The following is a 48730-nucleotide window of genomic DNA, read 5'->3' as shown; positions in this document are numbered from 1 at the left end:
CTCAACGTCACCTGCTCGATATCCCTGATCTCGCCCTACATCACCTACCGGAAATATACAGACCAACTGGTCTCATCCAAGTTTGGCAGGTAGGGTAGAACTGGTCACCCGGGACTGCGCCTGGATTCTTTCCGGTGTTGTAGAACGCGACGTTGCGGAAGGTGGCGGAGGTCGAGGAGTTAAGGTTCTTGTAGAACGCCATCTTGCCTCGGCCGAACCCGATGAAGATCCAGAACACTCCCAGCGTCGCTGAGTTCTGCAGCAGTGTTCGCACCGCCGCTTTATCGTCGGGCTCGTCTCCCACTTGGACGATGACCAACGCAGGATCAGCTGCCCCCGACTCCTGGTAGTGGTTGACCACGCAGCGCATCGCTTCGTCGACTTGCGACCAGCCCCAGTCGACCTGGGTGTGCAATTGCCCGATCCTGCCCCGGTAGTTTCCCAGACTGAGGTCCTCGACGAACGGTTCGTGCCGACCCGAGAACACCACAGGGACGGTGCCGTCGTCATCGAGGTTCGCCGCCAAAGCCAGAATTCGCTCAGCAAACGCTTGAACGGTGAACGACTCGTACAGTTCTCGCATGTCGTAGCTGTGGTCGAGAACCAAATACACCGCAGCGCGTCGGCTACCCATTCCGGCATCCGCCAGTGCCCGGTTCGCTTCGGTCGCTACCGGCAGCAACGCGGGCGCGATGTCGGTGACCTTCGCGAGCTCGGTGGGTGTCGGCGAACCCGATGGCTTGCTCGAACCGACCTGGGCGGGTGTCTCGTCGGTGTCGACATCGACTCCATAATCAGTGGCCAAGCCACCCAGACCGGAGGCGTAGCCCTGGCCCACTGCCCGCACCTTCCAGGCATCGTTGCGGCGGTAGGCCTCGGCGATGACGACGACAGTCTCCCCATTGGTGAAGTCCGGTGCGGTGTATTCGACCGTCGGTCCAGGGTTTTGGGTGACGACCAGCCGTGGGGCGCGACTGAAGACCGCACCCGGACTCAATGGATCGATGCTTGCGACAACCACCACGGTGGCAACGTCACGAGGAACACGCGTGAAGTCGACTTTCACTGTCGTGCCGGCCACTTCGACACCGTGGCGTGTCGGGTTGTTGTAGAAGACGAGGTCACTGTCGTCGCGCACCTTCCCACCGGGACCGAGTAGCAGCGCCGAAACATCGATAGGCGTCTGATCCAATGTGAGGCAGAAGGACACATGCCCTCCGTGGAGGGCAATATTCTCGCCCTTACGCAACGCGGTGCTCGACATTCGTTTCCTCGACTGACGTGGGTGGGACTCGACTCTATCCGGGAGCTACACCGCAGCAGGCGATTTCGGCACCAGACCATCTCACCCTTCCTGCCGTAAGCGGAGTTCCTACCCTGGAGGCAGATCTCCATGGAGCAGGAGGCCACCCTCCGACCTCGACCGCAGACGAAATCACGGCAACTTGTCATGGTCTCCGCGGGGAGCCAGCGCCGATAGCTGAGCGCCTCGACCGACTCAGTTGAAAGAGCTCCCGGTACTCGACTGCAATCCGGAGGCCGATAGGCCGCGCGGGTCGACCCGCGACCATTCATGCGGTATCGCAGTGATGCCAACCCTGGATCGCTGCTGGATATTGAGGATCCCACAGCGTTCGATGCGCCCGCCGTCGCTGGCGCCGATCTGGCCCGGCTGGGTCCTCGCGACGAGATCGAGCATTTTCGGCACGTGTGTACCGAGCCGAGTTCGCCCACGCGGGTGACGCTCTCGGCATGCGAGCGCTCGGTCGGTCGCTGCTGGTCTAGATCATCTGCCAACCTTCCAGGACAAAGTCCGGCGGCGGTGTCGCCGCACAACTGAACATGTCGGCTAGGTGGACACACTTGCGGCTCCGGATCGGCGCTCACTGCCGCGAAGGTCGTGACTCCCGGCATGTACGCGGCATGCAGGCCCAGTAGGCGAGCCAGCAGCCACGTATTGGCTCCATGTAGAAGTTCACCGGTCAGTGGGGTGAGGGCCGGAGTAGGGTTTGCGGATTGCAGTGATGAGCAGGATGTTCTGGGATTGGGTTACGTCGGCGATGCTGAGACGGTAGGAGGCCAGCTCGTGGGTCACGGGGTCGCGCCCGTGTATCAGGTCGTTGGTGTCTCGGCCGTAGGCGACATCGATCCCGCGGGGCCACAGGCGTTGGAAATCCTTGTTGCGGCGCAGGTGGCGTATGAGGTCATGTGCTTGCTGGCTGCCGCGGTAGCGCCCGAGGACTGCTTTGATGGTGGCGACGGAGTGCGCGGCTTCGCGGTGCCATTCGACTAGGACTGTTTGTGCGATCGGGTTGAAAAGCCATCGTGGGATGGAGTCGGTTTCGTCGAGGCCGGGTAGTGCTGATCGGAACGATTCGTTGCAGGCCAACACATTCCACATTGGATCCACAGCGGCCGCGAGCACCCCCCGTTCCTCGAGGTCTTGGATGTGGTTGATGAGTCCGACGTTGCTGCTCACATACTGGCGAAGCTTGTCGACGGGGGCGAGAACTTCGGCAGGTAAGCGTAGTTCTCGCAGGTGACGCGCTTGCATCGGGTTCAGCCTGTATCCGGCGATGATCGTTTCGAGTACTTCGATGGAGGGTATGCGCTCGCCGCGTTCGAGTTGGCTGAGGTATGAGGCGCTTATTCCGTGCCGCTCGTACGCGGTGATTCGAGTGAGCTCGAGGTGATCGCGGATCATCCGTAGAGTCGTCGGTAAGGTCGGGATATGTTGTTGCGGAGAGTATTTGGGCCTATCTCGTGCGCGGTGTAGTGGGCTTCGGTTCACGGGCAGCTCCTCTGGCGTTTGTTGTCTTCCGTGGTGAGGCGGGCTGAGATACGCTGAGCGGTTCGTTTCGGGGTCCATGGACCGAGTCTTGAGAACCGGTCCGCTAGCGTCAAGATCACTTCGGGGACAACGTGTCCGGGAGTGGCACCATACGGGGGAGATGAACTTGGAAGAGGTCACCAAGGCGGTCGGGCACTGGTTGCGAGCGCGCCGCATGCAGATCGGTTTGGATCGACCCGAAGATCTCGGGAGCCTGGTCGGGCTGAGTGCGGATCAGATCAAGAAGGTCGAGAACGGTACGCGCTCGTTGAGTATCGAGTCTTTCGAAGCCATCATCGGGGCGTTGGCTCTTCCGGTGTGGTGGGGGCGGACGATCCTGGCCTTGACCCGAACCAACCTCATTCCCGCACACCTTGGTGCAGGTGCTTCGTTGCTGCCGCGCGATCTGCGGATTCTGGAAGCCTATCCGGGGCCGGCCTGCCTTTACGAGGTGCCGCTGTTCAAGGTGAGGGCGGCGAATAGTAAGTACCTCAAGGCATTTCCTGGCTTGGTGCCAGGGCGCAACATCATCGAGTGGATGGTGAACGAGCCGGTCGCTCGCCGGGTCTTGGCGAATTGGCGGTTCGAGACGCACTTGATGACACAGGGATTCAAGCTGATGTCACCGGGGATCGCGGCACAGCGTGAAGTCGACGCCGTTGTCGAGGCTTGCCGGGATGCACCCGAGTGGGAGGATTTCTGGAATTCCGAACTGCCGAAAAGTCTAGCGACGCCGGAGAGATCTCTCGAACACTCCGTGATCAGGGATGCCGATACCGGTGACGAGTACCGGATGTGGGTGTCCATCGACGTAAGCGAACTGCCATTCAGGCCTTGGTGGGTCTACCACCTCACCCCGGTCGACGGTCCGCTCGCTGTGGCGCCGTAGCTGCGCCAGGCCCCACACACCTCTGTTCGTGGAACCCTAACCGGACCTCCGGAACGGCTCCGGCGATCTGGTTGCCAGGAGTGCATCCGCGAAGAGTTCGCCGGTTCAGGGTGAGCCGAGCCAGTGGTTGGGATGGAGCGTTGTTGGTCGGCGGCGACGATGCTGGTCAGCTCGTGGGTTCGTCTGTAACCGACCTGCGTGTCAACGGTCATCGGGAACGCCGGGCGGGTGGACCTGAGGGGTCCGGCTGGGCGGACAGCAGATCTGGCTCTGGTGCAAATTTGATGATCGGTGCGTGTCGATCGTGCTGTCGTGCAAGGTAATCGGCTATAGACGCGATTCGTGGTGTTGGATGATGTCGCGAGAAGTGTTGTGAGCCTGTTGTTTCCGCATCTAGCGGGAGTTCGTCTTGATGGTGTCTCGGCAACGGGTGAGAGGATCTACTTCGACGCGTCGACGTGTGTACCGTCGGCCGAGTGCTCGTTGTGTGGATGCAGGTCGACCGCGGTGCACAGCCGCTACCAGCGGACGATCGCGGACCTGGCCATCGCTGGTCGCGAGGTGGTCATCCGGTTGGTGGTGCGCCGGTTCCGGTGTCCGGACCCGCGATGCGAACGCAGGATCTTCTCGGAGCGGGTCACCGGCGTGGTCGATCGGTACCAGCGATGCAGTCCGCTACTTGCCGAGCTGCTCACCCGAATCGGCCTGGCCCTCGGCGGCCGGCCGGGCGCAAGACTGACTCAACAACTGGCGGTGCAAGTTTCGCGGTCGACATTGTTGCGGCGCGTCCGCGCGATCCCGCTACCGACCGTCGGCCCGCTGGTGGAGATCGGTGTCGACGATTTCGCGTTCCGCCGCGGAAGGACTTACCGAACCGTGGTGATCGATATGCTCACCCACCACCCGGTCGATCTGCTGCCCGACCGCACTGCCGACACTCTCGCAGTCTGGCTGGCCGACCACCCAGGTATCCGCCTCGTATGCCGTGATCGCAGCGGCCCCTACGCTGAGGGAATCCGCCGGGGCGCACCCAAGGCCATCCAGGTTGCAGACCGGTGGCATCTGCTCCGGAATCTGACCGACGCAGCCGACAAAGTCGTTCGGGCGCACCGCAAATGCCTGCGCGAGCACGACGAACATACCGCCGTCGCTCAACCGACGCCACCAATTCCAGCGAAACGGCAAGCCTCCGGCCGGAGAGCTGAGGTGACCCACCAGCGGCACGCCCAGATCCACGCGCTGCTCGCCAAGGGCGTCGGCCCGACCGCGATCAGCAAAGCACTCAACCTGGACGGCAAGACCATTCGCCGCTACACACTCGCAGCCACCCCCGACCAGATGCTCACCCCGATCGGCCATCGCGCCAGCGGACTCGACCAGCATCTCACCTACCTCGCACAACGGTGGAAACAAGGATGCGGCAACGCCGAACTACTGTTCCAGGAGATCCGCGACCGCGGCTACCGCGGCACATCGCGCACCGTCCGACGGCTCATCCATACCTGGCGCGCCGCAGTCGGTCCCACGTCCGTGCTGGCCGGCGAGCCGATCACACCCCGGCAGCTCACCGGATGGCTGATGCGGCCCCGCCACAAACTCACCCCGGACGAACACGCCGATCTACAACACATTCTCGACCGATGCCAGACCCTGAACGAGCTGAACCGGCACGTAACCGATTTCGCCGACATGCTCCGAAACCGCCGCGGCCACCTGCTCGACACATGGATTGATCAGGCCAAGACCAGCAGCATCCCGCAACTGCGGAGCTTCGCCGACGGGCTGGTCAGAGACTACGACGCGGTCCGCAACGGGCTGACTCTGCCGCAGAACTCCGGAGCGGTCGAAGGCACCGTGACCAAAATTAAGCAGCGCAAAAGGGCCGCATACGGTCGAGCTAATTTCGACACGCTCCGCCAGCTCGTACTCGCACGATGAACCGATCATCAAATTTGCACCAGAGCCATTATCCGGCGTCCGCTGGCACTGCGCTCCGGGGGTTTCAGGGCCGTGCGGCATGCAATTGCTCGAACTCGGTTGCGCAGTGTGATGAGAATACTGTCACCGTGCTTCGGTGATCGCGAAGGAGATCCCGCAGCCGTCGCTGGTTGTCGATCCGTCGCTGCCGCTGAGTATCGACACTCCACTGGAATACGCGGGCCCCCAAGGGCATCGATGGCTTGTCTGCCAGCTGTCCGTGATAGGAGTAGGCGTCTCCGGCGTGCAATAACCAACCGTCGCCGGTGTCGAGTGCAACTCCGACGTGTCCGGGCGTATGTCCCGCTAGCGGGATCATAAGTATCTCCGGTGGCAGACCATGCAACTGGCGCACGGCCTGGAAACCGAACCACTGGTCGTCGATGCTGTCAGACTCGTCGTAGGTGCTCCACTTGGGCCCGTGCCCGAATTGTGCTGGCCGGTAACGCATCCGCTGGCGACGGTCGTACGGCTGCCGCGCCACAGCATCGAGCTCAGCCTGATGCACATGGACGGTCGCCTCCGGGAAGTCCGCGAGTCCTCCCGCATGGTCCAAGTCCAAATGCGTCACGATGATGTCGCGAACATCCGTGCGTGAGAAGCCCAGTGCCTCTACCTGTTTAGCAATCGGGTGGTCGAGAACTGGATTGGTGCGACGCAGCAGGTCCTGGCCCACCCAATCGTCCGGCCGAACGGTGGCCTGCTCCCCATAGCCGGTGTCCACCAGGATCAATTCTGCAGCATGCTCGATCAACAAGCAGTGGCACGCTCCCACTGCCCGACGCAGAACGCCCGGTCGACCGTCGATCAAGCGGCCCCCGTAAGGTCTGGCACCGCCAGCGTCCAGGTGATGGACACGCATACCTCATGCTCCAATCCATGTTGCCAACCAACCGGCCACCGTACACGGCGCCAATGGCCCCCTGGCCACATTTGGAAGTCACCCAAACCTACACCAAAATGCAAGTGCTGAAACGCAATTCACTTTGACACCCCGCGTCGTGTGCGCTGTGTGGCTTACTGCATGAGCTGCAGCTCAGCGGAGGGTCGGCTTCCGTCGCGAACTCGACCGGTGCCGTCTCCGTGGTTGCCGCATAAGCGCTGATCCCTGATCCACGTCCGACCAGCTCCGCCGCCTGTGTCGTGTGCCACATCGTCGGTAGTCGGCAAGGCACCCAACGCACCTGCCCGTCAATGTGATCGGCGCAGCACGCGCATGAACGTCGCGCCGCTAGCGCGTGCCGAGCTCTCGCGCGTTGCTGGTTCCGGAAAGTGGTCACGCTCGCTGCGTCAAACATAGGGCAAACACCCTGCAAGGCAGCAAGATTGCTAATGCACGCTACGTGCGTTAACGCAATCTAGGCGCATTCAAACCCTGGCTTTTCCTGTTGTTCAAGGCTTTTGATGGATACGCAACTCCGCACTGCTAGAAAGGAAGATGATGGATCCTTATGTGATTCTGGGATGGGTGAATTCAGGTCTGTCCCTGCTGTCGAACGGGTTGTCCGTGGCGGCCCAGGCGCTGGCACTCATCCTGCCATTCATCTGATGTGAAGCCGCCTCCCAGAGGCTGATTCGCGTCTGGGAGGCGCACCCCAGCACATCCTTTGGAGACGTTAGAACCGCGGCCGCATCGAAATTCCACGATCGACGGCGATTAACGCCGGTGCCCGAAGCTGGGGCTGCGCAATTTGGCGAAATCTCGATCAAGCAATTGTGCTGGACCGCAACGCGTTAAGCGTGCGTGCCGCGCGTTGCATCAGTAACCAACTCTGCACCGATAAAATGAAGGTTTATCTCGCATGCTCAAATCCAAGAAATACGGCATCGCGCACCCATCTGCCCGCCAGTGCGGCGATCGTGGTGCAAAGCAAGGGCTGAACGCGCCCATTTTTCATGGCAGCCGCGCTGTTCTTACGGGCGTAATACCCATCGTGATGGTGCTTGCAGTTGCCGGTAGAGCGAGCGCGGTCGACACTCCCACAGCCATCACCGACCAACCCGGTGTCACCAGCCCCGCCCAACCCGGCACTGTCACCCCGCCACCGCCACCACCGCCCGAACCTGAACCCGCTCCGACGCAGCCACCGCCGCCGGTGTATTACTCCCAGTCGCCGGAGATCCGTAACGAGGCGACGTCGCGTCCGGTTCCACCGCCGGAAGAGCCGGTGGAACCGATCAGGATCGAGGAGCTTCATCTGCCTGAGCCTGTTGCTCCGGTGGCACCGATCGAGCCGCCGGAGAACACGATCCGTATCGGGCAGTGGCAGACCCCGCGTCCGGACTGGCTGCCGGCGGAATGTGCGGATGCCATCAACGACGCCGCAGCGGGTGCTGAAGCTCAGGTCGCGACCGCTTTGGATTCGATCGGGATCCCCGCCGGACGTTCGGACCGGGTCAGTGGTGCCACCCTGGCTGGTGCCGGAATCGGTGGTGGCGCGGGTGCCGTGGTCGCTGGAGTGCCGGTAGCTGCTGCGGGAGCAGTGGTCGGTGGCCTGGTCGGAGGCACCATCGGCGGTATTGCCGGGGCTGCGCTCGGCACGGTTGTGCCGGTGGCGATTATCGGCACGGTGACTTCCGGCGTGGCAGGGACCGCGCTCGGTGCCGCCGCGGGTGCGGTCGCGGGTGCCGTCGTTGTCGGCGTCCCCGCAGCCGTTGTCGGTGCTGTCGCCGCGGGCACGGTTGGTGCCGGGTTCGGTGCTGGAGTCGGGGTCGGGCAGCCATGAACCCAGACGCGAACAACCGCGCACGTGTCGTCGCTGCAGCGGTAGCTACCGCTACCGTGCTGGGCTTGCTCGGGGCGACCACCACTGCCGCTGGGTCGGCTAGGGCAGTGCCGCTGGCAGGGTGCCCGGCGCTTTATGTGCTCGGTGTGCAAGGCACCGGGCAGTCCTCACCGACCGCGGATCCGCTCGCGGATACAGGAGTGGTTGGCGCGCTGATTGCGCCGGTCCTGTCGGCCGCGCCGGGTCTGGTGCAGCGCAGCTACATTCCTTACGGCGCTGGGTTCGGTGGCGTGGTTCCCGGTGGCGGGCCGGACCCGTATGTGGTGTCGGTGACCGACGCCCGCAACCAGCTCGATGCCGCTGCCACGCAGATCGCGGACACGTGCCCCGGCACGATGATCGCCGGGATCGGCTATTCCCAAGGTGCGCAGGCGATGTCATCGTTCGCCCGGGACATCGGCGCGGGCGCTGGACCGGTCGCGCCCGATCGCGTCGCCGGGATCGCGCTGTATGCCCATCCCGACCGCGCTCCGGACGCGCCGATCTTCCCCGGCCGCCCGGGGCAGACTGTGCCCGATCCTGCACCCGGCACCAGCGGGGCCGCGGTGTCGGCGGTGCAGATCTCCAACCCGCTCGCCGGTGGCGGCGGCATTGCTGACGGAGCGACCAGCTACGGCGCACTGACCGGCCGTGTCGCCGATATCTGCACCGACGGTGACCTGGCTTGCTCGGCACCGGACCGGGCCGCTTTGTTGCGCGTCGGTGCCGAGATCGCTGCTCAAGCCGACCTGCACGACCCGGTCGCCGCTATCGGATCACTGAACGCGTTGTTCACCGATGCTATGGGCGATGCCTGGACGACCGTGGTGCTCAACGATTTCCAGGTCGGTGCAGGCAACGTCGACTACGCCCCGCAGCTGGGTTTGGCTGGCCGTTTGGTCGAGGCCGCCGACCCCCGTACCCCGGGGCCGAGCCTGGAGGAGGTCCGTGCGGCGGGCGCGCGGTGGAACGAAATCACCGCGACGGTAGCGGCGAACCCGATCGGGTTGCTGCCCAAGCTCGCCGGCCAACTCGGCTCGGCGTGGGCTGGGCTCGTCGCCGACAACGCCGATCTGCTCAATCCTGCGATCTGGGTGCGCTACGCCGACACCGTCGCCCGACACAACAACTACGCCATCAACGGCCAACTCAATTCGGGCATCGCCTGGATGGTCGCCCTCGCCCACGATATCGCCGGGAGCCGATAATGACCGAACCCACCACCGCCGATGACTTCTACAGCCGCCCCGAAATCGACTTCACCCCGCACCCAGGGGAGGTCCTCCGGCGCCGCCGTGTAGCCACCCCGGCGCTGCCCGGCGCGAAACGGGCATGGCAGATCGTCTACGCCACTCGCACCGCATCCAACGGCCCCATCCCGGCATCGGGAATCGTGATCACACCGGAGCGACCGCACACGGCAGGCCCGAGTCCCATCCTGGTGTACTGCACGGCCTTTCACGGTCTTGGTGGGCGCTGCGCACCATCGCAGCTACTGGCGGGAGAGGGAACAGAACCGGAAACCTGGTTCATCGCCAGCGCGCTCGCGCGCGGCTGGACGGTAGCTGTGCCCGACGGGCAAGGCTTGGGCATCACCGGGTTGGGACCGCATATGTTCCTAGCCGGTCGCGCTGCCGCGCACACTGTGCTCGACCTCGCCCGCGCGGTGGGCACACTGCCGGAACTGGACTTGGCGAGCGCACCGTGCGTGGCGTGGGGGTACGCCGATGGTGGGCGCGCGGCGATTTCGGCCGCCGAGCAGCATCCCCGATATGCGCCGGAGCTGGATCTTCGTGGGGTCGCTGCCGGAGCTGTTGTGACCGATCCCGGTGCGCTGATCACTGAGATCGATGGCGGGCCGTGGGCGGGGCTGGCATTGGCGGGACTGATCGGGCTTGCGCGTGCATACACCCATCTGCCGGTGGGGCACCTGCTCACAGATGAGGGGCACCGCATCGTCGAGCAGGCTCGAGAACTCGACGCGGCGACGCTGCTGGTCACCTATCGCAACCGGCCGTTGGGGCATTGGTGCGAGCGAGTCGATCCCTGGAATGACCCCATCTGGCAGTACGTGCTGGCCAACGAGGTCAACGGCTACGCGGCCCCGGAGGTGCCGGTTCATCTGTATCACGGCACCGAGGACGCCCTGGTGCCGGTGGCGATGGGACGCAATCTTTTCGCCGAATATCGCTCTCTCGGAGTCGATTTGAGCTGGCGGGAATACACGAACAGCCACAGCGGCGCCGCCACCGACGGTGCCGCCGAAGCCACCGCCCGGCTGGCCAACTTTCTGGCCCGCCGACCCGACCACAGCCCACGCCCAGCACCACCGAGCCCGCAGACCACCTGAATCGCCTGCTCGCACCACGACCCCTCGCCGGGGTGCGGGCAGGCCCTAGCCCACCCCAGATCGAGGTGAAAACCGATGCATCCCTGCACTATCAAGATCCCGACGTTGCGAAGGGGCGCCGCGACACTACTCGCGCTGATCACCGTGTCGGTCGCCAGTGTCAGCGCGGTGCGCGCCGATGATGGTGTCCCTCTCAGTGCGAAGTGCCCAAGCCTGTATGCGCTGGGGGTGCAGGGCCCTGAGGAAGCATCCTCAGACGCCGGACTCGTCAGCGACTCCGGGGCGTTGGGCCAGGTCTTCGGTCCGCTGACCGCTGCCGCAGGGGATCTCGTGCAGCGCGCCTACGTCCCCTACGGCCAAGCGGCCGGAGGGACGGCCCTGCCCTACGACGCCGCGATCACCGCCGCTGCCCAGCGCCTGGAACAGATGGCCGCCGAGGTCGTGGCGCGCTGTCCCAACACCAAGATCGCCGCAGCCGGCTACGCCCAGGGCGCAGCCGCGGTCTCGACCTTCGCCCAACGAGTCGGAACCGGCAGCGCCCAGATCGCTGCGGACCGAATCGCCGGAATTGCGTTGCTCGCCAACCCGGCTCGCATGGCCAATACCTCGGTATTGCCCGGCCTGTCCCAGGCGATCACACCCACGGCGGCGCCCGGTACGACGGGGGCGAAGGTCGCCTCGATCACGCTGAGCAATCCAGCGTTGACCGGTACCGGGATCGCCGCCTCGGCGGGGTCGAACGGGTATGGAGCGTTGGTCGGGCGAGTGGCGGATCTGTGTGTCGCAGGCGACGCTACCTGCGACGCACCAGCTGGGGGCCCGCTGGTCACTACGGTGGCCAATATCGCCGCACGGTCGGATCTGCGGGATCCGATCACCGCGATTTCCACTGTCGCGCAGGCATTGTCGGCGACGGTCTATACGACAGCAGTGAATGTGGTCAACGAGGACCTGAGCGGCACGAGCCTGGATCAGCTGTCCTACGACCCCAGCAAATCTCTCGGTCAACGCTTGGCCGAAGCGTCCAGTCCGACCGCCACACCACCAGCACCTGCCGACGCCCTCTCAGCACTGATGAAGCTCGGCACGATCGGGCTCGGTGCCGTGGTATCGGTGGCGCAGAAGGTGTTCACACCAGCGACGGTTGCCGAGCTCGCGACTGTCGGTATGACCAATCCGTGGGCGGCGATCGCTACATTGGGCACCAAGCTCGCAGCCGCGGTCGTGGAGTTGATACCGCCGCAGACAGCGAGCCGCTGGATCAATCAAGCCTTCGACGCGATCACCAGCACCATCACCGACCACAGCGAGCTCTACACCCTGGCCAGCTCCGCCAAATACAGCGATACCACCGGCCGCCACGACTCCTACCAAACCGTGCCCGCCACACAGACCGGGCACTCAATGCTGCGCGTCACCGCCGACTGGTTCACCGCGCTGGCCCGTGACATCGCTGCCACTGGAATCGCTTCAGCCCCACCGCGATCCGTCATCCGCTCGACGACCACGACATCGCGCCCCAGCGGCCCGGCTGTGACACCGACGGCCCCGACGTCGAGTGCTGGCCCCTAGACCCCTTCGGGCGGAGCCCGAATTCGCCGACGTACCCAAACCTTGTCGGCTGATTCTCCCCTGGCCCCCGCCCGAAGGGCCCGCTAACCACACCGAGGAGGTGAGAACCGAGATGCTCAACACCCGAACCGATATCGACACCGATCATGGCGGTGGCTGGCTTCATCCCGCCGAACCTGTTGTCCTGCAACCAGTCCCGCTCTCCAGCGGCGACGTAAACCCTGAGTGCGGCACCGAATGGCAGTGGATCCGTCAGCAACCCCCGCAGCCCGCCGGAACTCGCGCGGGCATACCGCGGCGGGTATGGATCGGGCTTACCAGCGCACTCGGCGTGGCCGCCGCGTTGATCGCTGTGGGAATCAGCTCGATCAACCATCCGGACACGGCCGCGGTGATCCCGACGACGACCGCGAGCCCTCCACCAACGACCTCATCAACCGGTGGGGCATGCACCGGGCTGTCGGGGCAGACCGTCACCGGCACCGCTGGCGACACCCACAGCCTGACAGGAGTGATCGTGGCTTTCGAGCATGCCTACTACCGACAGCACAGCGCCGAAGCCGCCTTGCGGCTGGTCGCCCCCGAGGCTGGCCTCACCCTCGAGGGGCTGGCAGCAGGCATCGCCTCCATACCGATCGGCACCACCCATTGTGTCGCGATCACCCCGATCGCCGAGGGCGCCGCGGAAGTACATCTGGTCGAGCAGCATCCCGACGGGCAGCGGATCGACTACCTGCAGTTGATCAACGTCGGCCACGCACCGGACGGCATCGTCATCACCAACATTCAGAAGCGAGGCTGAGCGATGGCCGCTCCGCTGCATCTGCACCGAGACGACCACGACCTGGGGCAGCGTCTCGACCCGGGCACCATCACCGCGCCAGAACAATTGGCACCGGCGCGGGAGACACCGCTGCCGACCACAGGTGCGCATCCACCGCTATTCGCTGTGCTCGGCGCACATGGCGGTGCCGGAACCTCGACCCTGGCGCGATGGTGGGCACCGGCTGCCGACACCGGTCTGGCCTGGCCGGCGTCACTGCGAACCACCCAACACGTCATTATCGCCGCCCGACTGTGCATGCCTGGACTCACCGCAGCCGCTGGACGGCTCCGCGAATGGCATGCCGGACTGACACCCGAGGGTGTGCAGGTGATCGGGCTGGTACTCACGGCGGCTCGCCCGGGAAAGGTCCCCGCAGTGGTGCGCCGGTATCGCGCTGTGGTCGCCGAACTGGTCGCCCACATCTACGAGATCGGCTGGCACGACGAACTCGTCGTCTGTGAACTCGCCGAACTCGCCCAATACGTGCCATACGACCCACCGCCACCACGCCGATCAGGGCTGCGCGATGCGGTCCCCACCGACGTGCACCGCGCCGGAACCCAAATCATCACCCACCTCGCAGACGCCCGCAGTAAGGCTGCTGCACAACAGGATTCGGAGAAAACGCCATGACCACCGCCTACGCGGTCGGCGAGGCGATCACCGTGCTCGCCCAAGAAATCAAACCAACCCCTGTAGCGCCGCCGGGCGCGGACAAGCTGATCAACCTCGTCAACTATCTGTCCTGGATCGTCATGCTCGCCGGGATCGCCGCCTTGATCTACGCAGGTGGGAAGTTCGGGTGGGAGAGATTCCACGGCGGCGCGGTCGAATCCCCCAAGATCATCCTGGGCGCTCTGGTCGGCGGCATCATCGCCACCAGCGCCGGAACCATCATGAACGCCGTCGTCAACGGAGGCGCATAACCCATGCGCCACTTTCCGATTCATCCCCAACCCTCCGCGATCATGCCCGGTAGCTGCAGAGCCGACACCCGGTTCCCGCCCGCGGCGCACACCACACGCGAAAACAACACCGTCCATGATCGCGACGCGAAACCGTTCACCATCGCAGCCGCTGACGGGCTGCGGCTGTCGGCCGCACGCCTCGGCCCGGCCTGTCCTGCGGCGAGCGTGGTCTACGTCCACGGCCTGCTCACCGACTCCACCTACTGGACGCCGCTGACCGAGTGCCTGCACCAACGCCTTGATGGCGGTATCGCCCAGATCGTCTACGACCAGCGCGCACACGGCACATCCGAGCACCCAGACCCCGCGGCCCGAACCATATTGCCGACGCTGGTAGATGACCTCGACACAGTCCTCGCCCACGCTCACGGAGCGGTCGTGCTGGTCGCGCACTCGGTGGCATCGCTGCTGGTGCAGGCATGGGCCGAGCAGTACCCACACCGTGCCCGCGCCTTGGCGGGCATCGTGCTGTTCAACGGCTGCCCCGAATTCCCCTGGCGCCCAACCCCTGACGTCCGCAGCCAGGGAAGACGGTCCCGACGCGCAGCGCGTCAACTGCTTGAGGAACTGACCACCTACCTGTTCGAGCCGCCCGTCCGCTATCGGGCGCCGCGCCGCAGCCCGTTCGACGCCACCGGCGGCGCAACGCGCCTCGAGAACCTCGACGTGATGCTCGCCGACCTCGCCGTTTACGGCGGCGCGACTCTGACGGCTGAGGCCGCCAGCGTTTTACGGGCCGTCCCGTCCTGGGTAGTGGCCGGGCAACTCGACCCTGTCGTGGCACCGGCCAGATCCCAGCACCTGGCCGAACGAATCTGGGGCGACTACGACAGTGTCCCCTACGCCGGACACTGCCTGCCCTACATCGAGCCCGCCAAAGCCTGCGAGCCGATCCTGGCCGCACTCGAGGTCGCCTACCGCACCCACCAACAGCACGGTGGCCCGCTGTGACCGCCAAACCACTTCCCGCGCAGGTGCTTTCGCCGCTGACTCAATTGCTGGGCTACCTGATGTGGTTCGTGCTGCTGCTGTGCATCGCCCGCGCGGTGTGGGTCGGCGGGCTACTGGCGATCCGCATGTACCGCGAAGAAAGCATCGAAGGACTGCTCGGCGCCCTGCTGGGCGCGGCCCTGCTCGGTTCGGCCAGCTCCATCGCCATCGCCGTCCTGCCCACCTGAACGATTGAAGGAGACCGACCCGTGAACCCCTTACGTGCACACCGGATCGGCATAGTGGCACTGCTCGTATTCGCCGGAGCGCTCGCCGTAGCGAGCCTGCGCGCCTGCGCTGGCCAGGACACCAGCGGATCCGCACAGCCGAGCGCCACCGTAACCGTCACCGCGCCAACCGGATTGCGCTGGCAGAGCTTCCAAGGCATGGACCTACCCGTCGCTGACCAAGGCCCCGAGCACATCGAAGGACCAGTAGCCAGCGGATTCGACCGCTCACCCGCAGGTGCCGCGCTGGCCGCGATCCACTCGACGGTGCGGATGTCGATCGCCACCGACAGCCAATGGCCCACGGTCGGCCAGCGCATGCTCGCCGAAGGACCCGGCCGCGACAGCTGGGCCACCGCCCGCGCCCAGACATCGATCACCGTACCAATCATCAGCGGCGCACCGAAAGTCCTGGGCTACGTAATAGCCCAGTACACCCTCGACGACACCGACGTCGACATCTACACCATCCACCCCGACAACTCCATCACCCGCAACAACGCCCGCGTCCTGTGGCAAGGCGGGGACTGGCGGCTGCACCTATCCGAGGACGCGACCTCACCCCCGGTCACCACCGTTGCGGTGCTCCCCGCCGAGCTCGTCGTGTTCACCCCGCGCTGAGGAGCCCAATTCATGAGATCCCCTCGCCAGCTGATCATCCTGCTCACCGGTATCACCGCCGTGGTGATCGCTGTGTTCGTACTGACCATCACCAACAACAGCCCGCGCGACATCCCTGCCGACCCCGGCAACAATCCCGCACCGACCGAGCGAACGTTCCCCGACCTGCCGCCGACCACAATTCCCCTGCCGCCGACCACAGACCTGTTCGGCAACCGCCTCGAAGTGCCCAACGACGAATCCGGGGTTGCGCTTGCCCAAGATCCGAGCACCCGCACCGACCCCGCCAGTCCGGACTACCTGACCACCCCGCCCAACCGGATGCAGTGGCAGCGCGGCTGGGGTGGGGCGGCACTCCCGGCATCGGGCAGTGACGGACCCGCCCGGATTCACGACGGCATCGCAACAGGATTCGCCCACACCCCGCAAGGCGCGGCCCTGGCCGCCGCTGACGCACTCGCCCGCGCCCTAGCCGCACCAGACCGGGTCTGGCAGCAGGTAGTGCGCGAACGCTACTACGGCGGAGTCCAAGCGCTACTCGACCGGTTCGCCCGCTCCCGCGAACGCACCCGCGACGTTGCCCGCTACGTCGTGGTGCCCGACGGCGTCCGGATCCAGCCCGGCTACCGCGAAGACCTCGCCCTGGTGCAGTTCGCCACTCACAACGACATCGGCTACACGATCTCGACCTGGCCGATGGCCTGGATCGACGGCGACTGGCACGTACGAGTCCCAGACGATATCGAAACACTCTGGGGCCCAGGCACTTCCGCCGCATCTCTGACCGGATTCGGAAACTGGAAGGGCCTGTCGTGACCGATATTGCCCTCGCCGGTACTCCGGTCACCACGATCACGACATGGCGAACCCAGATGCCCACTCTCGATGTCTGCGACCTGCCGCTGGGGCCGAAACAGGCATGCGAACAACTCGGCCACGCCGCCTCCGAAGCGGCCGACTCGGTCCTCGACGACATAGTCGCGCAATTCGCGGAGAGCTTCAGCAGCATCCTGCGATTCGTCATGACCTGGTGGACAGCGCTGCCCTCGCCGCAACTGACAGACAACCAGGGAGGACTCGGACCGACATTGTCGGGCATCCGGGAATACACCAGCGGCCTACAGGTGCTGCTGCTCACCTGCGGAATCATGTTCGCTGCGGCACGGCTTGCACTGGCCAAGCGCGGTGGGGTCGCCGGTGAGGCACAAGAAAGCCTGCTGATGTTGGGCCGGGCGGTGTTCGCCTCAATGGCCTTCGCTGCGGTCATCACCGCAGGAACCCATGCCGGTGACGCCTTCGCCGAGTGGGTGATCTTCGACTCATCCCGAGGCGACGCCCACAACATCGTCGCTGAGCTGACCCAGTTCGATCTCAGGACGAACAACTCCGGATTGGGAACTGGTGTCCTATTCGTGCTGTTCCTCCTCGGGATCATCAGCATGCTCATACAGCTGGTGATGCTGGTGCTGCGGCAAGCCTTGCTGATCCTGGTCGTCGCCGTGATCCCGATCGCGGCGGCTGCTTCTGGGACCGGCCCAGGTTCTCAGGCATACAAGCGTCTGTTGAGTTGGTCGCTGGCGTTCGTGTTGTGGAAGCCGGTCGGGGCGCTGATCTATGCGATGGCGTTCACCGTGGCCGGGCGTGATCAGAAGGATCCACAGCTGGTGCTCCTAGGGCTGATCTTGCTGGTCATGACGGTGATTGTTTTGCCCGCGCTGATCCGGCTGGTCGCACCCGCGGTGGCTACCCTCGGCGGCGGTGGCGGCGCGGCAGCCGTGCTCGCAGGCGGCGGCGCAGGAGTCGCGATGGCATCGCTGGGCGACCGTTCGGGTGGCCGCAAGGTCAGCGAAGGCGAGAACGACCCTGGCGGCGCATCACCACCCAAGGACCCCTCTCCAGGAGGCGGTGGTGTCGGAGGGGGCCGCCCGATGCCCGACGGCAGCGGTGGTACTGGCGGTAACGGTTCCTCCGCCTCGGGGGCGGGCAGCTCAGGGGGCGGCCACGGTCGCTCGGGCGGCGGGTCGAACGGTGGTGGTGCGCCGCCACCAGAAGCCGCAGCAGCGAAGTCGTCGAACGCGGCCGGTGCGGGCAGCGGCGGGGAGGCGGCCGGTGCTGCTGGCGGCGTAGCCGGCGCGGTCGCCTTGGGTGCGCAACTGGGGCAGCAAGGGGCTTCGGCCCTCGAGAGCCAGACCCGAGACGCTACCGAGGGCGGTCTGGATCCGGATACGTTGGGGCCGGGGGAGGTTCGGCGATGACCACGCGCATGTACGGACGCTGGGAACGCCCTCGCTCGGCCGGGTTCTTCGGCTTGACCTGGGGTGTGTCCATGCTCGGGTTGGCCTTGATCATCACCGTGATGGTCGGGTTCATGCTCACTCGGTCACTGTCGGTGGCCGCGAGCTTGGTCGCCGCCGCAGCGCTGGTGTTCACGCCACTGGCGATCACCCGCAACGGCCGCACCGGCTGGGAGATCGCCTTGCTGCGCATCCAGTTCGCCGCCGCCGCAGCTCGCGGTGAGCACGTCTACCAGGCCGGCCGGTTCTCCAAGATCCCCGGCATCGCGAAACTTCCTGGGCTGCTGGCAGATTCGCGGCTCTCGGAGTACGAGACGGCGGGCGGGAAACGCTTCGCCATGATCCACATCCGCCGCAGCGACCACTACACGGTGGTGCTACGTGTGATCCCACGCGGCAAAGAACTCGTCGACCAAGCCCAGATCGACGCCTGGGTCGAAGGATTCGGCCAGTTCCTGGCGACTCAGAGTCGCGGTGGGGAAGTCGTCGCGGTGACCGCGGTGTTGGACAACGTCGTCGAAACCCGCCTCAAGCAAGCCCGGGAGGTCGCCCGGTTGGTGCGCCCGGATGCCCCGGCGTATGCGAAGGCGGTGATGCGGGAAGCCGCCGCTGATATCGGTGGGGTCGGGGTGCGGATCGAGGCGCGCATCGCGATCACCTACCGCGCGATCGGCAAGGGCCGCATCCGCCGTGATGAGGCCGAGCAGGCCCGCGAGATCGGGCAACGCCTGCAAGGGGTCTTGTCTCAGCTGGCCCGCGCGGGGCTCCCGGCGACACCGCTGCAGGTGTGGGAGGTCCTGGGATTGGTGCGCACCCGCTACGACCTCGCCTCCCAACGCGATGTCGAAGCCGCCGGTGCCGAGATCCTGCGTACACAGTCATGGGACTCGGTCGGCCCACTGGCGCACAGGGACCGCTGGGATCACTACCTGCATGACGGTGCTCGCTCGATCACCTGGGAAATGGACGCCGCCCCACGCGGGGCGGTCATGGAAACCGTGCTCGAGGAGCTACTGCGCCCGCGCGCCGACGTGCCACGCAAGCGGGTGGCGATCGTCTACCGGCTGCATTCGGCCGCTGAGGCAACCACGTTGGTGGACTCCGATTTTCGTGACGCGGTCGCGGCGGAGCAGACCGAACGCGGGATCGCGAGCGCGTCGGCGCGGATCCGGGTCGGCAATACTCAAGCCGCCCGAGAGGAGCAGGCGCGTGGGGCGGGCTTGACCCGGTTCGGGGCGCTGGTGACGGTCACCGATCACCTCGACGGGGACCTGCCCGGCATCGAAGCGTCGGTGAAAGCGATGGCCGCTGCCTCCCGCTTGGCGGTGCGCCGCTGCTACGGCAGCCAGGCCGCCGCGTTCGCCGCGTCGCTGGGGATCGGGTTGATCCTGCCCGAGCACACTTCCATTTCCAAGGGCGTGTCAAATTGAACGCCCACCGCCCCAAGGGATCTCGCGCAGCCCGCACCGAAACGATCGCCGGTGTCCGGGTTCTCACACCGGCGGCGCGCGCCACGACAGAGGCCCATGCCACCAAGGCTGGGCCGCGGGGTTGGCGGGCACGGCTGGCGATATCCAGCGATGATCATCGCCGGGCCACCGCTGCGCGCCGCGCAGCCGACGCCGGCCGCGAGGGCTTCGACCGATCGCTGCTGTCGCTGACCGATCGCGGGTATCGCGGGCTCGGCGGTGGCCGCGCCGCGGTGGTGCCCGGCATGCGGGAGTGGCGTGCGACAACCGTGCAAGTGGGCGGGCTGTGGCCCTTCACTGTTGGTGCCAGCGCTCCCACCGTCGGCACGCCGGTCGGCGCGCACTACATCACCGGCGCCCCGGTGCATTTCGACCCGATGAGCTGGTTCCTGCGGGGCTTTATCACCGCCCCGATCGCATTCGTTCTGGCGCTCAATGGTTTCGGTAAATCCAGCCTGATCCGGCGCATGGTCACCGGCGCGGTCGCGGCCGGGGAAACCGTGCTGTGCATGGGCGACACCAAACCCGACTACCGCGACCTCGTCGTGAAACTCGGCGGGCAGGTCGTCGACGTCGGCTACGGGCACGGCACCATCAACCCCCTCGATGTCGGCGCGCTCGGCGCTGTGGTGGCGCGGCTCACCGACCCGGACCAGCGCCGCCAGGTCAGTGCGCGGGTCGAAGCCGGGCAGGTCAACATCGTCGCCGGGCTCATCGAACTCGTCCGCGGATCCCGCGTCGCCGACTACGAAGAAGTCCTGCTCGCCGCCGGGCTGCGCGAACTCTACAGCCCAACAGGTGGTTTCAGCTACGAACACCCACCGCTGCTGTCGAACCTGCTAGAAGTCATCTCCGGCGGTGGGGAACAACTGCGCCAGTTCGCGGAGGAAGACGACGAACCCGCCTACCGCGCCAGCACCAAAACCCTGCGCCGGTCCCTGCGCGCGCTGGTCGAAGGACCGTTCGGCGCGATCTTCAACGGGCCGACCACCACCGGCCTGGACTTGGCCAGCCCCGCAGTGTGTGTGGATGTCTCCCGCATCCCCGAAGGCGACACCAAACTCTTGGCGGCGGTGCTCATGGTCTGCTGGAGCGAGGGCTTCGGCGCAGTGGCCGCCGCGCACGCACTCGCTGACGCCGGTCTCGCCCCGCCGCGCACGTTCGAAGTCGTCATGGATGAGATCTGGCGGGTGCTGGGCGTGGGCGATTTCATGGTCGACCGCGTCGATGCCCTGACCCGATTGAATCGCGCGCTGGGGACCGGGCTGATCATGTGCAGCCACACCATCAAAGACCTCGCCGCCTTCGACTCCGTCGGCGTACAAGCCAAAGCCCTCGGGTTCTTCGAGCGAGCTCGCGCGAAATTGATCGGACCGGTGGGGCCGGAGGAGATCAACCGCATCCGCAACGCGGTCGGCATCACCGACACCGAGAAACGTCTGGTCACTTCATGGGCGGCGCCGCGCCCACCCTCGGATGACGACTTGGACCCCTCACGTCGCGAAACCCCACCGGGCACAGGCTGTTTCCTTCTCAAGACCGGCGAAGCCGACGAACCCGGTATCCCGTTCCGGCTGGTGTTCACCCCCACCGAGCGTGCTGCGGATATCCATAACACCAACCGCCGCTTCGACAACCTGCCCGCGGCAGGGGAAGCGAGCAGGTGATGAATCCCTCGAAAACCGTCATCGCGACAGCGATCTCGCTACCGATTGCGCTGATCCTACTGCTGCTGATGGTGGTCGGCGTCGATTCGGCTCGTTCGTGCGCTGCTCCACTGGCCAACAGTGCCGCCGCAATCAGTGGTGCCACAGGAAAATCAGTGGTGGGGCTGTCGGAGCACCAGTTACAGCTAGCCCGCAACGGTGTCGCGATCGGCAAACAACGCGGCATGTCACAGAACATGATCATCGCCGAATTGGCCGCCGCCGCCACCGAATCCACCTTCCGCAACCTCGCCAACCCCGCAGTGCCGCAATCGCTCAACTACAGCAACGACGGCCTGGGCTACGACCACGACTCACTCGGCCCGCACCAGATGCGTGCCAGCGTCTGGGGATCAGTCGGTATCGCCACCCTGATGAACCCGATCTACCAAATCAACTGGTTCTACGACCACGCCGCGCAACTCGGGACCGCCGCCGCACACATGTCACCGGCCGATCTGGCACAGGCGATCGAACAATCCGCGCCCAATGCCTATGGGGCACAACTGGATTTGGCGCAACGGCTCTATGCGATGTTCGCCGACATCGATACCGCCTCGATGCCCTCCAACCAAGACGGGCCTCCCGCCGGGTGCGGGCCCAACGGATCCGGGACACCACTACCCACACACGCCAGCGAGTTCGGTCGCGCGGTCATCGAGGCGGCGACGAAATGGATCGGCACACCGTACGTGTGGGGCGGCGGCGACAGCACCGGCCCGACCGGCGGCGGGTTCGACTGCTCCGGCCTGACTCTCTACGCGATCTACCAAGCCTCCGGTGGCCGGATCCGCCTGCCGCACTACACCCAAGCCCAACAAGACCACCCCAGTGCGCGCCCGGTGCCGTACGCGGATCGGGCACCGGGGGACCTGATTTTCTTCACCACCCCGGGCGGGACGGATTCCCATCACGTCGGCATCTACTACGGCCGGGTCTACTCCGGCCCCGACGACAACACCGACACCGAGATGCTGCTGCACGCGCCGCAGACAGGGCAAACCGTCACTCTGACCCCGCTCAGTGCCTGGGACGAACACACCGACGTGCGCCGCTACGAAGTTCCCACCACCACTTCACCCCTCGACACCATCCCAGGAGGACGAGCATGAAAACCACACCCGCAGTGGCGTCTCCGTACTCTGACGTCACGCCGGAGATGGTTGTGCGCGTGCGCGCGGCCGAGCTGCACGGGTTCATCAGCACCGGCCAATTCGATCGAGTCGCGATCGAACACGGGTTCACCGACACTGGAACCTTCGAGCGATACCTGACCGCACTGCTGGTCGAAGCCGGGATCGACTACGAAGGATTGCGTCAGACCGAAGCCAGCCGTCGCACGCTCGATCAGAGGTTGATCGCTATGGCGGCGCGCGGGCCGCGCCTGACGCTGTGGTCGGCTGCCACGCTGGACACCTTTACCGTCTGCCGTTCCGACGGACAGGTCATCTGGCATGACCGGTTTCCGATCGGCACCGTCATCAAAACCAGGGCCGAAGCGGCAGAAGGCTCAGCACGACAAGCGATCTGGCTAGCCGGATGGGCACGCACCCAATGGGGCGCCGACGCGGCCACCCTGCACCTGATCTTGGCCCGTGGCCAGGGCATCGACGTCGAGAACCTGCACCGTGCCGCCGTCACCGCCGCGCTGGTACTCGACGTGGTGACCAACCCCGTGCACATCCCGGCCGCCGAACAATGCAGCCGCCGCGACGCCATCGACTGGTACACCAGCGACCTCGGCGCCCTCCTACACCCACACCGGGAGCCGGCATGACCGCAGCAACCGTCCTGACCGCCGCTATCGCCGTCGCCGCAATGACCACCGCCTGCGCCGCGAACACACCTCAACCTGCGGCCAATGATGAGCGGGATTGCACGGCAGTGCGTTTCGCGCCGCCGTTCGCCATGGTAGACCCGTGTTCGGCTGACGCCGTGCTGACCGCGGTGGTGCGCGCCGTGTTCAGCTATCGGCCGAGCGAGCACGCCGATCAGCGGGTGGCATTTCGGGCCGCGCGGGCGTTGATGGATCCCGGATTCGCCAGCCGCGCAGAGGCCGCGGCCGTGGTGTGGGCGCCAGTGAGCACCACCCAATGGCAGCAGTGGCGCACCGCCGCTACCACGATCACCGCATCCGTTCACGTGAGCAGCGACGACCATCTCACCGATACCGCGACCACGGCGAGCCGTGTGCTCGGAGTGGACCTGCAACCGGGTGACCAACCCCCGATCAGATGGGCGGTGTACGCCCGCGCTACCCGTACCGCTGCGGGGGCGGCGTGGGGGTTGTCGGGGATGGAGGTGCTCTCGTGAGTGGCGATCCGGTCGAAGAGAGCAGCCAGGCGATGCGCGGCGGTTTCGTTCAGGCGCTGCAAACCGCGCACACCACCGCCGCGCTGATGCGCGGCCGCGGTGGGGAAGCACGGTCGAAGGCCGAGTCCGAGCAACGGATCCGTCACGCAAACTCCAAGGAGCAGCGTTCCTTCATCGAACACCGTCTCCGGGTGATCGACGCAGTGGAAGAAGCGGGCCACAAGCGCGAACTCAACTCCGCCAGAGTCGATGAGGTGCGTGCCCGCATCGAGCGCGGCGGTGGAGCGCATGAGATGGAGCAGTGGCATAAGTGGCGACAAATCCAACGCGCCGATGCCGACCTGGACCGGCGAAACAAGGCAGGAAAGCTCGAACGCGAACACCAGACCAACCGGGAGACCCGCGCGGTCGAACTGCACGCGCTCGACGTCGAATTCAAGAAGTTGCTGATCGAGACCCGGCGCCGTGCAGCGGGTTTCAGCGACACTTTGACCGCCCAGGGTGAATCCGGCGAAGCGAAGGCTTCGGCAGCGGCGTTCGCAGCCGCCAAGGGCGCGGAGGGGTTGTCCGAGCAACACCAACGCGACGCCGACGCCTTCGACGAGCGTTTCGTAGAAGACACCGGCACCGACTACACCGACGTCATCGACGCCACCGTCATCGAAAGCTTCGATGACCTCGACGCGAGGGCGGGGGAGCATGCCGGGTCGTCGGTGGCGATGGAGGACATCGTCGGTCTCACCGAGGAGCTCAGTTTTGCCACCCACCTGGCTCACGAGTTCGCTGATCTGTCCGGCGACATCGAGCCCGAAGAGGGAGCGGTGATCGGCGACGCGATCGATGCCACCGGCACCACGGGCGACGGCCTCACCGAATTGGATTTCGATCTGGATGCCGAACCGCCCGCACCTTCCCACACGCTGGCACCGGATCCGGGAATCGAACCATGACCAGCGAACCCAGAACTGCGGCGGTTCGACTACCTGGCGGCGGGAGTCGGTGAGATGGACACACCGACCACACTGCAGGCGCATCTGCTCAAAGCCGTGCAGAACCTGGCCTACGACAACCGCCAGCGCCTCGAACGCACCCGTATCGCCGGAAACCGCAGTCCATCGCCAGAGGTATTGCAGCACTTGCGTATCGGCGAGCGGTCGCGCGAACAGATCGAGGGTGTGGCGTTGGCGGTCGGTGTGCCGAAGGCATGGATCGACTACGCCCGCGCCGCGGGCGAGCGTGGCGGCCAGTGGCAGCCGGGTCAGGTGCTGCTCGGGTCCGGACATGTCGAGCGACGCGCACTGACAGAGGCATTGGGCAGGGACGTACGCGGCTTGCAGGATATGGCCGGTGTCGCCGCCGCCCACACCCGCCGCAGTGAGCTGAATGGTGCCGCGGTAGCGCAGTTTCGACGAGTCATGGGCATGACCTGGCAGCGCCTCGGCGCGGTCTCCCACGCACTGTCATTGAGCGAGGAAGAACGCCACCAGGTGTGGCAGCGCGGCGACCAGCACTGGTCGACCGCAGTCGCCGAGCAGTTCGCCGCATCCAGCGACCGGCAGGTGGCGGCGCAATGGAACCAGGTGGCGGGCACGGATTTCACCGCGATCACGATGCCGGTGATCGTGTTGCAATCCGCCGGGATCACCCACGACGACATCGCCGCCCATATGCCGATCTCCCCGGACCGCATGGTCGAACTCGCCGCCACCGCCCTCATCACCCTCGACCGACGTCCCACACCACTGACGGTCACCGAGCCCGACCGCGGACTCGAGGCCGCCGGAATCAACGCCGCGATCGAGGCCACCCGCGTGACCGACGACTCGCCACTGTCGCTTGCGCCCTCCGACACTGTCGACTCCGCGACCACCTCGGCCCCGACCGAGGTCAACCACGGGCACGAGCCATGACCCGACAAACCTGTCGTCATTCAGCAACTTGAAAACAACTGGAAACCAATCTCTTTCAGGAAGAGGCACCGAGCCATGAGTGAACCGATACCCGGGATCGAGGGACTGCCCAGCTGGAAGCTGCGGCTGCTCGAACGCATCCAGAACGCCTCCGCCGACCATGTGCGGGTCCTGCTACAGGGCCACCCCACCTACGAGGCCCACTACGGCAGCGGCGAAGTCCCGATGCAGACCTGGCGCACCCACCTCCGCGCCCTCGCCGCCGATCGCCACGAGATCGAGATCCACGCCAGCGCCATCGGCGTCCCGGACGCGGCGATCGCGCAAGCACGCGAGATGGGAACGCGGGGACTGAGATGGGGCGACAGCGTGCATTCCCCACCCACCACGCGCCACGGTGAGGACCCCGTGCGCGCACACATGATCGAAGGCATCGCAGCCGATGTGTGGCAGCTCGAGCACATGGCCGCGATCAGCGTCGCCCACCGCCTGCGCAGCCTCGACGGACGCTTCCCGCCCGCCCCGGCCGCGCAAGCTCAGTTCGACCGGAACATGGTGGCACTGTGGACCCGCGCGAACGACACCGGCTACGTCATCGGCCTGACCGGCGACGAACGCGCCGAGATATGGGATCGCGACGACGCCGGGTGGACACACCTGGCGGCAGCGACAGTGCACCGCTATAGCGACGCCGCTCTACACGAACGATGGCGCGCTTACACCTGGCGCGGCATCGAACACGAAGCGCGCCGCAGCATCGACAACCTCGCCGCCGGCAGGACACAGGAGCCGGGAATGGCGTTACCTCCGGCCCCCCACCAGCTCGTCGAACGCGCCACCCAAGCGCTCACCGGTACCACCACACCGGGCGAGGTGAGCGCCGAGGCGCGCATCGACAAAGCTGTCGACGCCGCGTTGGCGGTTGATCGGGCGGTGGGCTGGGACAGCGAACCGGTCTCGGAACCCGAGACCCGCCCACCCGAACCTGGCGCGTCGGTCGGGTTCGAGCGGTAAGGCGAGCACAGCGATGACAACTCCCGAACCCGAGTCCTCGCCGCCGCAGTCGGTGGTCCAATGGCAGGCGCAACTGCTGCTGCGGATCCGGCTGCTGGCAGCCGAACACACCCGCATCCTGGATGCCGGGTGGGAAAACTTCGAAACCGTAACCGCCGAGGACGATCCACGTACGGTGTGGCAAACCCACCTGGACGGGCTCGAAGCTCAGCGAGAACAGGCCGAACAAACAGCGCTCACCGCGGGGATCGAACCGGCCTGGATCGAGGACGCGCGTGAACTCGGCACCCGAAGTTCGCGCCCGCGCGTCGATGCCGGGGTCCGGCAGAACCCGGCACGCGACAACGCCGCTCAGGACTTCTACGTCGACATGCTCGCACTGGACCTGTGGCATCTGGAACGGATGGCCGGCCTGTCCGCCGCCCGGGCGGACCGCATCGAAACCGGACGGTGGAGCTTCGGCACCAATCCGATTGCCGCAGCCCAATTCAGCCAGAATATGCAGCTGTACCACCAGCGGGTCACCGCGCTGGCCCACGCCGCACAGATCACCGCGACCGAAGCTGACCTGCTCTGGGGTCCCGGTGCCGACGGTGACCGGCGACACCATGCGGTCCAACTCGAAACCTACGACGAACTGACCCTGGTCAACGAATGGAACTCCTACGCGAGCCCCCGCGACGACCTCGCGATCCCGCCCTACATTCCTACCGACCCCGATACCGGCATCCCCGTCGCTGGCGCCGAGGCAACTCCGCCGACCCCGCAGCAGATGATCGCCAGCGCTGCCACGTCGCTGCGCGCGGAATTCGTCGACGCGGCCATCAGCGGCGCCGTCAGCGAATTCGAGCGCACCGCCGATTCCACCGCCATATCCGAGGCCATCGACGCCGCTATGCCCGAGGGCGCCGAGGACTGGGACATCGCGCACGACTACGCCACCGACGCCAACCACCCGAACCAGCCGATCGAGCTGGACACCGACCCGTACTAGCCCAACATCACGCAACACCTGAGCGACTACTGATCCACCAGATCCACTCGTAGCACACGCTTCTCGTCGACGGACCGGTCACGGGTACTGACCGAGACGCCGAAACCGCACTGCCAGGGGACATTCGAACACCGCGGCACCGCCGATGACGGTTCGCGGCAACGCCTTCCTTATTGGAGGTCGACGATGTCCACCACATCCGAGTCCGTTTCCCCGCACCTTCCACAGGTGTGTACGGGCAGCGATCGCTGGGCGCAGCGATGAGCTGGCCCGAACCGAGGCACGCAGCCACCGATCCGGCCTATTACCACGACGCCGCCGATCCCACCGAGGCCCAGATCCGGGCGGATTTCACGCACTACTACAACCTGCGGCTGTTCACACCGTTCGCCGAAACACCGGAGCAGGAGCAGGAATTCACCATCCAAGCCGATGCGTTGGCCGCTCGGTGGGGGCGCCACGAATCCATCGAGCACCGCAGACTGTGGGAACAACTACAAGCCGCCGTCTCCGGGTGGGAACTGCGCCCGGAAACCACCCGCGCCGCCTACAGCAGCATCGCCCAAGCCAAAGCCGCAGGAGACATCGGTCTCGACGCGATGACGTGGCGCAACCTGCGCCAAGCCGCCGAAATCACCGGCCACATCGAAACCATCGTCACCGGCTCGGAGCAAGACGGCACCCGCTGGCGCCCACCGCAGCCCTCGGCAGGACAAGATCGCGCGGCAGGACAAGACGCCGAGCGCACCAGCCTGCTGGACCGAGCTCTCGGAGGCCGCGGCCCCGAACTGACCGATCTGGCCGAGATCGACGCGATCATCGCCGAAACCGATCACCTGCTTGCGGCCGAAGAAGAACTCGGCGACCTCGACACCGGCGCTGACGAACGCACCGCCCGCCAGCGCGCCGCCTTGCGCCAACTGCAGGATCTCACCGCCGAACACACCTGGCTGTCCGAGCATTGGGATGGCTCACCAGAGCAGGACAAAGCCCACATCGCGCGCCTGGAATCCCTGCTCACTGCAGCGCGCACCGCCCGGGTCGAGGCCGCCGACGCCGGTGTGCCGTCAGTCGATATCAAGGCCGCCTACCTGGCCGGACGCGATGGCACCTACCAGCACCAACAAACCAGCGACCCAGGCATCGGCCACTACGCGCAGCCCGATCGCGATCTCACCGCCTCCGAGACCGTCGCCGAGGGGATCGAGGACTACCTCGGCGACGGGCTCCCGCGCGCAGATCGAGGTGGCGGCGCGGCCATCGACGACGCCACTGCCGCGGCCCGGCCCGGCGCGGAGTTCGCGGAGTGGAGCAGCGCTGACGGCGTCGAGGACAACTCCGCGATCACACACCACACCCGCAGCCTTGATGCCGACGTTGCGCTGTGAAACCAGTTGCACCCCAACTCTTTACACCTATCCGTCTGGAGGTCTTGATCATGATCTCGACACGAGAGACCCGTCGCCGCACCAAACGCGGCCTGGGTGAGGAAACTACGCTGCTGCTCGTCTTTCTGGCGTTGGTGGCCTTCGCCTTGGCGTTGTGGGCAGCGTTGAGCCTGGGAAGCTGGTGGGCCGGACTGCCGGTTACCGGTCATCCGGTGACCGCGTTGCTCGAAGTCGTCGCCGGCCAGCACCGCTGGCCATGGCAGGCCAGCGTGCTGGCCGTCGCATTCACCGCCGGCGGAGCCGCGCTGGTCGTCGCCGGTTGGCGGGCGCTGTCGGCGGGCAGTGAGATCGACGCGGCCGCGCGCACGATGCAGCGCCCCGCCGCGATTCGGTTGGCCCGTGCCCGCGATAACGCGGTCGCCAACCAGCGACTGTTGCGCGATGCGGGCACTGAGATTCAGGCCAGCAAGGGCCCACCACTTGGGAAAACGGTGATCGGTGGTGTGGAGTTGTTCGTGCCCGCCGAGCTCGGGGTGACGATCGCGGCGGGCACTCGCACCGGCAAGACGATGGCTTGGGCGATTCCGGCGGTGATGGCGGCGTGGGGGCCGTGCCTAGCGACCTCGAACAAGCCGGACTTGTACCGGCACACCGTCTACGGGCGCGAACAGCGCGGCCGGATCTGGTTGTGCGATCTGCAAGGGGTTACCGGCACGATCGAGTGCGGGTTCTGGGTCAATCTGCTCACCCAGGTCACGAGCCTGCCCGCAGCCCGAAAGCTGGCCGGGTTCTTCGTTTCCGCAGCCTCCGGGTCGGTGTCGCAGGCAGCCAACGCCAAGGTCGACTCCTATTTCGACGGAGGCGCTCAAGAGTTACTGAGTTTGTATGCGTATGCGGCGGCGTGCGTCGGCGGGGATTTGCTGCACGTGGCCGAATGGCTTGGCAGAGACCAGGATCAGACCCCGGCGTTGATCCTGCGGCACTACGGCCACCATCGACCCGCCGAGCGAATCGTCGAATCCCAAGCCCTCTACGCCCGCCAGCGAGATGGGTTATTCGACATGGCGCGTCGGTATCTCAACGTGCTCTCCGATGAGGGTTATGCCCGCGTGGTCACCCCACCGCGACGCCACCTGCTGGCGGTACAGGAGGAAGCCGACAAGAAGAGCAACAAGACCCGTGTCGTGGTCGATAAGACCGAACAAGACCCGACGCATAGTCTGCCGGAGTTCAAACCCGCCGAGTACGTCAATTCGACCGACACGTTGTATGCGCTGTCGATGGCCGGTCCTGACGGAGCCACACCGCTGACATCGGCGTTGGTCGGTCAGATACTCGAGGCTGGGCTCGAGGTAGCGCGGGCCCGCCCGGACGGGCGCCTGGCAGTGCCGCTGTTAGGGGTGCTCGATGAAGCAGCCAATTGCGCCCGCATCTCGGAGTTGCCTTCCTATTACACCTATGCCGGTGGCTGCGGGATCATCCTGATGACGATCCTGCAGGTCCTCGAACAAGGTGAAGACCTGTGGGGCGCAAACGGTCTCAAGACGATGCGCGCGCAATCCATCGAGGTGTACGGCGGCGGGATCGCCGCGGTTGACTACCTCGAGCACTGGTCGGCGATGACCGGCCCTCACGATGTAGCCGATCGTTCGCGCAGCCACGGTGCCGGGGGAGTCAACCGCACCCTGACTTGGCGCCCCGAACCCATCCTCGACGTCGCCCTGTTGGCCGCGCTGCCCAAAGACCGTGCGCTGGTTCGACTCCCGAACCACGGACCAGTGGTTGTGCGCAAGATCTGGTGGTCCGACACCGAATACGCCCCCTTGATCCAGAAATCGTTGGAGCGTTTCGAGACGGTCGCCCACTTGAACACCGTGCCTGCCGAGGCTGTCGATGAGGGAACAGCGAACGGGGGTGAGCGGTCATGAACGCGCCCACTGCGGCGGCGGGCAAGAAGCCGCCGATGTACCAGCATTTCAGCGAGTTCACCGAAAAGTGGCTGCTGCCCACGATCAATATCCGGTTGTCCGAAGCGTCTCGAGAGAACACTTACACCTGGTGTTGCAAGTGGTGGGCACACCGCGGCGTCGCCGTGCGAATCGCCCACCTGCACGCGGCATTCGAGGCCCAACGTCGTGCACGGACCGGCAACAGCCTGAGCACGTTCCTGCTCTTACACCTCGACGCCCACTTCAAGGTCATCCTCGACGCGGCCAACGGGCCCCTGCACCGGTGCACGCGCACCACACACCTCGCCACGCCGTCCCTGCCGTTCGACCCCGTCCCAGCGGGATGGTTCACCTCCGCGAACCGCCCGCCCAATACCGCGCCCGAGAACCAGAAGCAGGAGACGACCAAGCCGTCGCCACGGTTCGCCCACTACAGCCAGTTCGTGCAGAAATGGCTGCTGCCGGTCACCGCCGTGCGCATCACGGGCTCCAGCCGGGAAGGCCAGTACAGCTGGTGCCGACAGTGGTGGCGCCACCAAGCCGTCGTGGTCCGATTCGCCGGGATACACGCGGTCTTCGAAGCAGCGCGCCTCGCTGAGGACAAGTCCGCGATGAGCGGGCTGTTCGTACGCCACATCGACCCCCACATGCGCTACATCCTCGACGCCGCCAACGGCCCTCTACACCGCTGCACCCCCGACCAGCACCTCGACATCCCCGGATTGCCAGCCGAACCGATCCCCACCGCGTGGTTCGGCGCTATCGGTGCGAAGACCGCGATCGAGCACCTCGGTTTCGGGCCTGACTTCCGAGCCTTCGTACCAAATGGTGCGACAGGAGGGCTTGGATCATGATCACGCCGACGCGCGCGCAGGTGCAGGTGCTGAAGTCCCTGCAGAACCAGTCGGTGACTCTCGCCAGCATGCTCGCCGAGGCAACACTTCACCAGCAGCACAGTGGACAACGCCCGCCGCCGTCCTGGTACGAGGTCTTCCACCATCGCGCGATCCGGCGTGAAGCATTGACCAATGCCGCACTCGCCGGTGGGGTGCCGCGGGCGTGGATCGATCACGTCCGCGAGCGGGGCGACCGAACAGTGCCCTGGAACCCCGACCTGTACCTACGCACGCCCGAACCGTTGAAATGGGACGAGATCCTGGGCGGCCTCGATACGCACGTGCAGCGCCTGTGCGAATGGACCGCCCTGGCCGCGGCCTGCGGACCGATCGCAGCAAGAGCCGAGGACGTATCGACCACCGCTGGGTTCAATCACAATCTACAAACATTACGCGCCAGAACCACGGGCGTGGCGAACCTGCTCGGGGTCAATGCTGAACAGGCCCAGCAGTTGTGGGGCGCCGAATTGGATTGGGTGACCACCGGGGTGGCGATGCTCGACGGCATTCCGGTCGAGGGTCTCGCGCAACGCTGGCGAGACGCCGCACACACCGACGCCAGTGCCTTGAATCTGCAGGCTCGCGTGCTGTCCGCCGCTGGGATCGCGATAGACAAAGCAGTAGCACTGCCGTCCCACGAAGCGCTGAAGCCTGCGATCGGTGCCGCACTAACACCGCCGACACCGCTGTTCCTGTCGGCGGCCGCACCTGGCGCAGACGTCGAGGCCGCGATCGGTGCCGCGAACCTCACCTACGGCGGTGATGCCGAAACAAGCATGGACGCACCGACATTCAGTGACCCAGCGGGCATCGAAGCCTGGTGCGGCGACCCCACACCGAATGACGTACCTGCCGCGGCACCGGTATGGCGGGAGGCCGGACTGTGACGGGCCCGAACTCGCCGCTGCGGGTCCGCGATATCCCACCCGAACAGGCCGCGCTCCTAGGCCACATCCACCAGCTGGCCGCGCTCGGTGCGCGGCTGCATCAGGCCGTACCCGAGACCACGCCGGGCTCGGTGCGGGTCACCCAGTTGTTCGAACACATCATTCAGGTCGACCGCGAGCGCGAGCTGACCGAGATCCATGCCCGCGCAGACGGAATGCCCGCGAGCTGGGTCGACCAAGCTCGGGCCGTCGGGCGATCGGGCCGTCCCTGGACCGAAGAACTACTGCTGCCCCCAACGCTCCCGCCGATCCGGCGCCGAAACACCACACGGGTTGTCCAGGACACCCGACAGCTCGCCGATATGGCCGCTATCACTGTCGTTCGTGAGCTTCGACTCGCGGCCAATGGCAACACCGCCGAACCGGAACCTGCTGCCGCCGAACAGCTTCGACGCAACATGGCGGCCCTGTGGACACGTGCCGCCGCGACCGCCACCTCGATCGGCATGAGCCGCAATGTGCGCGGTCGCGTATTCAACGCGGCCGCCAGTGACGTTGATCGACGCGTCGAGACCTACCAGCACTACAGCCTCGACGACCTGCATGCTCTCTGGCGCACTTACACCACCCCCACCATCGCCGCCGATGCGCGGCGCTCACTGAAGAGTCTGCGCAGCGCAGATCGCGGCACCAACACCGCGGCAGCCGACGCAGAGCAACCCCCGACGCCCCAGGCGATGATCGAACGCGCTCGCCGCAGCCTCAACGTGGCAGCCATCAACGACTCCGACTCCGACACCGGAACCGATATCGAGACAGCAATCACGGTCGCGCTACCCAGCACCGCGCACGAGTGGGGCACCTCAGCTGACCTCCACGGCGGTGATTCCGCCGCCGTCGACGTATACCGGGACGCCGGACCCGACCCATAGCCGTCGATAGCCCTTGCCACCAACAACTTTCAGTCCGAGGCGACATGTATCCATCGAACATCGGCACCGCCGCTGTCGTGGCGGCCGAGCGCTCAGCGGCGATGACAATCGCCCCGCTCACGCCATGACACGGCCACCGGGCCGTCGCGACCAACGCCGTCCCAAACCTCGCGTTCTCCGTGGCGCCGCGCATCAACTCCCGCGCCCGTTCCACACCCATAAGACAGGAGCACCCACCATGACAGTAAGCCTGGACAACTTCACCCGCGCCGCGACAATCCATCGCCGACAGCTCGGCGATCACCGCATCACCTATCTACCCGACGGGGTAGCGCTGCTCGACCCCCGCGCGTGGCTGCCGGGATCCGACGACAGGCTCCTGGCCGAGCACGCCCATCTGATCAACCCCGACGGATTCCTGGTCGCCAGCATCGGCGCGCTGCTAATCGAACACGGAAGCCGGGCCATGCTCATCGACGCCGGCTTTGGACCCCTGGCGATACCAACTCCGTTCGGGCGGATGCGTGGCGGGCAACTGCTCGACAGCCTCGTGGCCGCAGGCAAGACGCTGGCCGATGTCGAGTTGATCGGGATCACCCACCTGCACCTGGATCACATCGGCTGGCTGTGGCAGAACATGTCCGCAACGACCGTCAGCCCGTTCGCCGACATTCCTGTCCTGATCGGGGACACCGAATGGGATCGGCGCGACCTGGCCAGTGCCGACGGCATCAGTCCGGAGATGCTCGACGTATTCGCGGCCCAAGTGCATACCATCGCTGATTCTGAGGAGATCTTCCCGGGCGTGCACGCCCTCGCTACGCCCGGACACAGCCTCGGCCACCTCGCCTACGACATCACCTCACCCGGTCACCGGCTGATCGTGTTCGGCGACGCCATGCAAACCCCACTTCAGATCAGCCATCCCGAGCTGGTCGCTGCCGTCGATGACGACCCCACTGAATCAGTGGCGACCAGCCGTCGCTTGCTCGATGCGCTCAGCGCCCCCGACACCCTCGGTTTCGGATTGCACTTCGCCGACGTCCAACTCGGACGCGTTGCCGCCAACCTCGGCCGGCGGATGTGGTGTCCCGAATAGCCACGCACCCAACGCAATTCGACGATATAGCGCCATATCACGACGCGGTTCGCCAAACATATGGTGTCGGTACGGGGTTGCCCTGCCCAGGAGCAGGCGACGCCAGGTTCGCTGTTGCGTGCTCGTAGATTTTCTGCCAGTGCGTACCTGAGCGCTGTGCCAGCGCGAATGCCACCTGGTAGTTGAGGTCGATGACCTGTTGATTGTATTCGAAGACCAGCTGGGGAGTCACGCGGTAGGTGCCGATCGCCCAGTGATCGCGCTTCGGTGGTGTTCTATTGGTCCAGCGAACGGGGAAGTTCCGCTCGAGGACTGTCCCGAGATAGATTCCGGCGCGGTCGATGACCCAATCGCCAAGCGGAATGCTGTCGATGGTGGGCAGCCGTCTGAGCAGGAGTTGTTCTGCTCGCCGAAGGCCGTCGAGGCTGTATATGTGCGGTGGCATCTCGGGGACGTCCTGGGAGAAGAAGGTTTCGAGATGCCACTGGCGTGTTCGGAGCCAACGCTCCCAGGGGTCGGAGTGCAGCTCAGCGTGGGTCAGATGGATCGAGAGGGGTTCGGTTGTCATTGTGGCGCACCGATTTTCGTGTCGAATATAGTGTGTGCGCACTGTTTTGGTATCACGTCGCTGGTCGAGTCGTGGTGCATCGGGCTACCGCCACGGCCAGCTCAGGCCGCTGTGATAACGAATGGTTCTTTTTCCCGCCTCGTCGACGGCGACGTGGACGGTGACCGGGCGGCGCGCGATCGCGAGCATGGTGTAGGCGGCGAGCGAGCCGAGGATCAGGACCGTGACCGCGGCGCGCGGAACGGTGTTGGGTCGGCCGGGGATGGTGTGGGTGGCGCTGGCATTGGTGGCGTCCACCAATGTCCATCCCAGATCCGCGGCCTTGTCGAGGTATTCGTGCAACGAGTTATGTTGGTGCTCAGTCGAGTTCGATGCTCTTTCCATCATTGATTTCCTTGGAAGTCGGGATATCAGTAGCGGATCGTGTCGTGCCGAGCCATCTCCCGTATGGATACGGGTGCTCATCGCGGCTGTGAAGGTTGTCGAATCACGGCGGGTCCTGGATTATGTTGACCCGTCGCAGAAAGAGCCTGTGCTCCAATGGATTTCGAATCGACTTCGGTTGCGTCATCTGCGGCACCGTCTCCGGCCGCTATCAAGGGCGCGTTTATGTTGGTCGATCTTGATGTTGGCCGCGATCTGCGTCGCGCAGGTCATTGCCGGGCAATCCCGGTGCAGGGCGCGGGCGATTACAGCGGCGTCGTAGCTTTGCATCGGCCAGTGTGGGTTGTCGTGGTCGGTCCACGGCAAGGTCCGTGCGAGAACGTTGGTGTCGTAGATTGGCCGACTCGCGGATTGGATTGCTTGGCGTGAAGTGTTGGGCAACTGAATGATTGATTCGTTGTGAGCACGCTGTTGCCAGACAGCAGGCATCGCGGACATGCCGATCTCACCCGTTCGTATCGGTCGGGAGGTTCGCGGTGTTGAGCAGCGCGGGCCACAGCTCCTCCCGGATCGCGTTCCACAGGTCCTCGTGCTTGGGGAACCAGTCTCGGACTTCGACCAAGTCGGGTGGTTGAGTGTCATCGAAGTAGACCGTGCCCGGCTGCGCCGAGGGCATCGGCTGGTCGGGGTACCGGTAGGCGGGGAAGGCTTTATCCCTGATCTGGAAGTTCCGAATCCGCACCGACCCCTTTGCCAGTTGCCACTGGGCGGCCTTCTTTCCATCGCGGGTTTCAGTGCTACGCAACTCGTCTCGGTGCATGTCATCCCTTGGTGGGTGGGTTCCCCGGCGTCGGAGGACTCGACACCCCGACGCCGGGAAGATCGGTGGCGGCATTCATGTGTTGCAGGCCGGTGACGATGCGCTGGTACAGCTCGACCGATGGCAATTCCCATGGATCGAGGCCCAGATCGCACGGAATACGTTGTGGCAGTGGATCATCGATACTGAAGCTCGTTTGGCTGTTCGGGTCAGTCATTGGACAACACCCGCACAGGCTGTCGCTGTTGCCCGTTCGCCCAGGCCGGAATCACCTCGACAAACCCGAGTCCGGTCGGCCGGAACATGGGCGGGCTTTCGATCACGCGGCGAAGGATCGAGCAGCGATCGTCCGCTGGTGGCAGTGCGATGATTCCTCGGTTTCGCAACACCGATACCTCGACCCGGTCGAGTTGCGCGAACATGGCTTTGTCGCCCGGCAGGTCAGCGTGCACGAGGTACGGCCATCGGTTGTATGGCGCTTGCGTGTTTCGCAATGGATTACCTCCCCTGTCTCCTCAAGGCACCCGACCGCGACGCGTCTACTGCTCTTGTCGCTGGTCTCGTGGTTGTGACACTTCGGGTCGAGACTGTGTGATTCTTGTGGTCGCGCCTATGGCGTTCCAACCGCGTCTTTCGGTGCTGAGTTCAGCCTGGCCTGCGGAAATGTCGCATGGAAGGGATTGGCTGTGGACAAAGAATTCTGTCTACAGGGCGTGCTTGTTCGGTATGGGATGCTGGTTATGACGGAGAGGGGCCATGGATACCGACTTCCAGACCGAACTGGCTATCCGCGTCGAGCACGCGCAGAGCGCGGCTCGGGTACCGAGTTTGACCGTCGCGGTCGGAGTCGGCGGGATGCCCTTCGCGGTCGCGTCCACCGGTTATGCCGACGTGGAGCACGACATACCAGCGACTGGCGAGTGCAGTTATCGGATCGGATCGGTCACCAAGACATTCACCGCGGCGGTCACGTTGCTGCTGGCGTATCGCGGCCAGCTGGACCTTGATGCCACGGTCTCGCGTTACCTACCAACCTCACCGTTCGGGCGTGTCTCGCTACGGATGCTGTTGTCTCACAGCAGCGGCCTGCAGCGCGAAGCTCCACTGGACATGTGGGAGACCATGAAAGGCCCGTCGGCGGCTGAACTGCGCGAGTCCTTCGATCGCGTCGAAATGGTCGCCGAACCGGGGCAGAGATGGCACTACTCCAATCTGGGCTACGCCATCCTCGGTCAGATCGTCGAACAGGTCACTGGTCAATCGTGCGAATCACTAATCGAGCAGACCCTGCTCGTACCGCTCGATCTCGCTCACACGAGCTGGACACCACCATCGAACGCGGCGATCGGGTATCGGCTCGACCCGTACATCGATACCGTGCACCGTGAACCGCTGATGGACCAGGCCGCGATCGGCGTCGGCGGCCAGATGTGGTCCACCCCAAGCGATCTTCTTCGCTGGGCACACGTTTTAGGCGGAGGCGAACCCGAAATCGTTCCTCTCGAGATCGTCGACAATATGCATACCTTGCAGGTCATGGTCGACACTGCGGCATGGACGCGTGGCTGGGGTCTCGGCCTGATTCTGGAGCGCAGAGGCGAGCGCATTCTGGCTGGGCATACGGGTGCGATGCCGGGCTTCCAATCAGCGTTGTTTGTGCATCGCCCGACGGGGGTTGCCGTGACCGCGTTGACGAACGCGACGAGGGGAATCAAACTCGTTGATCTGGCCGCCGAGATCGTTGAGGCCGCGATCGCCGTCCAGCCCCCTGAGCCGGCTCAGGAATGGCGGCCAGCGCCTGCCTGTCCTGAAGTCGTTCTCCCGATTCTCGGCAGCTGGTGGTCCGAGGCTGATGAAACCGTATTCCGATGGCAACATGACGGCCTGCACGCGAGTCTGGCGACCGACCCGACCTCCAGCGACACCCTCTTCGTGGAGGAAGGGCCTGGACGGTTTCGAGCCATCCAGGGGCGATTGGAAGGCGAACTTCTGGTTGTTAGCGAGAGGGCGGATGGGATCGAGATGCGTTGGGCGACTTACCCGCTCACACGCACGCCTCGATGAACGTCGCCAGCCGATCCGTTGTCGCAGCAACTGTGTGATCCGTGTGGGCACACAGTTTCAGATTGATTGAGCGAAACATTCGGACCACCCGTGGTGTGATCGACTTCGGGGTCACGCAGTCCAATGCCTGGTGCACAAGGGCCGCCGCCTGCTCGTGCTCGCCCATTCTCAGCTGCGCCTCGGCCTGCTCGAGCTGCCAAATCGTGCGGTTGCGCACGAAGACAGCAGGACTCGACGAGTCCTGCTCCCGCAGTGACTCGACGGCTTGACGTGGCTGTCCAAGATCAAGCAGGCATGAACCACGATGGCCGGCCAGCGCCGCCTCGTCGAAGACTTCGAGCCATGCAGGGTCAGCTTCGTCGGGACGATGGCGAGACAACTCGGTTTCGGCCTCGGTGAGCATCCGTGCGCACAAGTCAGCCTCACCCATGCGCGCATGCGCCCGCGCGGCCATCGTGGTCACGAATGCCGCCAACCGCCGATTCCCGCTCCTGCGTGCCCACGACAAGGCCCCGTAGGCTTGCTCGGCGCCCCGCTCGGGGTCGCCGCACCAAGTGCTCATGAAGCTCAGGTTCGGACCGCCGATGAATGCGACAAGGTCAAAAGCACCCACTCGTTCTGCTGATCGGCGTGCGCTTGAGAACGACCGTTTCGCAAGCGTCACGTTGCCTTGATCGAAGAGCATCCAGCCCGCGAGTTGCCGAGCTTCCGCGACTGCGCGCAACATCGGTGTGTGCTCGCGGCCCGTCACCTGACGGACGATGCCTTCAGCAGCATCGGCGTAGGCGATGACGTCGTCGACCTGTTTCGCTGCCATCGTGTGGTCGGCGGCACGAACGTCGACTATCAGGTCCTGTAACGACGCTTTGGCGTTCTCCGGCTCGAGCAATAAGCCTGGGGGGCGATGATGGGCTATCTTAAGGAACGGCTCAGCGAGTCGCCGGAGTTCGCCTCCCGCACCGAGGACCTGATCGAGACGGTCAACAAGGTCAGGCTGCGCACGGCGGTGGGCGTTCTCGATCTTTGCCAGCAGATCGTGACTGGCCAATACCAGCGGGGCCAGCTGCCGCAACGACAAATTGGCGGCGACCCGACGGATCCGTAACTCGGCACCAAACAACGCCTCCGCTGTCGCCCGCGGATCGAATTGACGAGGGGGGACTCCCACCCACGTGATTATTGCCTGGTCGGCCCCCTCGCACCAGCGATCAGAACGCGCACTCAGCGCAGAGCCATGTGAGGATGCCCTTTTCGCGAGCTGGGCCCGTATACGGAGTGCCCGCGCTACGCTTCGGACCGTGAGCCATCGAAGTCGACTGTGCCACATCGTCATCGACGTGCTGGATCTAGATCGAGCGTTGTTGTTCTGGGGCCGCGCCCTCGACGCGACCGAGGAGACCGTCAACCCCAGCAGCCGCGGCGTATACCGGCGTCTGCGTCTGCCCGATTCCGAAATTCGGATCTTGCTGCAAGCGACCGCCGACGAGAAGGTGTCGAAAGAACGGGTGCACATCGACATTGAGACCGACGATGTGGAAGCCGAGGTGCGTCGCCTCGAGGCGCTCGGTGCAGCCAGGTGGGATCACCAACAGGAGCGTGGTTATGATTTCTGGGTTCTGCGAGATCCCTCGGGCAACGAGTTCTGCGTGCTGCAAACCGAGTTTCCTGACCTGCTGACACAGCGCCCGTCCTGGGATTGACGCCGCGCCCGCATCGGGGCAGCTCTGTAGGCGCGTACGGGACATTGACAGTGCCATTCGGCCTGACTGGTGGACTGGCTAGGGGGTGTCGGTGCGGTGCTCGAGGGCGGTTGTTATGAGGTTGCGTGCGGCTCGCCCGGTTACTGATTGTTGGGCGAGGATGTCGAATGCCCGTGCGTAGGTGGCGATCTCGCGTGGTTGGGTGATGGTCAGTTCTGCGGTGAGGTTTTCGACCATCACCATTCGGTCGTCGAAGATGATGAAGTTCGATATGGGTGCCTGGTAGCGGGTTTCGGCTGGCACGATGCCGAACAGGACGCGGGGCATGTTCTGGATAGCGAGTAGCCGGTCCATTTGGCCTGCCATGATTCGGTCGTCTCCGACCGTCGTCCGCAGTGCTTGCTCACCGATGACGAAGTGGAAGCGATGTTTTCGCTGGTACAGGATCTGTTGCCGTTGCATACGCGTCGCGACACCCTGCTCCACGTCGTTGGGTATTCCCTGGAATTCGATGACGCTGCGGAGGATCTCGTGCGCGTAGTCGGCGGTCTGCAACAGCCCGGGAATCAGCACGGGTTCGTACCAGCGCATGAGTGCGGTGTCGGATTCGAACTTGATCTGGGCTTGTTGGCGTCGTTTCGTGCCGGTGCCGAGGACTCGGCGCCATTCCAGGTAGGACGCTTCGATGTTGCGGACTGTGGCGATGAGATCGGCGAGTTGGTCGGTGTAGCCGGTGTGTTCGCACCATGCGCGTATGTCGGCTTCGGTGGGTTTGGTTTTGCCGTATTCGATTTTTGACACCTTCGTTTGGTGCCAGCCGGCTAAATGTGCGAGTTCGGTGCCGGTGAGCCCGGAATTGAGGCGAAGCTCCCGGAGGCGGCCTCCGAGAGCTTCGCGCATGTGATGAAGCGGGTTACTCACTGGTTGGAGTACTCCGCGAGCGGTGTAGCTGATGCCCAGACGCATTGTTTTACCCTGCGGCAGTAGCTGACCAGTCGTGGGTCGGTAGTAACGGCGGCGCCGACCCAGCGGCCCGAGGGTTCGAATACCGTGTAGGCCAACACCGTGTCATCGAATAGCCACCAGTCGTCGCTAGTCAGCTCTTCGGTGTCGATTTGGTGGCGGGGCAGATAGCGGACGTCTTCACCAGCCTCGGTGTTGAAGCGCGCGACCGCTTTGGCGAATCGGGTGTAGTCGGTGTGAGGTTCGGTTACCACGCGTGCCCGGTTGATGGCCACGCCACGGCTGCTCACCTCTCGTACATGGGTGAGCCAGGGCTGAAACCAGCCGTAGTCGTCGAACTCTCCTGCCAGGAACCTCCGAAACGGCTCGGACTCTTCGGGCGTCTCGTAGGTGTCCTGGACTTCGAGATGGAACGCCTCACGCCGGCAGGTACGGAATAGGTCCTCGAATTCCTTACCCGCTACGAGCTGCACCGTAGAACAGCCTTTCTCTCTGCGGCACTTCGATGCAGGTTTCGTCGTCGTAGATGTCGAGTCCGGCAAGTACTTCCGGGTCGGTGACCGGGGTGCCGTCGAGGACGAAGGTGCCTCGGCCGGTATCGGTCATCACTGCCCCGACGAAGGTGTCGGGAAGGGCGAACCCGAGCAGTAGGTGTGGAATCTCGACGGTTCCCTCCGAGTCGGTCTTCCATCCCTGCAGCACGTAGCTGCTGCGATCGGTGGCGTAGAGGGACGGGCATCCGCCGCCTGTGGTGCCACCTTTGCCGAGGAACTGTAATCGCATGTATTGATCTCCCCTCAAATATGCGCTCTTATGCTCGAACACCTTCGATCATCGCCGATGAATGCTCAAATCGCGTAACAATTCTCGAATTCGAGCATGTTGGAGCATGAGTGTAGACGATCGTGCCCGACGGTTCTTAGCGTCGAAAGCCCTAAAGACACACCGACATTGAGGGGGAGCACGTGATGCCGCCAGAAGTTTGCGCGACCACTCGAAGGCCGTTGCCCATCCTGACCCCAACCCAGCAGGCCGCCCTCGATCCGGGATTGCAACAGGTGATCGACTACCGCAAGAGCGGGCTCTCGGCGAACTGGATCATCGGTTGCCCACTGGATTGCACCTACTGCGTACGCCACACCTTCGCGAACTTCGAAATGAAGGCGCCCCGACGGCTGATGGACGAGCAGAGCGCGGCGCGGATGCTGTTGCGGAACAAGCACTTCCGGCCCCACATGACCCCGATCCAGCTGCTGAACAGGGCCACCGACCCGATGCTGCCGGCGGTGAAGCCGCACACCCTCGAGATGTTGCGGCTGCTCGACGAGCAGGGCATCACCAATCACGTCTTGGTGATCACGCGGTGGCGCATCGCGGCCGAGGACTGCGCTATCCTCAACAGCTTCCACAACATTCGCCTGACCATCCTGGTCACCCACAGCGGAATCGATGACGAGCGCATCGAACCGGTCGACTCCACCATCGCGGCGACCTCGCTTCAGACCGCATTCGACCACGCCGAACGCTATCGGGTGATCCTGTACTGGCGCCCGATCGTGCCCGGTCTCAACGACTCCGACGCCCACCTCGATCGGGCGCGTGAACTCAGCCATTTCGCCCACGCCACCGTGTTCACGGGCCTGTTCTTCAAAGACCAGATCCGCGACTACTACCGCGACAACGGTCTTCCCGAGCTGTACGAGGATGGCCCGTCGCGCAAGATTTTCCCAGAGCGGCTGGAGCAGCGGATCCTGGCCGACCGCGGCGGGTTCGGCTCGCCGTTATTCCGCAAGACCAGTTGCGCGGTGACCTTCTCCCACGGCGTCGCCGATTACAACGGGCACTACGGCGTACGAGAGTTGTGCGACATCTGCCCAGTCGCGCAGATCAAACGCTGTACTGAGGATTGGCGTCGCCCAAGCGAGGCGTCGACCGCTGCCTGGGTTCAGCGCCTCGGCGGCGAAATGGTCGAGATCACCAACCGGGCCGTGATCGTGGACGGTTTACCCGAAGGGCGGCGCAACTTTCTCCAGCACAATCTCCGGTATCAGGTCAACGACATCAACCGCCCGCACCATATCGGTCGCCACGGTCGCGCGGACATCGGATGGACTCATCCCCAGGAGACGACACGATGATGGTTCCACATGCACTGCGCGGCAAAGACTTCGTCGTTGTCGACGTTGAAGGAAACGGGCAAACACCACCGGAGATCATCGAGATCGCCGTCCTGCCGGTCTCGGGGGAGACAGTGGTCGTTGAGGAAATGCGGTCGTGGCTGATCCGGCCTACCCGCCCGATCACCCCCATCGTGACCCGCAAGGTCCACGGCATCACCAACGCTGAGGTCGCCGAGTGCCCGAGTTGGTCGGAGGTGGCCGAAAAGATCGAGGCGTCCCTGACCGATCGGATCCTGGTCGCGCACAACGCCAATCTGGAACGCCGCGTCATCGCCGAACACCTGCCGGGCTGGACGCCACCGATGGTGCTCGACACCCTGAAGCTCGCCAAAACCGTATGGCCCGGCATTGGCGGCTACTCGTTGGACAAACTGGTCACCCACGCCGAACTCGACACCACCGCAGTCGGCGACCAAGGCCATCACCGCGCCGGGTGGGACACCTGGGCAGCCTGGCAGCTACTGGTTCGGCTGGTCGACGACAGCGGATTCAGCTGGACCGAACTCGTAAAAGCCGCAGCGCCAGCCGAATTCATTCCGCCCAGAGAACCAGAAGCGCGACTGTGGTGAACACCGAATTCGTGCGCCCAGTGACGATCGCGGTCACCGGGACCCACTCGACCGGCAAAACCACCTTCCTCCAGCAGATCACCGAAGCACTGCATCGCGATCATATCGAGGTGGCCGTCGTCGCCGACCTCGGCGCCCACGCCGCGCAGCATGGGTTGCCGATCCTGCACGAACACACCTGGGCATCCACACTATGGATCATCACCCGCGGAATGTCGCTGGAAGCCCACGCCTGGACCCAGGCCGAGGTGGTCCTGGTCGACCGGCCGGTGCCGGATGCACTCGGATACTACGAAGCCGCATTGGAATACCGCGGCGCTCAACCACACCCAGACAACATCGACCAACTCGAGCAGTTGGTCACCCGCCACGTCCACCACTACGACCTGGTGCTGCGCACCGTACTCAACCCGACGATCCCGCTGGAAATGAGCAAACCCCGGGGCACCGATCTAGAGTTCCGTGCCCTCGCTGACCGCCACGTCGCGAAAGTTCTCGAACGACTCGGCATCGAACATGACCTACTGCCCTCCGATGGACACGACCGCGCCCTGGTCGAAGTGATGACGTTCATCAAAGGCCACCTAAACGGCGTCGCTGAGAACGACGAGCACCAACGCGTGCGCGGCCCAGTAATCGCATAACCCAACGGTCTCCACACCACCGACCCTGGAAGAGCAGCGATGTCCATCAACACAGCGTCCGCGGCAGCCCGCGGCACGTTCTCGATTGGCGGCGACCTGCCAGTCAACCGAATCGGCTACGGCACAATGCAACTCACCGGCCCCGGTCACTGGGGCAGTCCGACCGACGCCAACAAAGCCAGACAACTGCTGCGCCACGCCCTAGACCTCGGCTGCAACCACATCGACACCGCCGACGCCTACGGCCCGACCACCGCCGAACACCTGATCCGCACGGCGCTGCACCCATACCCAGACGAGCTGGTCATCGCCACCAAAGGCGGCATGACCAGGCAAGGACCGAACCAATGGGCGCCGGTCGGGCGTCCCGAATACCTGCGCCAGTGCGTCGAGATGAGCCTGCGACGCCTCCAACTCGACCGGATCGACCTCTACTACCTACACCGCATCGACCCCCAAATCCCGCTCGAAGACCAGGTCGGTGCCCTCCACGACCTGCGCAACCAAGGCAAGATCCGCCATATCGGCCTGTCCAAGGTCACCGTCTCCCAAATCCGAGCAGCATGCAAGATCACCCCGATCACCGCTGTACAGAACCGGTTCAACCTCCTCGACGAAGGCGACGACGCCGTCCTGGACTACTGCACCCAGACTCGGACGGCGTTCGTTGCCTACGCACCACTCGCCGCCGGGGTGCTGGTGAACAACTCGGGCAATCCCGACGCCGCGATCCACTCGCTCCAGTGGCTGCTGAACAAATCGCCTGTCGCACTGCCGATCCCCGGCAGCACCTCACTCGCACACCTGACCCAGAACGCCGCCGCGGCCCACCGGTAAATGCTAATAAGGCTGGCGGCCGCTGGGTGCCTATGGCAGAGGGGGATTCCGAAATCGACCGGGAGTACAAGTGACCATGCTCGTTGTTTTCATCCGTGAGAGGTGAAGTGGATGCCCAGCGGGCTTGATACCTTCCTCATCGTCGCCGCCGTCGTAACTGCGACCTGGGACCACTCTTCGGAGTCATACCCAAACTCTGCCCGGCCAGTGCGACCGATAATGCGGTCAGCCATCACAGGACCGATTCCGTGAGGTCACCAGGGCCGAGCCCGCGGGAGATGTAGCTGATGACGCATCCGAGCGCGATGTGGTGTTCTGTGCGGGAGATAGCCTGCATCACAAGCTATCTCACCACCACGACATATCGGACGCACCCGATCCCCATTCATGGAGGCTCCCGCCAGCTGCCGGGTTTTGGCCCGGACCGCAGTTGCTTTCGACTATCAGCAGACGAAACGGCTATAGCGCAAACAAGCTCGGAAGCAATCGGCACGACGGCTTCGAATTCGCGCATCTTGTCGGCGCGTACCGTTGTGGCCCAGGGGATTTGTCTGTCACCTCTGGTGAGTTCCGACCATCGGCGGCATTGGCCGCCTAGGCGTTGGCCGCGTTGAAGGCGTCGTGGGTATTCATGGATCCATCCCGACTGATGCTGCAATCGTGGCGGGCCGCGGCTGTTGTCATCTGTGATGCTTTTCTGGACAGCGGTCAGCGCGACGAAGGCGCGGTCCGCGCCAAGTTCCTCGGGAGTGCGCACATCCGGGGTGTGGACGTTGGAGCGACGTCCAACAGAAGGTTCACTGTCTACGGTGGGGCCAGTACCGCTTGGATTGGAAGTATTGTGTGGCTTCGGGGGAGTCGTTGTAGTCGAGGAGGTTGCCGACTTTTTTCGCCAGGACTCGGCGTACTTCTTCCGGTGTGGCGAAGAAGAATTCGCGGCGAGTGTTCGCGTGGTTCAGTCGCGCGGCGCCGAACTCTTTGTGGAGTTGGTTTTCGAGTGTGACTGCGTCGTCGGAGAAGTAGACGGCGTGGACGTCGAAGGGGAAGGGGACGGATGCTCCGCCGAGTTCGCGGACTCGGTCGAGTGGTTCGAGTCGGCGGGTCAGTCCGATCTTGACAACGTTGGGTCCGAAGGCGCCGATGTTGGAGATGACGTAGACGTAGCCTGCGCGGATGTTCGCTGCGCGGTAGTCGTTCTGCGTGATCGCCTCGGTGATGCGGGTGAGCTGTTCTTCGATGTCGCGGGTGTCTTGTCCTGTGGCGGTGAGTCGTTGCAGCACGGCTCGGTAGTGTGCTTGTTCTTTTTCGAGTCGCTCGCGTTCGGCGGCGAGTTCTTGTTCGACTTTGCGTTCTTCCCGCAGCCGTTCGCGTTCCTCACGGGCCGCTTCTCGCTCTTGCTGCACCTTCATCATGTAGTCAGCGGTAAGTTCGAGTTCGGTGATCCGCAGCGCGTGATAGGCCGATGCCACGTGCATCTGCATTGCCGCGCCGAGCTTTTCGATGTCTTTGGCGGCTTTGTCGAGCCGTCGTTTGGCGGTGTCGAGGTTGCCAGCGCGTATGGTTCGGACACAGTTTTCGGCTTCGGCGTTGTATGCCCGCAGCATGAGCTTGGACAGATCTGCGGTCAACCGGCGGCCTTCGGCGAGGGAGTTGTTGAAGCTGAACTTGTTGGCCACCACGATGGCCTCGCTGGTCTTCACGGCGTCGCGGATGTCGGCGCGCAGTTCGGCGAGGGTTTGTTTGTAGTCCTCGGCGTTCTCCAACGGATGGTGATATTCGTAAATTCCCACCTCCTGAAGCACCAGTGCGTCATCTACGGTGATGAGCTGGGGATGGATCTGAGGTGGTGTGGCGGCAGGGGCCGGGCGGCTCTGCAGCTGTGCGGTGAGTGCTTGGACGCGGTCGTGCAGGTCGGCGGCTTCGCGTTCCTTGACGACCAGCATCTTGCGCAGTCCGACGATCACGGCTTGGGGGTCGTTCATCCGCGCACTCCGTGATTTGCCAAGGGCGCCAGCCCGTAGGGGTTTTTCGACACCGCGGCGGCGAGGTGAGCCAATGTGGCTGGCGGCTCTACCCGTGCGAGGTCGATCGGCAGGAAATCCGCGCGGTCGGTGGCCAGCCGGACGAGGTCGATGCGGGTGTCGTGGCCGGTCGCGCCGTCGACGGTATCGACGGCGACGGTGAGTGCGATGCTGTCGATGATTTCTTCCCGATCGGCTTCGAACACTTCATGCGCTGTCCGCAACGCGGTCTGCGCGATCGCCGATGCGTAGCGGCGCTTGACCTCGGCCGCTGCCAACATGGTTGCGGTGATTTCGTCGGTAGTTTTGTTGTAGCGGAACGCTTTTGTTGTCGGGAAGGTGTCGGGATGCGGAGCCAAGACCGTGATGTGTAGTTCGCGGTCGTTCGCGTCGAAGCAGTGCTCGTAGGACACCTCGAAAGTTTCGGGGTAGATCGAGTTGGCCAGTACGATGCCGACGTATTCGTCCATCGCGGCGGGCCGGCGGTCGCGTAAACCGGTGATCAACCGGTCCAAGCGTGCGTTCGATTCTTCGACCTGTCTGCGGCGGTCGGCGTTTGCTTGCTGGAGTCGGCGACGAGCGTCGCCCAGCTCCGCAGCACGCGAGACCTCCTGCTGTCGCCAACCGGCGCGAAGCTCCGCGTTCGCAGCGCATGTCCGGGTAAGTGTCAGCAGCCACTGCTGCACAGCGTTGAGGTATGCCCGTTGCGCTGCCTCGAATTGGGCGGTGTGCCTGCGGTTTCCGCCCAGAGCACTGCTCAAACCTGATGGCTGCGCGGGTGGTACGAAGCTCGGGCGATCCGGCAGTGCGTGGTAGCGGGGCACCGGAGATGGTGTGAGCAATTCGGGACGATCGAACGAGAGGTCTGGGGCGGATTCGCGTAGCGACTCGAGGTCGACCCAGTCATCGACTTCCAGCGTGGCGTTGAGGAGGTTGTCGATCTCGTCGTAGGTGACGGCGAGTTGTGCGTTCTTCTCCTGAACCTCTGCCTCTCGGGCGGCAATGTAGGCGAGCTTCGCCCCTACCTGCCAAACTTGGATGAGACCAGTTGGTCTGTATATTTCCGGTAGGTGATGTAGGGCGAGATCAGGGATATCGAGCAGGTGACGTTGAG

49 protein-coding genes are annotated in these 48730 nt (G+C 64.7%); 35 read left to right on the top strand and 14 right to left on the bottom strand.

The genetic code is table 11. From position 1 onward, the window contains the following. Positions 1-40: 40 nt before the first annotated feature. Both ACZ60G_RS42790 and ACZ60G_RS42785 read right to left on the bottom strand, forming a co-directional pair. Positions 41-1264 (bottom strand): VWA domain-containing protein, encoded by a 1224-nt coding sequence (locus ACZ60G_RS42790; RefSeq protein WP_465817967.1) that lies wholly within the window; start codon positions 1262-1264, stop codon positions 41-43. 711 nt (positions 1265-1975) lie between these two features. Beyond that, positions 1976-2704: a helix-turn-helix domain-containing protein gene (locus ACZ60G_RS42785; protein ID WP_465817965.1), complete on the bottom strand. Its 729-nt coding sequence runs from the start codon at positions 2702-2704 to the stop codon at positions 1976-1978. Between the two features lie 247 nt (positions 2705-2951). Here ACZ60G_RS42785 and ACZ60G_RS42780 point away from each other — a divergent pair, with 247 nt between their 5' ends. Beyond that, positions 2952-3719 carry a helix-turn-helix domain-containing protein gene (locus ACZ60G_RS42780; RefSeq protein ID WP_465817963.1) on the top strand — a complete coding sequence of 256 codons (768 nt, stop codon included), beginning with the start codon at positions 2952-2954 and terminating at the stop codon, positions 3717-3719. 342 nt (positions 3720-4061) lie between these two features. Further along, positions 4062-5657: an ISL3 family transposase gene (locus tag ACZ60G_RS42775; RefSeq protein WP_465817961.1), complete on the top strand. Its 1596-nt coding sequence runs from the start codon at positions 4062-4064 to the stop codon at positions 5655-5657. 64 nt (positions 5658-5721) lie between these two features. On the opposite strand, the gene ACZ60G_RS42770 is transcribed toward ACZ60G_RS42775, so the two are convergent. Then, a complete protein-coding gene (locus ACZ60G_RS42770) occupies positions 5722-6558 on the bottom strand; it encodes an MBL fold metallo-hydrolase (RefSeq protein ID WP_465817959.1) in 837 nt (278 codons plus the stop codon). A gap of 1072 nt (positions 6559-7630) precedes the next feature. Here ACZ60G_RS42770 and ACZ60G_RS42765 point away from each other — a divergent pair. From ACZ60G_RS42765 to ACZ60G_RS42635, 27 genes are all read left to right on the top strand, one after another. Then, entirely contained in the window at positions 7631-8422 is a 792-nt protein-coding gene (locus tag ACZ60G_RS42765; RefSeq protein ID WP_465817957.1) for a hypothetical protein, read from the top strand. Between the two features lie 107 nt (positions 8423-8529). Beyond that, complete coding sequence (locus tag ACZ60G_RS42760; protein WP_465817955.1) at positions 8530-9669, top strand: cutinase family protein; 1140 nt, start codon at positions 8530-8532, stop codon at positions 9667-9669. Further along, entirely contained in the window at positions 9669-10811 is a 1143-nt protein-coding gene (locus tag ACZ60G_RS42755; RefSeq protein ID WP_465817953.1) for a lipase family protein, read from the top strand. The genes ACZ60G_RS42760 and ACZ60G_RS42755 overlap by 1 nt, the downstream gene beginning before the upstream one ends. Before the next feature lie 75 nt (positions 10812-10886). After that, positions 10887-12383 carry a cutinase family protein gene (locus ACZ60G_RS42750; protein WP_465817951.1) on the top strand — a complete coding sequence of 499 codons (1497 nt, stop codon included), beginning with the start codon at positions 10887-10889 and terminating at the stop codon, positions 12381-12383. A gap of 112 nt (positions 12384-12495) precedes the next feature. After that, positions 12496-13185 (top strand): DUF8176 domain-containing protein, encoded by a 690-nt coding sequence (locus ACZ60G_RS42745; RefSeq protein WP_465817949.1) that lies wholly within the window; start codon positions 12496-12498, stop codon positions 13183-13185. A gap of 3 nt (positions 13186-13188) precedes the next feature. Then, the gene (locus ACZ60G_RS42740; RefSeq protein WP_465817947.1) at positions 13189-13842 is read left to right on the top strand and encodes a DUF6668 family protein; all 654 of its coding nucleotides are present in this window, start codon (positions 13189-13191) and stop codon (positions 13840-13842) included. After that, a complete protein-coding gene (locus ACZ60G_RS42735) occupies positions 13839-14135 on the top strand; it encodes a hypothetical protein (RefSeq protein WP_465817945.1) in 297 nt (98 codons plus the stop codon). Before ACZ60G_RS42740 ends, ACZ60G_RS42735 begins: the two co-directional genes overlap by 4 nt. A gap of 42 nt (positions 14136-14177) precedes the next feature. Continuing rightward, complete coding sequence (locus ACZ60G_RS42730) at positions 14178-15128, top strand: alpha/beta hydrolase (RefSeq protein WP_465817943.1); 951 nt, start codon at positions 14178-14180, stop codon at positions 15126-15128. Continuing rightward, positions 15125-15355, top strand: a complete 231-nt coding sequence (locus ACZ60G_RS42725) for a hypothetical protein (protein WP_465817941.1) — start codon at positions 15125-15127, stop codon at positions 15353-15355. The genes ACZ60G_RS42730 and ACZ60G_RS42725 overlap by 4 nt, the downstream gene beginning before the upstream one ends. Before the next feature lie 21 nt (positions 15356-15376). Next, positions 15377-16015 carry a DUF8175 domain-containg protein gene (locus ACZ60G_RS42720; protein WP_465817939.1) on the top strand — a complete coding sequence of 213 codons (639 nt, stop codon included), beginning with the start codon at positions 15377-15379 and terminating at the stop codon, positions 16013-16015. A gap of 12 nt (positions 16016-16027) precedes the next feature. Then, a complete protein-coding gene (locus ACZ60G_RS42715) occupies positions 16028-16831 on the top strand; it encodes a DUF8175 domain-containg protein (protein ID WP_465817937.1) in 804 nt (267 codons plus the stop codon). Then, positions 16828-18270: a hypothetical protein gene (locus tag ACZ60G_RS42710; protein ID WP_465817935.1), complete on the top strand. Its 1443-nt coding sequence runs from the start codon at positions 16828-16830 to the stop codon at positions 18268-18270. Before ACZ60G_RS42715 ends, ACZ60G_RS42710 begins: the two co-directional genes overlap by 4 nt. Continuing rightward, entirely contained in the window at positions 18267-19739 is a 1473-nt protein-coding gene (locus ACZ60G_RS42705) for an SCO6880 family protein (protein WP_465817933.1), read from the top strand. Before ACZ60G_RS42710 ends, ACZ60G_RS42705 begins: the two co-directional genes overlap by 4 nt. After that, entirely contained in the window at positions 19736-21445 is a 1710-nt protein-coding gene (locus tag ACZ60G_RS42700) for a hypothetical protein (RefSeq protein WP_465817931.1), read from the top strand. The genes ACZ60G_RS42705 and ACZ60G_RS42700 overlap by 4 nt, the downstream gene beginning before the upstream one ends. Then, positions 21445-22596 carry a C40 family peptidase gene (locus tag ACZ60G_RS42695; protein WP_465817930.1) on the top strand — a complete coding sequence of 384 codons (1152 nt, stop codon included), beginning with the start codon at positions 21445-21447 and terminating at the stop codon, positions 22594-22596. Before ACZ60G_RS42700 ends, ACZ60G_RS42695 begins: the two co-directional genes overlap by 1 nt. Further along, positions 22593-23261, top strand: coding sequence for a hypothetical protein (locus tag ACZ60G_RS42690; protein WP_465817929.1), 669 nt, complete (start codon positions 22593-22595; stop codon positions 23259-23261). Before ACZ60G_RS42695 ends, ACZ60G_RS42690 begins: the two co-directional genes overlap by 4 nt. Continuing rightward, positions 23258-23797, top strand: coding sequence for a hypothetical protein (locus tag ACZ60G_RS42685; RefSeq protein WP_465817927.1), 540 nt, complete (start codon positions 23258-23260; stop codon positions 23795-23797). Before ACZ60G_RS42690 ends, ACZ60G_RS42685 begins: the two co-directional genes overlap by 4 nt. Beyond that, positions 23794-24747, top strand: coding sequence for a hypothetical protein (locus ACZ60G_RS42680; RefSeq protein WP_465817925.1), 954 nt, complete (start codon positions 23794-23796; stop codon positions 24745-24747). The genes ACZ60G_RS42685 and ACZ60G_RS42680 overlap by 4 nt, the downstream gene beginning before the upstream one ends. A gap of 54 nt (positions 24748-24801) precedes the next feature. Beyond that, positions 24802-25707: a hypothetical protein gene (locus tag ACZ60G_RS42675; protein WP_465817924.1), complete on the top strand. Its 906-nt coding sequence runs from the start codon at positions 24802-24804 to the stop codon at positions 25705-25707. Between the two features lie 75 nt (positions 25708-25782). Next, positions 25783-26721 (top strand): hypothetical protein, encoded by a 939-nt coding sequence (locus tag ACZ60G_RS42670; protein ID WP_465817922.1) that lies wholly within the window; start codon positions 25783-25785, stop codon positions 26719-26721. 13 nt (positions 26722-26734) lie between these two features. After that, positions 26735-27715: a hypothetical protein gene (locus tag ACZ60G_RS42665; RefSeq protein ID WP_465817920.1), complete on the top strand. Its 981-nt coding sequence runs from the start codon at positions 26735-26737 to the stop codon at positions 27713-27715. 260 nt (positions 27716-27975) lie between these two features. After that, a complete protein-coding gene (locus tag ACZ60G_RS42660) occupies positions 27976-29103 on the top strand; it encodes a hypothetical protein (protein ID WP_465817918.1) in 1128 nt (375 codons plus the stop codon). Between the two features lie 50 nt (positions 29104-29153). Next, positions 29154-31031: a type IV secretory system conjugative DNA transfer family protein gene (locus ACZ60G_RS42655; RefSeq protein ID WP_465817916.1), complete on the top strand. Its 1878-nt coding sequence runs from the start codon at positions 29154-29156 to the stop codon at positions 31029-31031. Further along, positions 31028-31906 carry a DUF4913 domain-containing protein gene (locus ACZ60G_RS42650; RefSeq protein WP_465817915.1) on the top strand — a complete coding sequence of 293 codons (879 nt, stop codon included), beginning with the start codon at positions 31028-31030 and terminating at the stop codon, positions 31904-31906. The genes ACZ60G_RS42655 and ACZ60G_RS42650 overlap by 4 nt, the downstream gene beginning before the upstream one ends. After that, positions 31903-32835 (top strand): hypothetical protein, encoded by a 933-nt coding sequence (locus tag ACZ60G_RS42645; RefSeq protein WP_465817913.1) that lies wholly within the window; start codon positions 31903-31905, stop codon positions 32833-32835. The genes ACZ60G_RS42650 and ACZ60G_RS42645 overlap by 4 nt, the downstream gene beginning before the upstream one ends. Beyond that, a complete protein-coding gene (locus ACZ60G_RS42640) occupies positions 32832-33767 on the top strand; it encodes a hypothetical protein (RefSeq protein WP_465817911.1) in 936 nt (311 codons plus the stop codon). The genes ACZ60G_RS42645 and ACZ60G_RS42640 overlap by 4 nt, the downstream gene beginning before the upstream one ends. A 238-nt stretch (positions 33768-34005) precedes the next feature. Then, complete coding sequence (locus tag ACZ60G_RS42635) at positions 34006-34866, top strand: MBL fold metallo-hydrolase (protein WP_465817909.1); 861 nt, start codon at positions 34006-34008, stop codon at positions 34864-34866. A 37-nt stretch (positions 34867-34903) separates the two neighbouring features. On the opposite strand, the gene ACZ60G_RS42630 is transcribed toward ACZ60G_RS42635, so the two are convergent. The 5 genes from ACZ60G_RS42630 to ACZ60G_RS42610 form a co-directional block, all read right to left on the bottom strand. Beyond that, the gene (locus ACZ60G_RS42630; protein WP_465817907.1) at positions 34904-35434 is read right to left on the bottom strand and encodes a hypothetical protein; all 531 of its coding nucleotides are present in this window, start codon (positions 35432-35434) and stop codon (positions 34904-34906) included. Positions 35435-35518: 84 nt separating this feature from the next. Next, a complete protein-coding gene (locus ACZ60G_RS42625) occupies positions 35519-35776 on the bottom strand; it encodes a hypothetical protein (RefSeq protein ID WP_465817905.1) in 258 nt (85 codons plus the stop codon). Positions 35777-36323: 547 nt separating this feature from the next. Then, a complete protein-coding gene (locus tag ACZ60G_RS42620; RefSeq protein ID WP_465817903.1) occupies positions 36324-36623 on the bottom strand; it encodes a hypothetical protein in 300 nt (99 codons plus the stop codon). 16 nt (positions 36624-36639) lie between these two features. Beyond that, positions 36640-36855, bottom strand: coding sequence for a hypothetical protein (locus ACZ60G_RS42615; RefSeq protein ID WP_465817902.1), 216 nt, complete (start codon positions 36853-36855; stop codon positions 36640-36642). Further along, positions 36848-37090, bottom strand: a complete 243-nt coding sequence (locus tag ACZ60G_RS42610) for a hypothetical protein (RefSeq protein ID WP_465817900.1) — start codon at positions 37088-37090, stop codon at positions 36848-36850. Before ACZ60G_RS42610 ends, ACZ60G_RS42615 begins: the two co-directional genes overlap by 8 nt. A 304-nt stretch (positions 37091-37394) precedes the next feature. On the opposite strand from ACZ60G_RS42610, the gene ACZ60G_RS42605 reads away from it, so the two are divergent. Continuing rightward, positions 37395-38702: a serine hydrolase domain-containing protein gene (locus tag ACZ60G_RS42605; protein WP_465817899.1), complete on the top strand. Its 1308-nt coding sequence runs from the start codon at positions 37395-37397 to the stop codon at positions 38700-38702. Here ACZ60G_RS42605 and ACZ60G_RS42600 read toward each other — a convergent pair. After that, positions 38683-39870 carry a helix-turn-helix domain-containing protein gene (locus tag ACZ60G_RS42600; RefSeq protein WP_465817897.1) on the bottom strand — a complete coding sequence of 396 codons (1188 nt, stop codon included), beginning with the start codon at positions 39868-39870 and terminating at the stop codon, positions 38683-38685. The genes ACZ60G_RS42605 and ACZ60G_RS42600 overlap by 20 nt on opposite strands. 130 nt (positions 39871-40000) lie before the next feature. Here ACZ60G_RS42600 and ACZ60G_RS42595 point away from each other — a divergent pair, with 130 nt between their 5' ends. Further along, positions 40001-40402: a VOC family protein gene (locus ACZ60G_RS42595; protein ID WP_465817896.1), complete on the top strand. Its 402-nt coding sequence runs from the start codon at positions 40001-40003 to the stop codon at positions 40400-40402. A gap of 78 nt (positions 40403-40480) precedes the next feature. On the opposite strand, the gene ACZ60G_RS42590 is transcribed toward ACZ60G_RS42595, so the two are convergent. From ACZ60G_RS42590 to ACZ60G_RS42580, 3 genes are read right to left on the bottom strand one after another with little or no spacing between them, the layout of a single operon-like run. Then, entirely contained in the window at positions 40481-41302 is an 822-nt protein-coding gene (locus tag ACZ60G_RS42590; RefSeq protein WP_465817894.1) for a helix-turn-helix domain-containing protein, read from the bottom strand. Positions 41303-41319: 17 nt separating this feature from the next. Further along, entirely contained in the window at positions 41320-41838 is a 519-nt protein-coding gene (locus tag ACZ60G_RS42585; RefSeq protein WP_465817892.1) for a DUF6879 family protein, read from the bottom strand. Continuing rightward, the gene (locus tag ACZ60G_RS42580; RefSeq protein WP_465817891.1) at positions 41819-42148 is read right to left on the bottom strand and encodes a hypothetical protein; all 330 of its coding nucleotides are present in this window, start codon (positions 42146-42148) and stop codon (positions 41819-41821) included. The genes ACZ60G_RS42585 and ACZ60G_RS42580 overlap by 20 nt, the downstream gene beginning before the upstream one ends. A 185-nt stretch (positions 42149-42333) precedes the next feature. Here ACZ60G_RS42580 and ACZ60G_RS42575 point away from each other — a divergent pair, with 185 nt between their 5' ends. Genes ACZ60G_RS42575 through ACZ60G_RS42560 form a run of 4 tightly spaced genes read left to right on the top strand, consistent with a single transcriptional unit; the run spans position 42334 to position 45595 of the window. After that, a complete protein-coding gene (locus ACZ60G_RS42575) occupies positions 42334-43503 on the top strand; it encodes a radical SAM protein (protein WP_465817889.1) in 1170 nt (389 codons plus the stop codon). Beyond that, a complete protein-coding gene (locus tag ACZ60G_RS42570) occupies positions 43500-44114 on the top strand; it encodes a 3'-5' exonuclease (RefSeq protein WP_465817887.1) in 615 nt (204 codons plus the stop codon). Before ACZ60G_RS42575 ends, ACZ60G_RS42570 begins: the two co-directional genes overlap by 4 nt. Beyond that, positions 44108-44758 (top strand): AAA family ATPase, encoded by a 651-nt coding sequence (locus ACZ60G_RS42565; RefSeq protein ID WP_465817886.1) that lies wholly within the window; start codon positions 44108-44110, stop codon positions 44756-44758. The genes ACZ60G_RS42570 and ACZ60G_RS42565 overlap by 7 nt, the downstream gene beginning before the upstream one ends. A gap of 39 nt (positions 44759-44797) precedes the next feature. After that, positions 44798-45595, top strand: a complete 798-nt coding sequence (locus ACZ60G_RS42560; protein WP_465817884.1) for an aldo/keto reductase — start codon at positions 44798-44800, stop codon at positions 45593-45595. Between the two features lie 797 nt (positions 45596-46392). On the opposite strand, the gene ACZ60G_RS42555 is transcribed toward ACZ60G_RS42560, so the two are convergent. Together ACZ60G_RS42555 and ACZ60G_RS42550 are read right to left on the bottom strand one after the other, a co-directional pair. Further along, entirely contained in the window at positions 46393-47577 is a 1185-nt protein-coding gene (locus ACZ60G_RS42555) for an SNIPE associated domain-containing protein (RefSeq protein WP_465817882.1), read from the bottom strand. Next, positions 47574-48730 (bottom strand): hypothetical protein (locus ACZ60G_RS42550; RefSeq protein WP_465817880.1); only part of this gene is annotated, 1157 nt, incomplete at its 5' end. The genes ACZ60G_RS42550 and ACZ60G_RS42555, both read right to left, overlap by 4 nt.

Source organism: Nocardia sp. NPDC102475 (assembly GCF_055584605.1).
Note: the sequence above shows the minus strand (reverse complement) of the source record. Positions and strands in the feature narration are given on the sequence as shown.

Bases quoted from the DNA above. Each gene is read 5' to 3' on its own strand.
- ACZ60G_RS42790 (WP_465817967.1), bottom strand. From the start codon at position 1,264: ATGTCGAGCACCGCGTTGCGTAAGGGCGAGAATATTGCCCTCCACGGA.
- ACZ60G_RS42785 (WP_465817965.1), bottom strand. From the start codon at position 2,704: ATGATCCGCGATCACCTCGAGCTCACTCGAATCACCGCGTACGAGCGG.
- ACZ60G_RS42780 (WP_465817963.1), top strand. From the start codon at position 2,952: ATGAACTTGGAAGAGGTCACCAAGGCGGTCGGGCACTGGTTGCGAGCG.
- ACZ60G_RS42770 (WP_465817959.1), bottom strand. From the start codon at position 6,558: ATGCGTGTCCATCACCTGGACGCTGGCGGTGCCAGACCTTACGGGGGC.
- ACZ60G_RS42755 (WP_465817953.1), top strand. From the start codon at position 9,669: ATGACCGAACCCACCACCGCCGATGACTTCTACAGCCGCCCCGAAATC.
- ACZ60G_RS42750 (WP_465817951.1), top strand. From the start codon at position 10,887: ATGCATCCCTGCACTATCAAGATCCCGACGTTGCGAAGGGGCGCCGCG.
- ACZ60G_RS42745 (WP_465817949.1), top strand. From the start codon at position 12,496: ATGCTCAACACCCGAACCGATATCGACACCGATCATGGCGGTGGCTGG.
- ACZ60G_RS42740 (WP_465817947.1), top strand. From the start codon at position 13,189: ATGGCCGCTCCGCTGCATCTGCACCGAGACGACCACGACCTGGGGCAG.
- ACZ60G_RS42735 (WP_465817945.1), top strand. From the start codon at position 13,839: ATGACCACCGCCTACGCGGTCGGCGAGGCGATCACCGTGCTCGCCCAA.
- ACZ60G_RS42730 (WP_465817943.1), top strand. From the start codon at position 14,178: ATGCCCGGTAGCTGCAGAGCCGACACCCGGTTCCCGCCCGCGGCGCAC.
- ACZ60G_RS42715 (WP_465817937.1), top strand. From the start codon at position 16,028: ATGAGATCCCCTCGCCAGCTGATCATCCTGCTCACCGGTATCACCGCC.
- ACZ60G_RS42705 (WP_465817933.1), top strand. From the start codon at position 18,267: ATGACCACGCGCATGTACGGACGCTGGGAACGCCCTCGCTCGGCCGGG.
- ACZ60G_RS42695 (WP_465817930.1), top strand. From the start codon at position 21,445: ATGAATCCCTCGAAAACCGTCATCGCGACAGCGATCTCGCTACCGATT.
- ACZ60G_RS42690 (WP_465817929.1), top strand. From the start codon at position 22,593: ATGAAAACCACACCCGCAGTGGCGTCTCCGTACTCTGACGTCACGCCG.
- ACZ60G_RS42685 (WP_465817927.1), top strand. From the start codon at position 23,258: ATGACCGCAGCAACCGTCCTGACCGCCGCTATCGCCGTCGCCGCAATG.
- ACZ60G_RS42675 (WP_465817924.1), top strand. From the start codon at position 24,802: ATGGACACACCGACCACACTGCAGGCGCATCTGCTCAAAGCCGTGCAG.
- ACZ60G_RS42670 (WP_465817922.1), top strand. From the start codon at position 25,783: ATGAGTGAACCGATACCCGGGATCGAGGGACTGCCCAGCTGGAAGCTG.
- ACZ60G_RS42665 (WP_465817920.1), top strand. From the start codon at position 26,735: ATGACAACTCCCGAACCCGAGTCCTCGCCGCCGCAGTCGGTGGTCCAA.
- ACZ60G_RS42660 (WP_465817918.1), top strand. From the start codon at position 27,976: ATGAGCTGGCCCGAACCGAGGCACGCAGCCACCGATCCGGCCTATTAC.
- ACZ60G_RS42655 (WP_465817916.1), top strand. From the start codon at position 29,154: ATGATCTCGACACGAGAGACCCGTCGCCGCACCAAACGCGGCCTGGGT.
- ACZ60G_RS42650 (WP_465817915.1), top strand. From the start codon at position 31,028: ATGAACGCGCCCACTGCGGCGGCGGGCAAGAAGCCGCCGATGTACCAG.
- ACZ60G_RS42645 (WP_465817913.1), top strand. From the start codon at position 31,903: ATGATCACGCCGACGCGCGCGCAGGTGCAGGTGCTGAAGTCCCTGCAG.
- ACZ60G_RS42635 (WP_465817909.1), top strand. From the start codon at position 34,006: ATGACAGTAAGCCTGGACAACTTCACCCGCGCCGCGACAATCCATCGC.
- ACZ60G_RS42630 (WP_465817907.1), bottom strand. From the start codon at position 35,434: ATGACAACCGAACCCCTCTCGATCCATCTGACCCACGCTGAGCTGCAC.
- ACZ60G_RS42615 (WP_465817902.1), bottom strand. From the start codon at position 36,855: ATGACTGACCCGAACAGCCAAACGAGCTTCAGTATCGATGATCCACTG.
- ACZ60G_RS42605 (WP_465817899.1), top strand. From the start codon at position 37,395: ATGGATACCGACTTCCAGACCGAACTGGCTATCCGCGTCGAGCACGCG.
- ACZ60G_RS42590 (WP_465817894.1), bottom strand. From the start codon at position 41,302: ATGCGCGAAGCTCTCGGAGGCCGCCTCCGGGAGCTTCGCCTCAATTCC.
- ACZ60G_RS42580 (WP_465817891.1), bottom strand. From the start codon at position 42,148: ATGCGATTACAGTTCCTCGGCAAAGGTGGCACCACAGGCGGCGGATGC.
- ACZ60G_RS42575 (WP_465817889.1), top strand. From the start codon at position 42,334: ATGCCGCCAGAAGTTTGCGCGACCACTCGAAGGCCGTTGCCCATCCTG.
- ACZ60G_RS42570 (WP_465817887.1), top strand. From the start codon at position 43,500: ATGATGGTTCCACATGCACTGCGCGGCAAAGACTTCGTCGTTGTCGAC.
- ACZ60G_RS42560 (WP_465817884.1), top strand. From the start codon at position 44,798: ATGTCCATCAACACAGCGTCCGCGGCAGCCCGCGGCACGTTCTCGATT.
- ACZ60G_RS42555 (WP_465817882.1), bottom strand. From the start codon at position 47,577: ATGAACGACCCCCAAGCCGTGATCGTCGGACTGCGCAAGATGCTGGTC.